Here is a 56,229-nt window from a genome sequence, read left to right on the forward strand (position 1 = left end):
TCGCAACTTAAACGTTAGGGTGAGATTATGATTGCTGGCAAGTCCTTTTTCTTTTCAAAAATAGGAGTGCAGAGTTGTGTACGTTTCCGTTGCACACTTCTGCACTCCTATTTTGCATTACACACATGTTGTCTAAGGAAAATCGTCCGAAGAATGCAAGTGCAATCAAAATTGCACTGATCAGTGTAATGGAATTCTTTTTACTTAATATATATCTTTGCATGTTGATTCCCTCCAATTTCATTTTCATTTGTATTCCTTGTTGATGACTCTAGTCTAGGATGTTTCTATGAAATAAAAATTGATTCGAATCAAGTTCTATTGTAAAAGTGAAAAATTATAAAAGAACAGCAAAACAAAACCAACAGTTTTACGGAATAACTCTTATATATTATCGAACATCGACATACAATCACAAAAATTCATTATATTGTACATTCTTTATTCAGCAGGCTTTAGAAAAGTAGTTAGTTTAAGTGTACTCTTTCACATTATCCATTGGCGTTACTCAGAATTTGCTCCAATTACTAAACAAAAGCTAATGAAGATTATGGAACAACATGATCCAGTTACCGTTTTTTTTTGGAATATCCGCCATAGGCTCAAATAGTTTGTTTAACAAACAGCTATCATCCTAATCACCTAAACAGGTAGTTTTGTTTAACATTTTGTCGCGAATGTGTGAATAACTCAACTATTTAACGAAACCCTCCAAGCTATAATAAAAAAATGGTGCTCATCCAAACACTAACAGAAAGTGTAAAAAGGGCCGTTTTGTATTTCATCATTAATTTTCGTTTATTATCTTTAAACACCAAACAAACACCAACTCTAAATCAAAAGCGCGTAAGATAGCGTGTTTTCGGGCTTTGTTCCGTATCAGTGTGAATGTTTCAAAGTATGTTCCGCCTCGGCGACTGAATAACTCGGCAACCCAAAGTAAATCGCTTCAGCAATCAATAATGAAAAGATGACTCCCATTCTTATCCGATATCGGTTTTCTAAACTCTTTAGGCCAATCAACGCCACGATAATCATACTGGTCGCCGTTCCAAACGCCGCCGAGTTTCCATACCAAGCCTCATTGACGAACATCATTCCTCCAATGGCCAATATCCCGAACATCCACCACCACTTCATCCCCATCACCTCATGCCAATTACCCCAAAAACAGGAAAATAGGCAACTCCATTTTAATTAACTCCGACCGATTCAAACGTTTGATTCCCCCGGAAAGTGGAATATCGGACAAGAGAACGGATTTTGAATGAGGAGGCATTTCATGAACATCCCAACCATCAAACTACATGACGGCTACGAGATTCCGGCAATCGGGCTCGGCACCGTTTATTTACGAGGTGAACCGGGCGTCGACGCCATCACGAGCGCTATCCGCAACGGCTATCGTCTCATCGATTCGGCAATTCGCTATGACAATGAAGGAACGGTCGGCGAAGCCGTCCGGCAATCCGGCATCCCGCGCGAGCAACTGTTCTTGACGTCGAAGCTTCGCGCCCAATACTTCGACTACGACGATACGCTCGAGATGATTCGTGAGTCGCTCTACCGGGCGAACCTCGACTATTGGGACTTGTTCCTGTTACATTGGCCGAACCCGAAACAAGACAAATACGTGGAGGCGTGGCGCGCACTCATCCAAGCGAAAGAGAACGGGTGGATCCGCTCCATCGGCGTCTCGAACTTTATGCCTGAGCACCTCGACCGTTTGATTGAGGAGACGGGTGAGACACCGGTCATCAACCAAATCGAGCTCCACCCATACTTCTCCCAAGTAGAACAGCGTCAAGCTGACAAAGAGCGCGGCATCATCACTGAGGCATGGAGTCCGTTGAGCCGAGCCCGGACTGTCACGCATGACGAAACGATCGCGGAACTAGCAAGACAAAAAGGCAAGACCGTGTCCCAAGTCATTCTGCGTTGGCACGTCCAACTCGGTGTCATCCCGCTCCCGCGTTCGTCGAGCGAGTTGCACCAAAAAGAGAACCTCGACGTCTTCAACTTCGAATTGACCGAGGACGAAATGGAGACGCTCAACGCCCTGACGAAGCAAGACGGCCGCATCGATAATCAAGACCCGAGAGAATACGAGGAATACTAAAAAAGATTGAGCCGTCTGGGCTCAATCTTTTCTCGTTAAAACGCCGGAATCGCCGTTTCTTCGTAATTTTCTTCCAAGAACGCACGGACTTCGTCACTTGTGAGTGCTTCGCCGAGTTTCTGGATGGCTTCTTCGTCTTTGTTGTCTTCACGGGCCACGAGTGTGATGGCGAAGTCGTTCTCGACACCTTCCGTCAAGAGGGCATCGCTCTTCGGCGTCAAGCCGAGTGGCGCCGCATAGGCCGGCGTCATGAGGACCGCATCGACGTCATCGTACGCACGCGCGAGCATGAGCAAATCGACTTCCTCGAACTTGAGGTTCTTCGGGTTTTCTGTGATATCGGCTTGCGTGTAATACGACCCGTTCTTCTCACCGAGCTTAATCACATCGTGTTGCGCGAGCAATGAGAGCGAGCGGTCGATGTTCGACACGTCGTTCGCGATGGCGATTGTCGCGCCTTCCGGGATGTCGTTCATGTTGTCATACTCTTTCGAGTAGACACCGTAGTTGGCGAAGTAAATCGGTTCGATTGGGACGAGGTTAGCGTCATTACTGCGGTTGAACTCTTCCATGTACGGGACGTGTTGGAAGAAGTTCGCGTCGACTTCTTTTGCTGCGAGCGCTGTGTTCGGTTGGACGTTGTCACCGAGGACGACGATTTCGAGCTCGATGTTGTCTTCTGCGAGTTGCTCTTTCGCGATTTCAAGCATATCCGTCATCGGTGGGATGAGCGATGCGACTTTGAGCGTCTGCGGCTCGTTTGACGGGGCTTCCGTCGTGTTCGTTTCGGAATCGTTCCCACACGCCGCGAGGACGAGTGTGAGTGAGGCGAAAAGCGCCAATAATTTTTTCATAAAGTTCTCCTTCTTTCTTTAGGTAATTAGCGTTTGTCGATGAGCCGGGCCACCGTCGTACCGGTGAACTGAATCATCTGGACGAAGACAAGCATGATGAGAATCATATACATCATCAGCTCCGTCTTGAACTGCTGATAGCCGTAGCGGATGGCGAAATCACCGATGCCACCGCCCCCGACCACCCCCATGATGGTCGAGTACGAGATGAAGCTGATAATCGACGTCGTCAGTCCCAGGACGAGACCAGAACGGGCCTCGACGTATAGGAACTTGAAGATGACGTCTTTGATGGACGCCCCCATCGACACGGCTGCCTCGACGACGCCGCGCGGGACGTCAAGGAGTGACTGCTCGACGAGTCGCGAGTAATGGGCGATGGCGATGATGGCGAGCGGCACGGTTGCCGCTGCCGTCCCGATGGCCGTTCCGATGATGAGCCGCGTAAATGGAATCAAAAACACGACGAGTAATAGGAACGGGAACGAGCGGACGATATTGACGACCAAGTTGAGCACGGAGAAGACGGCCCGATTCTCGAGCAGCTGTCCTTTTCGCGACAAATAGAGCCACGTTCCGAGCGGTAGACCGAGGAGGACGGCCGCGAGAATCGAGACGCCGACCATGATGAACGTCTCCCCGATCGATTGCCAAATCTCGGTCTGATATTGCAGGAGCACCTCAGGCATTCGGCTCACCCGCCTTCTTCAGTTGGTCGACGAACCAGGACGGGTTGTCGTCGATGTCTGCCACACCAGTTGGAATGACGTCAATCGTCTCATACACCGAACCGTCCGTCATGACGGTCACGCGGTCACACACTTGTTTGATGACGTCCATCTCGTGCGTCACGATGACGATGGTGACGCCGAGCCGCTCGTTAATCGACTTCAACACGCCGAGCACTTCGGCCGTCGTGTTCGGGTCGAGCGACGATGTCGGCTCATCACACAATAAGACGTGCGGTTCGTTCGCGAGCGCCCGGGCGATGGCGACACGTTGCTTTTGACCGCCACTGAGCTGGGCCGGGTACTTGTCTTTGAACGACTCGAGCCCAACGAAACGCAGGCACTCGAGCACCCGGTCCTCATGCGTCGCCCGCGGCCGGCCGGCCAGCTTAAGTGAGGCGGCCACATTGTCATAGACGGTCTTGTTCGCGACGAGATTGAATTGTTGGAAAATCATGCCGATGACGTGCCGCTTCTCGCGCAGCTGTCGACTCGACAGGCCCGTCAACTCATCGCCATCGACGGTGACTTGCCCTGTATCCGGTGTCTCGAGCAGGTTCATCAGTCGGAGCAACGTCGATTTGCCGGCTCCGCTCGCGCCGATGATGCCATATACCTCGCCACGCTCGATTTGAAGCGAGACGTCACGGACGGCTGCGTCGCGGCCGAACTGTTTGCTGACATTCGTTAACGTGATCATAGACGGTTCCTTTCTCTCGAAGAAAAACTAGGTCAACCTCGTACCCCATTTTAGCGAACTAAAGCAAACTTGTCAGGTGAGGTGCTTCACAAAAAAAGAACCGCACGGTGGCGGCTCACTTCAACGGATGTTCTTTAAAATGCTCGGCGATATGACGGCGCATCGATTCACGGTTCTCGGCAAAGATGCGATGCCGGTGGCCGTTACCTCCGGATGGATGGGGAAACCCGCTCACGACGCGTTCCGGTGCGATGATGCCCTTGTCGACGAGCGTCTCGATGGCTCGGCGGACGTTGATGCCCATCGGTAAAATCAAGGCGTCCTTCACGACAGCCATCTCGTCAGCGAAACCGCCCTCGACGTAAGATTGAAACAAGGCCGTCTTCAAGATGTCCGGGCTCGACCCGTTGTAATTCTTCCCTTTATAGAAGACGGGGTACGGCAACACCGCCGTGTTCTGAACGAGATGGTTCGCCTCGCCGAACAAGTCGAGCGTCGTCGGGATCCCAAGGTGGTGATGCAACTCCAAATCGTCGAGCATCGTCACCAAGTTTTTACGGATCGGTCCCGAGAAACTGCCCCGTTGCTTGACGGCTCGGAGCGCCTCCTCGTCGGGCGCGTCCGCCAAATCACGGATTGCCTCGAACGATTGCCGCATTTGATACAGTCCCGGCGTAATCCCAGCGATGACGACTTTGGCCTGCGGGTTAACGTATTCGAACGGCGCATAATAAATCGTGAGCTGCTTGTTCGGGTCCTCCTCGAGCAGGAACGGTTCACTCTTCAGTGTCGCTTCCTCCAGGTCGGGCAGTTCGAGAATACGTTGTTTATAGCGTTGAAACAAGTCAGTACGTGTCGGCATGAAAGTCCCTCCTCTGTTTTTCTGTTCCCTAAATCAGTAAATCTTATCGGAGGATGACGATCTCGTTTGCGCATTGACGCGACACATCGGCTTTTGTATAGTTAGGAACGACAAAAACGAATAGGAGTGACCAATTTGACTCCAACAGAACCGACGACACGACTCCTCGATCTCCTCAGTGAGCGACATGACCAAATCCGACGCATCAGCGAGCGGGCTTGGAACGAGCAACACGATATCTATATCTCCAACTCCGAATGGTACGTGCTCGCCCGCATCTATAAGACGAAGCCGACCATTGCCGAAGTGACGCGCAACGTCCACATCTCCCGTCAAGCGATCCATAAGCTCATCAAGAACTTGAAGACGAAAGAACTCGTCACGGTGACCGATCATCCGACGAGCCGAAAAGATAAATGTATCGAGCTGACCGAGCTCGGGGTCCGTTGCTACGAACAGAACGAGGCACTGAAAGCCGAACTCGAACAAAAAATAGCCGATTCACTCGGTGACGCCGCGTTCCGACAACTGAAAATGTTGTTGAAAGCCGACTGGAATTTGTAATCTCTCCTAACGATTGGGAGGGATTTTTTTGTGTCATATCTCACCTCAAATGTCAACCGAGTTGACATTTCGTGTCATGAACTACTATACTTGATGAAAGGAAGAGGTGATCGATTTGTTCAAAACTGGTGATTTAATCATTTATTCGACCCACGGAGTTTGCCGCATTGACGACATTTCCGACATGACGGTCGCGGGTGAGACGAAGTCGTACTATACGCTCCATCCCATCAACAACGCACAGAAGTTGCAAATCAGTATCCCCGTCGATAGTGATAAAGTGATGATGTTGACGCTCCTAGAAGCCAAAGAAGCAAAAGAGATCCTTGAATCGTTCCGCTCGCCGGGTGTCGAATGGAATCCCCATCCGAACAACCGCAATCGTGAATTCTTGAACGTCGTGCACTCGGGTAACCGTCACGAGATCGCTCAAGTCATCAACACGCTTGCTCGCCGCCAAAGCGAAGCTCTCTTGTTGAACAAAAAGTTATATGAACAGGACCGTAAGATTCTAGAGAACGCTAAAACGATCCTCGTGAAAGAACTTTCGCTCGCGCTTGAATTATCGGAAGAAATCATCGATCAACAAATTGCTGCTTATTTGAGCGAAGAACCTGTCGCCACTACTTGATTGGCCCCTTCCGTGCGAAGAGGTCTTTTTTTTATGCAAAAATTAAAAAGAAAAAGCGAGAATATGAACATATCCTCGCTTGTACTCGCTTAGTTGTGGACGACACCTTTCTCTTTCAAGCCGAGCGCCATCGCTGTCGATTCGTGAATCGTCTTGAACAGTTCCGGGTGATCGGAGAGTGAGACGCCATAAGACGGCACCATCTCTTTGATTTTCGGTTCCCATTCCGGCATCCGGCTTGGGAAGCACTGCTCGAGCACTTTTAACATGACGTGCACGGCCGTCGACGCGCCCGGTGACGCACCGAGAAGTGCTGCGACCGATCCATCTTCGGCGCTGACGACTTCCGTTCCGAACTGGAGCGTCCCTTTGCCGTCCGGCGTGTCTTTAATGACTTGCACGCGTTGTCCGGCGACGACGATTTCCCAGTCCTCATTTTTCGCGGTCGGAATGAATTCGCGCAGCTCGTCCATCCGTTTGTTGTGTGACAAGAGCACCTGCTCAATCAAATATTTCGTGAGCGGCATCTCTTTCGCCCCGGCCGCGAGCATCGTCACGACGTTGTACGGTTTGACCGATTGGAGGAGGTCGAGGTTCGAGCCCGTTTTCAAGAACTTCGGCGTGAAGCCGGCGAACGGTCCGAACAACAACTCTTTACGCCCTTCGATGAAGCGCGTGTCGAGGTGCGGCACCGACATCGGCGGTGCGCCGACTTTCGCTTTGCCGTATACTTTCGCGTTGTGCTGTTCGATGACGTCACGGTTCTTACAGACGAGGAACAGACCGCTCACCGGGAATCCGCCGATGTGCTTCGACTCCGGGATGCCCGTCTTTTGAAGGAGCGGCAGGCTGCCTCCACCGCCGCCGATAAACAAGAACGGCGCCGTATGCGTCTCAATCGTGTTCGCCTCGATGTCTTTCACTTTCACTTCCCACAATCCGTTCGCCAACCGTTTCACGTCCTCGACGCTATGCTTGTAATTGACCTCGACGCCTTGGCCGGTCAAATGGTCAAACAGCATCCGTGTAAGCGCACCGAAGTTGACGTCGGTACCTGAATCGATTTTCGTCGCCGCGATCGGCTCATCGACGGAACGTCCTTCCATGACAATCGGCATCCAGTCACGGAGTTGTTCCGGGTCATCCGATAAAACCATCCCTTCAAACAACGGATTATTTGTTAGCGCTTCCAAACGTTTCTTCAAGAAGCGGACATCGTTCTCGCCTTGGACCATACTCATATGTGGAATCGAACGGATGAACGCTTCCGGATTTTGAATCAAGCCTTTGTTGACGAGATGCGCCCAAAACTGACGCGAGATTTGGAACTGCTCGTTCACGTTGATTGCTTTCGAGATATCGAGCGTGCCATCCGGCTTCTCGGTCGTATAGTTCAACTCGCAGAGGGCGGCATGTCCCGTCCCGGCGTTGTTCCATTCGTTCGAACTCTCTTCCCCTGCACTTTCGAGCTTCTCAAACACTTTGACTTCCCACTCTGGTACGAGCTCTTTAAAGAGCGATCCGAGCGTCGCACTCATGATGCCTGCACCAATCAAAATGACGTCTGTTCTCTTTTGAACACTGCTCATGAAAACCCCATCCTTCTCCCCTGGATTTGTGTATGAGACGATTCGGTAAATCCCCATTCGCCGACTCGCCCCGTTTATAATTGTTATATTGATTATAACGCTTTTGTGATGTTTGATAAGGGTTAAGTACGGATTTCATCCATGAAACTTTTGAAGGGGGGCATGCAATCCGTGAAGCGCGGCATCCGTTTTAAAATCCCGAATACATATGGACGCTTTCTGGCCGACATGTTAAGTCCCGTCGACATCCCTGCTTACAGCTGGTTCGTCGGGGGTGAGGAATCATATCGTGTGAAGAATAGCGCTCTCGATCAACCGTTGTTTCCTGAAGCGACCGAGATGGATGGCGAAACATTTTCTGATTCGATTCATCAGGATGAGCAATATCTCATCTTCGTGAATGTAAAAGCCTTTTCGAAAGAACCGGTGAAAGACATTGAGACGTACGAAGCGTTTCGTGATAGCAATTGTGAGCTAGCCCTGCTCATCGTCGACTCCACGTTCGTCGACATCTACTGCAAGGATGAGCCTCTGCTTGAATCGCTTTATCAGCATACTCTCACGTGCGGATTTAAGGACGTCTCTTACTTGACCCACGCCAACGATACGAGAACGAGTTTGACCGTCTGGTAAGCATTTAACCTTATTAATGAAGGAGAATCTATCATGTCTACGTTCTATCTCATCCGTCATTGCTCGGCGACTGGCCAAGAACCGGACGCCCCACTCACTGAAGACGGCGAACAACAAGCACTCGCCCTTGCTGACTTCTTTCGAGACATTCCCGTCGACCGCATCATTTCGAGCGACTATACGCGAGCTACTGCCTCGATCGCACCGCTCGCCACATCCAAGCAGCTGACCATCGAGACGAATCCGAAGTTGCGCGAACGCATCCTCTCGCTTGAACCGCGCGACGATTGGTTCGAACTGCTCCGCCATTCGTTCACCGACACCTCGTTCCGTTTGCCGGGCGCCGAGTCGGGTCAAGATGCGACGGACCGGATTTTGAGCGTCATCGAATCACTTGACGACGTAAACGGCACGACCGTCCTCGTGACGCACGGAAACCTGCTCGCGTTGCTTCTTCAACATGTGGATAACCGCTATGACTTCGACACGTGGCGCAATCTCAGCAATCCCGACGTCTATCGCCTCGATATTGTGGATAACTCTTGGTCCGTGGAACGTGTCTGGTCCGTCCCTACCTGTGGATAACGTTATCCACAGAAAAAGCCGTCTCTTTCCCGAGACGGCTTTCGTTTTATTTCTCCACAAAGAACATCGAGATGGCCCCGAGACCGACGTGCGTCCCGACCGAGACGCCCATCTGCATCAGGTAAATCTCGCCTTTGAAGTCGGATTCGGCTTGAATCTTCGCCTTCAAGTTCTCGGCAATCTTTTGATCTGACGTATAGCCGATGATGACGAAGTTCGTGATAGCTTTGTCGCAGCGTTTGATGAACTCGTCCGTATAGTGCTTGAGCACTTTCCGCGTTCCCCGCTCTTTGGCGACGATGGCGCCTTTCCCGTTCTTCATGCTCATGATTGGCTTGACCATCAACAGCTTGCCGATGATGGCACTCGCGTTCGAGATGCGTCCGCTCTTAATCAAGTGGTCCAAATCATCGACCGACAAGAAGTGCTTCACTTTCATCTTATACGTCTCATTGAACTCGACGAGCTCCTCGAACGTCGCCCCGGCTTCGCGCATCTGGGCACTCTTCATCAAGAGCCAACCGCTCCCGTGGCTCATCGAGCGTGAGTCGACGATATGAATCTTCACCGTCGAATCGGGATGCGCCTCTTCGAAGTACTCTTTTCCGAGCACGGCCGATTGATACGATCCGCTCGTCCCGCTCGACATACAGATACATAAAATCTCATCATGTCCGCTCTCGACGGACTCTTCCATCAGCTTCATAAATGTCGCTGGGCTCGGCATCCCCGTCGTCGGGAATTCCGGTAGCGCTTCCAACATTCCGTAAAACTCATCGGGCTGGATGTCGACGCGGTCCTCATACGATTTGTTGTCAATCGTGATGATCAGCGGCGCGACGCCGATGTCATATTTCGCTAAAATCTCATCAGATAAATCACAAGTTGAATCTGCCAATAATCTAATCATAGTACCCTCCAAAAATCGCTCCTGAGTGACAAGAATCGCCCTAGACCACTACGTCGATTCAGACGTCACGATAGGACTTCTCCATTGTATCAGATATGGAGGGGTAGATGTTTTTTTGCCAGGCCTGAATATGTGTTGGCTTGTTCGTGCCGAAGCAGCCATTCCTTCCGCCACAGTCCGCCCGCATAACCCGTCAACGTCCCATTCGATCCGATGACGCGATGGCACGGGATGACGATGCTCAACCGGTTGCGTCCGTTGGCACTGCCGACGGCCCGGACGGCGCGGTCCCGACCTAGTTTCACGGCCAATTCTCGATAAGACGCCGTCACGGCATATGGGATTGTCGCCAACGCCTGCCAGACATCTTTCTGAAAAGGTGTTCCCTCGACTTCATACGGGAACGTAAACGTTTGCCTGCGTCCGTCGAAGTACTCCTCGATTTCTCGGTAGCACATCGTCAACACGTCTGGCGTCGACTCATCCGCTTCAAAGCGGACGTCATCGCGTTCGACGAACAGGATGGAACGGATGGTCATCTCTGTCCCGACAATCTCCAGAATGCCAATCGGACTCATATAGTCCAGTCTATACGTCTCCATACAATGACCTCCATAAATAGAATGTGGCGTACGCTTCCCATCCGGCAAACCGTTCCCCGTACAACCTCACTTCGTTCGCCGTCAACTTGTCGCTTCGCCCGAGGTGATGCTTCAACGCTTGGTGCAGACCGGCGTCCGCGACCGGGAACGCCGTCGGGTCTTGGAAACACTTCATCCGCACATACGCGGCCGTCCACTCCCCGACACCGCGTAAGTTCAGCAACCGTTCATGCATCACGTCGGGTGGCTCGCTGCGCAACTGCTGTTTCGACAATCGTCCGTCCGTCATCTTCTGGGCGATGCCGATGATATATTCTGCTTTCCGGGTGCTGAATTGAAGCTGTCTCAGTTCACTCGGGTCGAGGAGCGCGATCGTCTCTGGGGTCGGGAAAGCCCAGTACGTCACGCCGTCCACTTCCCGGGATGGTCCATATTGCTCGACGAACCGTCGTTTCAGCGTATAGGCGAACGAGAGTGTGATCTGTTGACCGATGACGGCCCACGTGAGCGCCTCGAACAAGTCCGGGAACCCGATCAGACGCAGCCCCTCGTACTCTCGGACGAGCGGACGCAACAGTTCATCTGTCTCAGCCATTCGCACGAACGTCGCGACGTCTTGGTCGAGGTCGAACCATTCGTGGACATATCGTTCCACCTGTTCTTGTTCCGTGCTCGTGATGACGTCTTCCCGGAACGTGATGACGAGCCCTTGGGACGTCTCCGTGATGTCCCCTAGCAGCAACCGTCCGTCCACATCGAAAAGCTTTGAGACGGACGCCTCGCTTGCGACATGCATCACTTCATCGTTGGATCGTCGCAGAAACTGCAGATATTGCTGAAAATCAAATGGAGGAGTGACCTGAATCTCGAACGATGAACGGTTCATCGGCTCCCTCCTTTCGATACATGCTCGGTGAACAGCCCTTTAGGCGACGGAAGACGCGATAAAAGTTGGATGGGGTTTGAAACCCGACCTCATAACAGATGGCGAGATTGCTCATGTCCGTCGTCCGCAACAGATGGGCCGCCTTGTCGATGCGAATCTTTTCGAGCAGACGGCGCGGCGTCTCGCCCGTCGCTTGCGTGAACGTCCGCTCGACATAAAACGGGCTCAGGTTGACGTGCTCGGCAATCTCCTCGAGCTTGAGCGGCCGTTTGTAATGCGTGAGCACGAACGTCGTCACGTCTTGGACGAGTGCGCTTGCCGGGCTGCGGTCGACTTCGGGCTGGCATCGTTTGCACGGCCGAAAGCCGGACGACTCCGCTTCAGCCTTCGTCTCGTAAAAATCGACGTTCTCCCGCTTCGGCTTCCGCGAGCGGCACGAGGGCCGACAGTAAATGCCGGTCGTCTTGACCGCGGTATAGAACTGCCCGTCATACGCCGCGTCGCAGGCGAGCACTTTCTCCCACTTCTCTTCAAACGTCAGCATCTCGTCACCCCCTTTGTTCCACTGTATCAGATTGATTTTCGTTCACTCGTCCTATTTCTTGCGTTTACAGTCTACATTCCCGCGATTCACGAATCTCATTTATTTTGAATCCGTCTTCCCGTCTGACTCGTACTATGATTACACGACTCAATTGAGTACACTTTAGCTAATCAAGATTTCGATAGTTTGTCAGAAGGAGCACATACGATGCAAAAGCGAATTTCCTGGAAACAACTGAAATGGTTGCTTCCATTCCTATTGATTGGATTGATTCTTTATCAGAGCGGTCAAGAGCTCCAAAACTTGTCGCTTGCCGCGGCGTTTCAAACGTTAGAGGCGTTGACGGGTTTCGAACAGATTACCTTGATCGGCCTCGGCCTCATCGCCGTCTTGTCGATGACCGGATACGACTACTTTTTATTGCGTTCGCTTGACGTCCATATCCCGCTCTCGAAACTGCTTCGGGCGGCTTGGATCACCAACTCGATGAACGGTATGATCGGGTTCGGCGGCGTCATCGGCATCGCGCTCCGGACGTCGCTGTATCGACCGTATACGGACACGAAGCGGTTGCTCCGGGCCATCGGATGGATGACCCCGACGCTCATCAGTGGCTTGTCGCTGCTGGCCGCAGGTGTGCTGCTCGGGTTTTTCCCGGCCAGTGCACTCACCGGAACGAAACAGTGGATTTGGCCGGTGCTCGTCGCGACACTCGCCGTCCTACCGCTCTACATATACGTGACGCGGAAGCGGTCGAACTTGGATTGGACGACATTGCTCGGCTATATCGCGACGTCGCTCGCCGAATGGGTGACGGCCGGACTCGTCGCCTTGTATGCCCTGCATCTACTCGGAGGCGAGGCACCGCTCACGGCCATGATGGGTGTCTTCATCGTCGCGACCATTGTCGGGGTCGTCTCGCTCGTCCCGGGGGGTGTCGGTTCGTTTGATTTATTATACCTCGTCGGGATGACCCAGCTCGGCATCGACCAAGAGATTGTCTTGTCGTCATTAATCGTCTATCGCTTCGTCTACTTCATCGTCCCGTTCATGATTGGCCTGTTCTTGGCGGCTCTCGTCTTCGGAGACCAGGTCGTCAAACAGATCGAGTATAAACCGATCATCGGGTCGTCCTATGAGATTGGGACTGTCGTCTGGCGCATCGTGTCACGCACGCTCGCTAAGACTGGTCGGCTCGCCGGAAGCCTGATCGCCTTGATGACGAGCCTCGTTTTGTGGTTCCAGACGCTGTTGCCGAGCGTATCCCCCCTCTTTGCGACTGCCCTCTGGGTACAGTGGGTCGGCACGCTCGCGCTGTTCACAGCCGGTCTGTTGACGTTACTGACCACGTTCGGCATGTACATCCGGACGAAACGCGTCCTCTGGCTCGTCGGGGTCGCCTGTGTCGTCGCCAGCCTCGGTGTCATCGCACGCGGCTTCAATCTGTTTGAAGCGTTCGTCGTCGGCGGGTTCGCCCTGTTCGTCTGGTTGACCCGGACCCAGCATAGACGCTATCGCTCCATCGTGACCGTCAGCCGCTTTGTCCGCAACGTCTTCTATGTCGGCCTCTATGTCGGCACGCACGCGTTCCTGCTGCAATCGTTCAGTCAGACCGACACGATTTTCTTTGACCCGGAAGCTGCCGCCGGGTTGAGCATCGCCGCCGTCGTCTTATCCGGACTGCTGTTAATTGGGATGTTTATTCTGTTCAACCGATTGAAACGTCCGAAGCTCGGCACGTCGTTCGAACCGTCCCGTTTCGCGACGTTTCAAGCCACACATACGACGACGAGCACGTTCGATTTGGCCTATATGAACGACAAGCTCGTCTATTATGGGCCGGACGACGAGGCGTGTCTCTTGTTCGCCGTATCCGGCAATCACGCCATCGTTCTCGGGGATGTGCAAGGAGCGCGAGACGCCGCGTCACACCTGTTGCTCACCTTTATCGAAGAAACGGACCGGCTCGGCTATATCCCGATTTTTTATCAAGTCACCCCGGACTGGATGCCGCGCCTGCATGATGCCGGCTTCACGTTCTTCAAGCTCGGTGAGGAAGCGACGGTCGACGTCGCCACATTCTCGCTCACCGGTAAAAAACGCGCCAACATGCGCTCGCTTTATAACCAATTCACGAAGCGAGACTATACGGCTGACATCGTCATGCATCCATCGCCCGACTTGATTATGTCACTGCGCTTCATCTCGGACGACTGGCTCGGCAATCGAAGCGAGAAAGGATTCTCGCTCGGGTTTTTCAACGAACAGGCTTTGACCCATTATCCGGTTGCTCTCCTACGTGATGACACGGGACAAGTCATCGCCTTCATCACGTTGCTCCGCGGCAGTGATACCGTCTCCATCGATTTAATGCGCTCTAAGAATGATGCTCTGCCCGGCTCGATTGAGGTGCTGATTCTCCATGTAATCGAGTGGGCACGAGCCAACGACTACGCCTACGTCGGTCTTGGCATGGCGCCACTCGCATCGGTCGGTGAGCACACGTTCGCGTACTGGCCGGAGCGGATTGCAGCCGATATTTTCGAAAACATCAGTTATATCTACCCGTTCAGCGGGCTTCGTCAGTTCAAACATAAGTTCAAACCGACGTGGGAAGCTAGGTATTTGGCCATTCGCAAGCGTCGGAAGCTACTACCTTCTTTGCTTCGGACGGCACGGTTGATTAGCCGGAAACGAGAGTCTTAAACACGAAAGAGCGTCTCACATGCGAGGCGCTCTTTCGTGTTACGTCATGAGTGAAATGTCGGGCATCTAAAACTGATACATTCTCTTTAATAAGATGCATTTCTGTGTTCAACTCTTCTTTTAACGAATATGATAGCACCGACCTTATATCAAGTCGATGCTTCCGTAACTGTCCAATCTGAAATTGTGACGTTGAATCCTGGCGCCTTCGGATCCGGACTACAGGCGTACGGTCCGATGCGTAACGTCGAGACGTCATGGAGGTGAGCGATTCGCAACTGTTCACGCGTGCCCCCCTCGTATTCGAAGAACACCTCAACATCGCCATCGGTGTAGGCGAGTTCAAACGTCAACGGTTCACGGATGGCGTCGTTCGGGAAATCACGTGTCGACCAATCCGAGTAGCCAAAGGACGTGACGACGGCCCCAAGGTGTGACGGTCCGTCCGGAATATATATTCGACGGACGTCTTAAGCCAATGCTCGTCGTTAACGTATAACAGGATGCCGGCCTGGTCATATGTATGGCTCGGATCCATCTCAATCGTCGCGCGACATGTGAACCGCTTAGACGACACATCCGTCACCAAAGCGTGGGCCGTCATCCGGTTGAACCCGTAATGGGTGTTCCGCCAAAAGTCGGTGTCGGGTGCTGTCTGGAACGTCAAGCTTTCACCGAGACTCACTTCGTCTGGTTCATTGATCCACTTATATGACTTCCACATGATTGATACCTCCCCATTGTCCTCGCATCGCGAACAGCAACGGAATCATCGGTTCGTGATACGGAATAAATTTCCCTGACCTGATCATATCAAGAATCGTCGCCTCATCCGCCCATTGCACGGCTTGCACTTCTGATGGTTGGAGCGTCAACTCATCGAGGTCAACTTCTGCTTCGACGAGATAGATATCATCGAACCCTTCGTCAAAGTTGACCGTCAAATGGGGCCGTGTGTTAGATAAATCAAGTTTCAGCCCAATCTCTTCTTCAAGCTCGCGCATCGCCGCTTGTTGACTCGTATCGCCGACCGTGGCGCTACCGCCGACGGTGATGTCCCACATGTTCGCCCAACCGTCTTTGAACGGTTGGCGCTGCTGAATCAACATCTGTCCATCCTTGTTGAAAATGCAAACGTGGATGACGAGATGATAATCATCTTGAGGAAGGCGTATCCCTCGTTGCCACGTTCGCCCTGTTTTCTTGCGGTCTACATCATACACATCCCAAAACTCCATCGTTCCATCCCCTTTACGTCGCGGCGCTCGAAGATGCCGCTTGATCTGCTTTGACGCAGTCGATGGCGACGACGATTGAGATGAGTAAGTGTTCCATCGTATCATCGACTACTCGAATTTCGTACGTATCGCCCCACGTTAGCCACTTCTTTTGGACACTACCGATGACATGTCCGTTTTGGCGTACTTCGAAGTTCATATCCCACCAGTTGCCATCGACTTCAATCCCGGCTGCATCAATTGTGTAGCGCGGCTTGAAGAACGTGAACTCTTTTGAAATCGTTAACGTCTCCTCCCCCTCGACATCGACGTAAAATGTCGGCAAAAAGCTGAATGTCTTTTTCGTGATCGTCGTAATCTCGTATCCATTCTTGTCAGAAATCGTGAACGACTTCGGTAACTTCATAAAACTACCTTCTACAAAATAAAGATCGTTCTCATCTGCATCTTTGATACTGAACCGGCCACGTAGGCTGAAAACCTTTTGTTTCATGTAGAGCGTGTTCATCGTCATCCCTCCGATTGTATGTGGTACCTTATATACGAAACCATACCCGAAATCGATTCAGAATCTTTCAACACGCAACGTGAGGTGGACTAAGGAGTTCTAGAATGTCTGTCAACTCATTAACGATGTAGTCCGCTTGGTGTACATTCATTAACATACTCGAATCAAATCGTTGGGAACATCACTTTCGTCATCGATTTTCATGATTATTTCCCGGGACAAGGCTGGTCAGATTTCGTTGCTATCGTGTTGACACGGTGGATTGACAATGGCCGCGCCCTCTTATTCGCCCCGTTGCAGGAAACCTACTCATTCCAATTCATGGACGGTCCAATTCAAATATCTGCTAAAAAAGTGACCGGCACAGAAGTTGAGCTCACATTGATAGAAGAGGATCGTCCCCAAACAATCATGGGAACGGTAACACTTGTGGAATTAACAAAGGCACTCATCAAAACGAGCCGGCAGTTAATTAACGCCGCAGACCGAAACGGATGGAAAAACGAGGAGATCGACCAGCTACGTTATGCCGTCAAATCGCTTCAGGCATACTAATAGAGAACTAAGCATTAGCATAGCTAGCGATCTATTAGGCTCTATGCAAAAAAGATCGACGGACAGTCGATCTTTTACTCACTCTGTCAAAGCTGTTTCGACGAACGTCATCAAGGCGTCAAGATTCGTCATGTTCTCGTTGCATGAGGCACTGTCTGTACAAATATACGTCCCAATTGCTTTATAATAGTCAGGATTTTTAGCTTGTTTTGCTTTTGTGATGGTGACACAATACGAGACTTCTGCCAACTGATTACAGAAGGCGCAAATATTTTTCTTCGCATTTGAGCTTGCCTTAAGCTCGATCCCAATCAGCTGATGATTCTTTTCGCAAAGAATATATTTCCGATTGGAACGCAGGTCGTTCCAGCTCATGTAGGACATACGATTCACATTAAGTTCCGCTGCGTCTGGAAGTCTTAGTTTTTTCTGTTTGGGAAACATTTTTTTCACTTGCTGTTCCGACACTTGCGGAAACGACCGGACGTGAGGTCTTAACTCATCTATAAACCCATCATAGGCTTCGTCGGTTTGTAACTTTGATACGTCCAACATGGCAAGCTGAGCTGATGTCGCTTCAGGAAACAGAAAAGCAATTTTGGCATTGGCCAAATCGATGACGGCTTGTAACACGGAAGACGGTAAATTTTTCTTTCGACTATCTCGAATCGTCTCGACTTGTTCTCGAATGAAGTTGAATTGGTGGTTCTCAATAAAACGCTCTAGCATATTCAGTCATCCTTTCTCAATCCTGACTTCTTTTAGTGTAAAGGATTTTACAAGACAAGATTGCACCGACTTCAAGTTAGAACTGTTTTATACAAAAACGGCACAATCGCAACTATGCGACGTGCCGTTGATTAATTTGAAGAGTAAACGATTTTTCGAATGGTCGTGACCGCCAAATGATAGTCAGCCGCCAACTCCTCGACCCGAGTCCCCTTCGCAAAAGATGTTCGAATCGCTTCATTCCGCTGTTCAAGCAACTGTTTGCCACCACTGACTGTTCCCCAGCGCTTCTTTTCTTGACCGGTCCGGGGCACATAAAGCGTCTCCCCTTGGACGTATCGTTGAACTTCTTGAAGCAACTCCTCTGGAAGGACATGTTGCGCATTTACGTACTTCATCTCTGCTCGCTCCTTATTCAAAATCCGACAATAAGGAAGCAAAGCCATTGTTGTAAAAGATTACCTAGCGATCAAATGAAACGTTCTGCCCCATGCAAATGATCGCCCTTGTGACAACTGGCTTTGCATGAGTGATTGAAGACTTAGAAAATCTCAAACGATTTTCCACGTATATGCGCCCCCTTTCCAATCACAAGATGTTGACCTCATTATACAAAATATCTCGTGATGTTTAAAAGGCAGGCGAACATATACGATGAAGAGCTCTTGTTGATCATCCGTTTTTCATGCTGAACGAGTCGACGAGTGTGAACGTGATGTCTTTCACGTCGAGACCGCCAAGTGCGAAATAGAGTTGCAAGTAGTTATGTTGATTCAGGAAGAATACTTGCTTCGTCTGCGTCACCCATTCGCCGTCCGTTCCGTTGAACGTGAACGTCGGGCCCGGGATGTTGTTGGCGAACAGCGTGACCGGCATCTGGGCAAGTTCGCCCGCGTCCGATTTCGCCGTGATTGTCACGTCGTACGTGCCTGTCTCATCGACCGAGACGGCAAAGACGTGGGTGTTCCCCGTCGATGTGTCGGCGTCACTCAGGCTGACGCTTTCCCCGTTTTCGAGGTGGCGATACGTCACATCGAAATCGATCGCTTGTCCGGCCTCTTCGTCGAGCCCGACCACCTCGACCGTGCCGTCATGAATGCCGAGCTCGCGCTCCATCGCCGGTGACTGTAAGACGAAACGACAGATGTTCGCCGCACTCCGGAGCAGTTCACCACGCGTCAATGTCCCATCAGCGAGCGCCGCGCCCGTGTTGTCATCGAACGAGTTCGTGTCCGGACGGTCGACGACCATATATAAGTCGTTTTGCGACTGGACCATCGCCGCCGTGTTCTGACGGTTCGCCGGCTCGTCTTCATGGTGATTCACTTTCGCCCACCAGTCGGTCATGACGATACCGTCAAAGCCCCACTCGTCCCGGAGGATACGTGTGTTCTGGTCATACAATCCGGCCGTCCAGACGCCGTTGACGGCGCCATACGTCGTCATGATCGATGTCGCCTTGCCTTCTTTGACGGCCATCTCGAACCCTTTCAAGTAAATCTCACGTAGCGCCCGCTCCGAGACGATGGAGTCGATATCGTGACGGTGCGCTTCTTGGTTGTTGGCGCTGAAGTGCTTGAGCGTTCCTGTCACACCGACGCGATGCATCCCATTCAATTGGGCGATCGCCATCTTGCCGGTCACGTGCGGGTCTTCCGAGAAGTACTCGAAGTTCCGGCCGTTCAGCGGATTGCGGTGGATGTTCATCCCAGGTCCGAGGAGCGTATCGACGCGGTTTTTCCGCATCTCAAGTCCTGTCATCTCGAACAGGTCTTCCACCAATTGGACGTTGAACGTCGAGGCGAGGAGCGTCCCGTTCGGAAGGGCGAATGCCTTCGTCCCGATATCCATCCGGATGCCGGACGGGCCGTCCGCGCAACATGCTGCTGGGATGCCGAGTTCGTTCAAGCGATCCGATACCCCACCGAACGCAGCTGCCGTCCCCGGCGTCACCCGTGGCGAGTTCATCCCTTGTCCACGCACGATGCAGGCGAGATCCTCGTCCGACAATTGATCGAGGAACGCATCGAGCTCGACCTTGCCGGCGTAGACGTCCTTCAGTGTGATGCCGTTGTCACCGGCGTAGTCGCGCGTGACCGGACGTTCGACGAGGTAACGTGCCTCGACATCGAGCGCACGGAGCGGCGTCGGTACGTACTCGACCAAATAGCCATGCTCGCCGAGGACTGGTTTGAGTCGGTCGAACGGAGTGACCGGGGCCATGTTCTCGCTGAGCCTTTCGACGACTTGAAGAGATGCCACTTCATACGTGAACACCGGCTGGGCCGAGCGAACGTCGGTCCCGAGGTGAAGCTCGTATGTGCCGGCCTCGAGAACAAAGCTCGACACGTGTCCGGTCGCCCCGTTGTCGTCATAGCTCGCAAAGTCCGTGACCGGGACGCTGAGTGTGAGCGTCGTCCGTTCCCCCGGTGCGAGTGTGTCTGTCTTATCGAAAGCGACGAGCGAACGCGCTGGATTCCCTAGCGTGCCTTGTGGCTTTTCGACGTACAGCTGAACAACTTCTTTTCCTTCCACAGCGCCTGTGTTCGTCACATCAACGGTCACCGTGATCACGCCGTCCTGTTCGTTCGCCGTCGCGACGTCGGTCGTGAACGTCGTATACGACAAGCCGAACCCGAACGGATAGAGCACTGAATCCTTAGCGAACGTCTCGAAATAGCGGTAGCCAACGTAGATGTCTTCTTGATAGATGCCCTTGTCCGCATGACCGAAATTTTTCGTCGATGGGTAGTCCTCAATCGATTTGGCAATCGTGTCGGTCAGCTTACCAGATGGCGTGACGACACCCGTCAAGACGTCGACGAGTCCAGTGCCACCTTCCATTCCGCCTTGCCACGTATAAAGAATCGCGCTCGGTTTGTGCGCCCAATCCATGTCGATGATATTGCCGACGTTCAAGACGACAGCCGTCTTCGTGAATGTCTTTGATACCTTCTCAATCAGCGCCTGCTCGATGTCCGTCAACAAATAGCTACCCGGATCGGCCGTGTTATCCCGGTCCTCACCGGCCGTGCGTCCGATGAAGATGAGCGCCAAATCAGAAGCCTCGGCCGCTTTCGCGACAAGCTCGTCCGTTACCATCATCTCTGGCTGCGACCACGGTTCACCGGCCCAACCGACACCTCGGTCGAACGGATTCGCCTCGACCCACGTCTCATACGTCTTAAGAAGCGATGCATTCAATTGAATCCCTTCGGTCGTCTGGAGCGCCTCGAGCGGACTCGTCACATGCGAAACGTTGACCATCCCGCCTGATCCTGTACCGCTCTTGTAGTAGTTGAATTGGCTGCGTCCGAACACAGAAACGGTCGTCCCCGCTTGAATCGGAAGCGTCGCGTGCTCGTTCTTCAAGAGGACGGCCCCTTCTGAGACGGCTGTCCGCGCCAATTGTTTATATGTATCCCAGTTCAATGTGTAAGTCTTCATCGTGTCATCTCCTTCATTCCATTTGCGATTTCAATCATGCAGTCTTCGGCTTGCGGGTAGTCGCCGAGCTTATCCATAAAAGCGTGGTCCATCCCGCGGTATTGAATCAGTCGCGTCGGTACGCCGTCGCGTGCGAGTTTACGCGCGTACGCCTCGCCTTCAAGGCGCAGATAGTCATATTCGGCCGTGATGATCAAAGCCGGCGGTAAGCCAGTCACATCATTCGCGAACAACGGGGAGACGAGCGGGTCGGTCAGTTCGGCCTTGCCCTGTAAGTACACATGGTTGAGCAAATCGTCAGAATCACCGAGCGCCATGACGACGCCACGGATCAAGTCGTGGTGGTGCTTGATCTCATAATCGTCGAGTTTCCATTCGTAATCGTCTGTCGGGATTGAGCCTAGATTGACGACCGGATAAATGAGCGCCTGGAAACGAATCATGTTCGTCTCGTTCGATTGGTCGAGTAAGCAACAAGCGGTCGCCAAGTTGCCACCGGCACTGTCGCCGGCGACGGCGATTCGTTCGTTCCGTACATTCAGCTCGTCGGCCTGCTCGTATACCCATTCAACCGCTCGGTAGCAGTCGTTCAGTCCGGCCGGAAACGGATGCTCCGGCGCGAGCCGGTAATCGACCGAGACGACGAGAGCGTTCGCTTTCTCCGCGAGCAGTTTACACGGGTTCTCGACCGTATCGAGCGTCCCTCCAAAGAAACCGCCACCGTGAAAGAACAGGATGGCCGGTAACGTCTCTTCGGTGCGCGGTCGATAGAGACGCGCCGGGATGTCACCGTCAGCGCTCGGAATCATAACATGATTTGTCGTGATGTCCGTCGTCGTCATGTCCTGGTTCGGCCAACCCATGCTGGCACGGGCCGTCGCCAAGTCGAATGACGTTTCCGGCTCGGCTGCAACATAGCCTTGGATGACGGCCAGGACGCGCGGGTCCAAATCCCCGCTGACATCCGAGTCGAGAATCGGTTTGATGATTGTCTCGACACGGTCTATTGTGTGGACTTGTCGAGCTGTCTCGAGTTGTTCTGCCAATACACGATACGTCTCACGTGAATTCAACATGATATGTAGTCCCCTTTCCATAGGCAAAATTGACACGTAGATTCAATTCCCTGATTCCTTACTGATTCGTCCTACTCAACAAGAAAAAATTGACAATTATCCAGCTTTTCCATACCATTCTACTAATGCTCCAGTAGAAAGGATTGATGTCCATATGTCACAACCAGTACGATATGATGTCGCCGTCATCGGCGCCGGCACGATGGGCATGTCAGCCGCCTCGTTTTTGACGGAACGCGGTGCCCATACGCTCGTTATCGATGCGTTCGACCCGCCTCACAACAAAGGTAGTCATCACGGGGACACCCGGATGATCCGACATGCCTACGGGGAAGGTCGTGCGTATGTCTCACTCGTCAAACGGGCCCAAAAATTATGGGAAGATCTCGACCGTACGTCGCAGTATCCTATTTTCAAGAAAACGGGTGTCCTCGGTATCGGGCCACGCGATTCGGCGTTTCTCGGTGAGACGATTGCCTCGGCCGAAAAGTATGACTTGCCGCTCCAGCGTTTGTCGAAAGGAGACATCGAGACACGTTGGCCCGGACTCTCGATTCCAGACGACTATATCGGTTGCTATGAGACCGAGTCGGGACTGCTCTACAGCGAGAACGCGATTCGAGCGTATCGCGAACGAGCCACCGCAAATGGCGCCGAGCTCGTCATGAACACGCCGGTCGAGTCACTCGAATTCCATGAGGACGGGGGCACCATCGTCACGTCCGAGGCGACGTTTTACACCAAGAAAGTGATTGTCACAGTCGGGGCCTGGGCGAAACAACTGCTCCCCGACCTGTCGCTCCCGCTCGCACCGACCCGGAAAGTCGTCGGTTGGTTCGAGGCTGACGAGACGCTTTATTCGGATGCGTCGTTCCCGTCGTTCTTCGTCGAGGACGATGACCGGATGTTCTATGGATTCCCAAGTCTTGACGGGGCCGGACTAAAAGTCGGACGGACCGACGGCGGTCAGGCCATCGATCCGAACCTACATACGCAAGACTTCGGTCGCTATGAAGCCGACGAAGGCGATTTGCGCCACTTCCTCGCGACGTATATGCCAGAGGCGAACGGTGCCTTGAATCAAGGCAAGACATGCCTGTATACGATGTCGGACGATCACGACTTCATCGTCGATGTTCATCCCGAACATCACAACGTACTCATCGCCTGCGGTTTCTCAGGTCACGGCTTCAAGTTCGGCAGTGTCATGGGCGAAGTGCTGAGTCAGCTCACGCTAGACGGGCAAACATCGTTCGATTTGAGTCGCTTCCGTCTCGCTCGTTTTCGTGCATGAACGACGAACCGCTTCGTTTCGTGTATAATGAAGCGTAATCCAAATTGCTAATGAAAATTTCTCGAATAGAAGTTTCTTACACGAAAAAGAGGTAAACCTATGAATCAACCACGCTTTTCAGACTATCGCCTAAGCGAAGACATCCAGCGCGCGCTCGGCATCATGAAATACGAATCACCGACCGAAGTCCAACAGAAAGTCATCCCGCTCGTCCTCGAGCGCCAAGACTTGGTCGTCAAAGCCCAAACCGGCAGCGGGAAGACCGCAGCGTTCGGCATCCCGGTCACGGAACTCATCGAATGGGAAGAGAACAAGCCACAAGTGCTGATTCTCACACCGACGCGCGAACTTGCAGTCCAAGTCCGTGAGGATATGACGAACATCGGTCGTTTCAAACGCATCAAGGCGACCGCCGTCTACGGGAAAGAACCGTTCTCGAAACAACGTGAAGAATTGAAGCAGAAGACGCACATCGTCGTCGGGACACCGGGACGCGTCATGGACCACATCGAACGTGAGACACTCGTTCTCGATAAAATCGATTACTTGATTATCGATGAGGCCGACGAGATGTTGAACCGAGGCTTCCTCGCTGACGTCGAGGCGATCCTCCAAGAATTGCCACGCGACCGTGTGACGATGGTGTTCTCGGCGACGTTCCCGAACGATATCGAGCGCCTGTGCCAGAAGCACATGAACGAACCAATCCGTGTCGCCATCGAATCGAGCGGTGTCACCGCTTCGACGATCGAACACGGCTTGATTGAAGTGCGCCGCGAAGACAAGCTCGCTGTGCTGAAAGATGTGACCGTCGTCGAGAATCCGGACAGCTGCCTCATCTTCTGTCGGACGAAAGAACATGTCGACACGGTGTATACCGAGCTCGATCAGGCCGGTTACTCGTGCGAACGCCTCCACGGTGGCCTTGAGCAAGAAGACCGTTTCGCCGTCATGGAAGGGTTCAAGATGGGCAACTTCCGTTATCTCGTCGCGACCGACGTCGCAGCACGTGGAATCGACGTCGATAACGTCAACCTCGTCATCAACTATGACGTGCCGATGGAAAAAGAGAGCTACGTGCATCGGACCGGACGCACAGGCCGTGCCGGCAACGCCGGAAAAGCGATCACGCTCGCGACGCCTCACGAGGGCAAGTTCGTTCGCGCCATCGAAGCGTTCATCAAGTTCGATATCCCGGAGATGGATGCACCGACTGAAAGAGAAGTCGCGCGCAACCAAGCCGCATTCGAAGAGAAGTTGAGCGGTCGACGTGTCGTTCGCAACAACAAGACGGCCCGGATCAACCAAGACATCATGAAGCTTCACTTCAGCGGCGGGAAGAAGAAAAAACTCCGCGCCATCGACTTCGTCGGTACAATCGCCAAAATTCCTGGCGTGTCGGCTGACGATATCGGCATCATCACGATCAACGACCAGATGACGTACGTCGACATTTTGAACGGCAAAGGCTCACTCGTCCTTCAGGCGATGGAATCGACACCGATCAAAGGGAAGAAGTTGAAAGTGAGCAAGGCAAAAAAATAATCATCACTCCAACCTCAATACCTCTCCACGCGGAGCAGGTTTGAGGTTTTTTATTGAATTCACCCATATCGAAAGCGCTTTCGATAAACTTTAAAAAAATAAGACTTATCGAGAGAATGCTTTCAAGAGCATCATACCGATAACCGTTCCGAAATTCAACCATCCTCACGTGATTGACAAAAAAAGGCTCAGACGATTGTCTGAACCTCAGTCTTCCAAATGAAGAAAATCAATCTTATCCTCTCGAATCGAACGATGGCTCGATTGGATAGCAGGGGCGGTCATCCGCTTAGAGTCAGTCCAACAGTTCTTCCGAGATCAACTTGAATCCTTCGATTTCCGTGTCTTCTTCTAGTTCAATCAACAGGCAACGTTTCCCTTTCACGTTCACTTGTCTCACGTACTTCAAGTCTTGCGGGCTGATCGAGATATTGGCGACTTTCGTATTGATTTTAATCGACTTCGACGTGTATTTTGGGACGATGCTACTCGCCTTCATCTCATATTGGCGGTCGTCGACGACTTGTTGGAACGCCTGCTCGACCTTCTCCGTCGTCACGTCCTCGACCCCGCTCGCCTTCAAGACGATTTCGACGGTGCGCGCGTCAATCATCGGCACGCTCTCTTCCTCGTCCTCACGCTCCGCTTCGGCGAGGATCATCTGGTTGATTTCATCGTAAACGGTAGCGAGCGTCCCGACGTTCACTTCTTCACCGATGACGGTCTTGACGACCTCCTCGAACATCGCCTTCTCCTCGACCGCCGTCACGATCTCGGTCCCGTTCAAGACGTTCTCGATGAAGCCGAAGTCCGGCTGGTGCGCCTTCTGGGCCGCATATAGGATATGGTTGACGTCAGCCGCATTGTCCGTGAAGCACGGGAACAAGAAACCGCCGACTGGAGCGTCGAGCTTGATGACCGGATTGATGAAGATATTTGACTTGAACTCTCGCTCGATATAGTCGAACACGAGCGACTGTTTTGGGAGCTCGGTCTGATTGATACTGCCGAGAATGAAGCGCGACGTCCATACTTCGTCACGCATATCAATTTCCGTCTCCTCCGAGTGACGGCGCGTCGGCTTATTGTATTTGAAGCGGGTGAACGTGATGACCATATCTTTTTCGAATGGTGCGTCCTGTACCATCTTCAATGCGACCCGCTGCATCATACCGGCCCATTCTTCGATGTCTTCGGTCCGTAATGCCTCATACAATAATGTCTGCGTATGGTCCGTCTGGCCCGATTCTGGATGCTGAAACTTCACTTCGAACAACTTCTCGTCGATTTTGCCGCCGAGCACTTTCTTGAAATTGGCGAGGAACAACTCTTGATGCTCCTGCTCGACAAACGGGAACGACCGCAACTCCTCGTGGAAAATCTCGTTGCTGTCTTGGCGAATATAAATATTATAAATGTCAGCGATTTTGACCGCTTCCGCATTTAACTTGAAATGTTTGCGGATTGCCGCGATATCTTTTTGATTCATTACGTACCACTCCTTCGTCCTTTACTACAAACCGATTCCATTATACCAATAGTTGATGCTGACGCGTATGTCAGTAGTGCTAAAGCCGGGACGTCTGATGTCATGTATCATGTCCCTGACCTCAACTTTTATAATCGTTAGATTCATTTTTTGTAAATTTGCGTATTTCTCACATCCTTGCCATGTATAGTCGATGTGCATCGTGCGTTTACGATGCAAGTCGTTCCGTCGTCATACATACTTAGGAGGCACAAACATGTTCAAAAAATGCATCAGTTCGTTGTTCGCCATCATCTTAGTCGCTACATCGCTCCATCTCACGACCCCGACCGCTTCGGCGCTCCCGCCTGGCATCCCGTCGAAATCGACCGCGCTGTCTAAATTGAACGCGTTGACGGTGAAGACAGAAGGATCGATGACCGGTTATAGCCGTGACTTGTTCCCGCATTGGAGTAGCCAAGGGAACGGGTGTAACACGCGTCACGTCGTCTTGAAACGCGACGCCGACTCGGTCGTCGACGAGTGTCCGGTCACGACCGGTAAGTGGTACAGTTACTATGACGGCATCATGTTCACGTCGCCGTCTGACATCGATATCGATCACGTCGTCCCATTGGCTGAAGCGTGGCGTTCAGGGGCAAGCAGCTGGACGACAACGAAACGTCAAAGCTTCGCAAATGATTTGAACGGGCCTCAGCTCATCGCCGTCTCGGCCAGCTCAAACCGTTCAAAAGGGGACCAAGATCCGTCGACATGGCAACCGCCACGTACCGGTGCACGCTGTGCCTATGCGAAGATGTGGGTTGAGACGAAGAGCCGTTGGGGCCTCAGCCTCCAATCGACAGAAAAGACGGCCTTGCAAACGGCCATCAACGCCTGCAGCTATTAAGTTTTGAAAGGAGTTCACGATGAACCAGCAATCTTCAGTATTTAAAGCATCCCACGGTGTCATGACCGAGGAAGTCGGCGTCATCAGTGGAGATCTTGAATTACGGACGACATGCCAGGCAGACGGCACGCTCGAGCTCGCCATCACATACGTCGGGGCGGCCGAATGGTACACATTACCCGGGAAAGACTACAAACTGCATGACGTGCGCGACCATGAGGTCGTGCATCAACTGATCGTGAACGTCCTCGAGCGGGCGTAATGTAGAAAGGAGCCTCGACACCTAGTTCTGGTGACGAGACTCCTTTTTTGTTACGTGCTTACTTCACCAGTTTGACGATGGCACGAATGATAAGGAAACTAACCCCGATCACGATTCCAGCCAACAGCAAACTGGCGCCACCGATGATGCCGAGTGTGAACATAATGGTCCTCCGTGATGACATGATTATGGTTTACCTTGACCACTATATCATCTGCCGCACCATCACATAAGCTAGGTTTATTTTTTCGTTACTGCCCGATTCAACATCTCTATTTATGCGCGGCCCGCTTATATTTCTCGAGCAGTGCTTGCGGGATGTGGCAGTAATCGTCCGGGCATCGCGCGAGCCGGTCTTGATGCTCGTCCGCGCTCCGGACGTAGTTCGTGAGCGGACACACCTCGACCGCGATTCGGTCCGCGTCGCTGCGACTGTCGATAAACGTGCGCGCGGCTTCCAAATGGCGCGGGTCTGTACTATAGACGCCGGTCCGATACTTTTCACCGACATCCTCGCCTTGGCGATTGACGCTATACGGGTCGATGATTTCGAACAAGTAGTGCATCCAATCCTCCATCGTGACGATGCTCGAATCGAACGTCGTTTTGACGCATTCGGCGTAACCGTCATATGGTCCGTTAAGCGTATCCGTCGTCCCGTTCGCCCGTCCGGCCTCCGTTTCGATGACACCGGGTAACGTCTTGATGAACGCTTGGACGCCCCAGAGGCATCCTCCCGCTATATATACCGTTTGCATCCAATCATCCCCTTAAAATTTTAGTCAATAATTCCCACGATTCGGTAGAAATGCGCTACGATAAACTCATATCTTTTATCGGTGAACAGCTACGGGGGACTTACATTGAAAAAACTCATGTGGACCACTTTTTGGACCATCACCATCGTCGCAACCATATATTCTGTCACGACGGGAGAGTCGTTTGTCTCGATGAGTCAGTCCGTTTCGGTTGATCATCAAGAGATGGAACGCTATTTGTCGACCGAAGTGATGGAACCGAACTTCGGCGGTGACGTGTGGACGTCATATCAAATACTCGACACGAATACGACGAAACATGAAGTGTACGTCTGGGCGCTCATCCAAGAGTACGTGCAAGAAGGTGATCGCTTCGAGCAAGGTTCGGGCATGTCCGTCCCCCTTGTATTATACCTTGACGACGATGACGAATCATTTACGATTCAAGGTCATCGGTTGCCGCGTGACGGCTCGTCTTATCCGACCGATTTATGGACCATGTTCCCGGTTCATGTTCAACTCGCGATTTCTCCGCATCCAGACGGGATCGTCACCAAACTACACGAACAAATGGAAGTAAAAATTTTGCTGCACCAGCAAGCGAAACATGGAAAGGAAGATTGACTTGAAGATCACGAAACGCGCGATGCTCCTCTCGACCGCGCTTCACCTGTTGTATTTCGTCGCCACGTTCGGGGTCGGATTCATCCGCACACTCAATTATGAACCTGATATCATCGCCGAGGCGGGCAACGTCACCACGTTTCACAACGAGGTGGCCATCGGGACGACCGGGTCCCCGTTCATCTACGTCTTCACATGGATCGGCCTCGCCATCGTCCTGGCGCTAGGAATGTTGACGGTCCAACGGATTCGCCAAACGCGTTAAACAAGGAATACATGCACCACACACGTAACAGACGCTATGTTTAGGAGGGATATCGGTTGAATCTTATTCAGCAAATCAGACAAATCTACGTGCCGGTGCACGACTTGGATCGCGCGGTCCGTTTCTACCGGGACACACTTGAAATTCCGCTCCTGTTCCAAGCTGGCCAGCTCGCCTTTTTAGAATGCAGCAGTGTACGGCTCATGTTGTCGCGTCCTGAGAATGAAGACTTTGCCAAAGCGAGCTCCGTGCTGTATCTCCAAGTGAACAATCTCACTGAGGCGTATGAACAGCTTTTGGCGAAAGGCGTTCAGTTTATCGACGAGCCGCATCTCGTCGCGAAAATGGAGAACCTCGAGACGTGGATGGCTTTCTTCAAGGACTCGGAGGGCAATACGCATGCGTTGATGAGCGAGCTTCGAACGTGATGCGCGAACATACAAAAAGGAAATCTACGCGATTGTAGATTTCCTTTTCTTATAGATAGCCGAGCCGTTTCAAATCCTCATAGACGAGAGACGATAGGAGCGTTCTCCCTTTCCCGTTCAAATGGTCCGGATTATGAAAGTACTCGCGCTGATGGATAAACCGTTCGTCAGTCATGTAGTTCAGGAACGGGACGTCCAACTCGAGCGAGGCCAAATGTTGATGGACGAGTCGGTCCATGACCGCTTCATCAAAACAGGCGTTGTAAGACGCGTGGACCGGCTCCATCGCCAAGACGACGCGATAGCCTTTCGTCTGACAATACGTGACGATGTCTGTCACGCGTTCCATATTCTGCTCGATGTCACGATTCTCCACAGCTTGTTTATACTGGGCTTCGACCATCTCGTATTTTCGTTCCGAATAGTTCTTGCCGTTATTCACCCACAGTTCGTGCGACTCCCACCTTAAATCACGAATGTCTCGCGACAGCGCCGTATAGACGCTCCCACTGTTCAACGCGGGAATCGACGTGTACGTATAGTAATCGAACGTGCTGACCGGTTCGATGTCTTCCCGGTCCAACACCTGATAATAATTTTCTTTCCGGCCAATCTCCGCATTGCTGAACGTGATTTGCGAGAGTGAGACGATGACGACCCCACCCGGACGCAGATGTTCATCAAACTGCTTCAACATCTTCCAGTCATACTCAATCGTCTGGCTCGACATCGGATAATCGGGTTGCTCATTGAAAAAAACGGCCATCGCTGTTCGATGGCCGGTCTCGGGAAATCATTTGAATCGTTCAATCAATCGTTTGATGGCGGCCAAGATGACTTCCGGCTCATCTCGCTGGATGTAATGGGCGCTCGCTTCGGCAAGGACGAATTCGGAATTTGACGAGATTTGCGTGAGTTCTTTCTGCATATCGTTCCATAATCGTTGCGATTCACTGGAGTAGTGGTCCTTCTTGCCGGCTCCGATGACGATGACCGGAATCTGTAATGCCAGTTCCGTCTCTTTTAATTGTTTCAAACTTTCCATGAACTCCTCGTAGTTCCCTTCGCGGACGAATTGCTGATGGTAGGCATGTTGAAAGTCTTGTGACATCGTCGGCAGGAATCGCTCACGATAGTCTTTCGGAGTGACATCTACTAAAATCAACCCGCTGACGTCTTCTTCATAGGCAGCTGCGAAAAGCTGCATGTTCACCCCGCCAAAAGAATGACCGACGAGGAAGTAAGGAGGTTTTGTATTGGTTTCCGTCAGTAACTGTCTCAGTTCTTGAATCATGTTTCGACTCGTTCGTGGGTTCGCGCTGGTTTCACTTTGCCCAAGGCCAGCTCGATCATACAAGAAGACGTTAGCTAGCTTCGAAATATCAGCCACCAATGGGCTCCAAGCCGTTGAATCATCTCCGTATCCAGCGTCCATGACGACCGTCACGTTTGCGGAATCGTGTTGAATTGATTTGGTGTATAATTTTGATGTGTCGCCCTGCACGCATTGATGTTTCATCCCCAAACCTCTTGCAACGTATGTCGAAATAACTCGTTTAATTGTGCCGTTGGATCATTTACTTGAACGTCCAGCGATTCCACATATACTTCAAAACGTTGAATTTCTCGTTCTACAAATTCGTTAATGACGGCAATCCGTGGTTCTAAGTCAAACTCGTCTCCTGCCAACTTCCTCTCTAATAATCGATCAATCGAATGCTTTAATTCACCATCTTTTAATGAATCCTCTAAAAGGACATGAAAACTAATCGGGGGTGCCGTATTGTATTTTTCAATCCACTGACAAGCTAAAATCGGACGAAGCACGTAAAAATATTTTTTGATGCGGACTTCCCGTCCTTGCAAATATTCACGGTAGTTATTTTTAGCCATATTTAAGTAATGATGTAACATCGAGTTCGGATAAAACACATCTGATTCTAGCGCTCGCATATTATCTATAAGCGTATACTGTTGATAGTAAACAATTTCACTTCTGAGCCATTCCAAGAGAGGGGGATTGTTCTTTCTAAATAGACGCAATGCTTTCGTGACTTCCCAACCACTGATGTCTAATAAATCGTTAATCGGCTCTTCAATTACATCACGTTTTTGTCCAATGCCTTGAGGATCGATGGCTAAATACCACTCAGGAAGATGAATGTAGATAAATCGAACATCATAATCGCTATCTTTTGAAGGGAATCCCCAGGCTCGGCTACCAGATTCAACCGCATATAGAATTTTTACATCGTACTTCGCTTCAATCTCTATTAGTTTTTGCTGGATTATTGTATGCATTAAAGAAATCTCCTTTGTAATTTAGACGTTAATTGTTTATTTATGTATGATTATAGCGGAAATGGAGATGAGTCAATGACCTATATCTGCCCCGTCTGTGGATTCGATGGATTAGATGAACCTGCTTACAACGAATTTAACGATCCTTCATTTGAAATTTGTTTATGTTGTCGATTTCAATTCGGAGATGATGATGACGTAGAAATTGAAGAAGGGTTGTTTATGCAACGGGAAGAGACACATACTAATTATCGAGAGGCATGGATTGAGAGCGGAGCTCCAATTTTTCAGACTGAATATTACCCAAAGCAATTTCAATTCGATGGTGCGGTAACGAGAGAACAATTGATTGAACAACTAAAAAATATTCGTATTTTTGAGACGAACATAAAAGGTTGATGGGCCAGCGCTCATCAACCTTTTATTAGACTTCATTTATTTATGGTAAGGCTCATTCCTGTTGATCCGATACGCCCGATAAATCTGTTCGCACAAGACGAGCTTCATCAATTGATGCGGGAACGTCATCTTCGAGAAGGAGATTGTATCATCCGAGCGTTTCATGACATCGTCCGACAAACCGAGCGAGCCACCGATGACGAACGCGATTTTGCTCTTGCCGTACGTCGCGAGTTGATCGAGCTCACGGGCGAACTCTTCGCTCGTCCGCTGTTTGGCGTCGATGGCCAAGGCAATCACATGCGTGTCTGGACTGATTTTCGCCAAAATTCGCTCGCCTTCTTTTTGTTTTACTAGAATCATGTCTGCTTCACTCAAGTGCTCGGGCGCTTTCTCGTCTGCGACCTCGATTTCCTGCACTTTCGCATAGGCCGACAGGCGTTTTGTGTACTCGGCAATCCCTAGTTTCAAATACTTCTCTTTTAGTTTGCCGACCGTGATAATTGAAATATTCATCCAATTCTTCCTTTTTCCACAGTTTTTTTGGAGTTATCCATAGGGTTATCCACAGAGTTATCCACAAATCCACATGTTGATAATCATTTTTTGCTTGACACAACATATGTTGCGTCGGCATCACAGAACTCACATGTCACTTGTCCACTTGTGGATAGTTCTTCGAGCAACGGGTATTCCCCCGTCTCATCGACAATGATATCTAAAGCGATTTCAACATGTTCCTTGCATACTTTTTTTTCCACAATGTTTCCTCCTTAAAAAAGAAGCGTCGCCGCTCCTTTAGGTTGCTTCAGTTAATGTGGCCACGGTCTTGCTTCCCTTGCCGCGTCGCGTATATTCAATCGTGACCTTATCCCCAACCGTGGCGTCTCGGTACAGGGCGTCTCGCAAATCGACGTAACGTTTGATGTCACGGTCGCCGATTTTGACGATGACGTCACCGACGCGGAGGCCCGCCTCTTCGGCTGGACTGCCGGGCGTGATTGCCTCGACGAACACCCCGTCTTCGTTGTCAAAACTAATCCCATACTCTTCCCGGACGTTACCCGGTACGGCGATGACTTCTTGAATCGTGACACCGAGCTGGGCACGCGTCACTTCCCCATCACGCTCGAGCATATCGATGACCGGCAACGCGACGTTGACAGGAATCGAGAAGCCGACCCCTTCGACGCTCGCCTCGGCGATTTTCATCGAGTTAATGCCGACGAGCTCGCCGCGGATGTTGATGAGTGCCCCGCCGGAGTTACCCGGATTGATGGCTGCATCGGTCTGGATGACCTCGGCGTTATAATCCATGAGGCCGTCACTGTTCGTATCGACCGGCACGGTGCGTTCGACACCACTGACGATACCACGGGTGACCGAGTTTGAAAAGACGCCGAGCGGATTCCCAATCGCCATGACGGTCTCGCCTGCCTGGAGCACGGTCGAGTCCCCGAGTGCAATCGGGGCGACGTCGATATTGGCCGGCAGTTTGACCGATGCGACGGCCAAATCGTTGAGCGGGTCTTCTCCGAGAATCGTCGCCGACGCGACTTGTCCGTCAGAAAACGCGACGTTGATCTCATCCGCTTCTTCGATGACGTGGAAGTTCGTGACGATATACGCCGTGTCGCCGTCGACCTTATAGATGACACCAGAGCCCGCTCCGGCCTCCCACTGCGAGTCCGACGTGAACGCCCGCTGGATGTTCGTAATACTGACGACGGACGTCTTAGCGCCCGTCACAGCGCTCGTGATGTCGGATTCCGTGACGGTTACGGCTTGTTCCGTCCGAATCAGTTCATTCGTCACAAAACGAGAGGTTGGGGAATCCCAGAGCATCATCGCCAAAAAGAACAAAGCCGCTCCTAAGAATCCGCCAACCCCTCCGAGTAACAACGGTTTTAAATTCACTCGCGGCTTATGGCGCACATGTTCTTCTTGCTTCGGGCGCCACTCGCTACGAGATGGGTACGTCGGTTTTACATCGTTCATTGTATCTGCTTCGTGCTCTAAAGGTTCGACGTCTTGAGGTTCATACTCATGGTGTCTCTCTTCATTCACGACGCGTCCCCCTTTCAAGACAGTGTGTTATCTGTCTTTTCCCAAGTTCGCTTATAAAGAAACGAGCGAAGTGGGGGTCGATGGGTCGGTATCGCACAATTTGATGCGACCGAGGTCGACATCACGCGTCCCGAGTGTTTGCGAGACGCTCATTTGAGCGAGTTCTTTCATGTTGTTATCTTTACTGAGGTGAGCCAAATAAATCCGTTTCGTCTGATCCCCAATGACCTCGCTCATCGCGATGGCCGCGTCTTCGTTCGAGACGTGACCGTAGTCCCCGAGAATCCGGCGCTTGACGCTCCACGGGTAACGACCCATCTGGAGCATCGAGACGTCGTGGTTCGACTCGAAAATGAAATCATCGGCCCCACGGATGACACCTTTCATCCGATCGGACACATAACCCGTGTCGGTGATATGGGCGAGGCGTCGTCCGTCATGGGCGAAATGGTAGAACATCGGGTCGGCCGCATCATGGCTGACGTTGAACGACTCAATCTCGATATCCCCGAACTGTTTAATCTCCCCCACCTCGAAGTGAAACTTCAAAGCCGGGTCGATTTTCCCAATCAAGGATTCCATCGCGTCCCACGTCTTCGCGTTCGCGTAAATCGGTAAATTATATTTTCGAGCGAGAATCCCGACACCTTTAATATGGTCGGAGTGCTCATGCGTGACGAGCAGTGCATCGATCCCGTCAAACGACCGGCCGATCTCGGTGATGCGTTGTTGCATCGCCTTCCCGGTCAATCCGGCATCGACGAGCAATTTCGCCCGTTCCGTCTCAATGTAGAGGGCGTTCCCGGTCGAACCGCTCGCAAGCACACTATAGCGTAAAGTCACTCGATCACTCCTTTCATTCTTCTGAATCAAATTCGACCCGTTCGACAGTCCCGTCGATCGCATTGACGAAATAGACAGACTCGTCAATCGTGATCGACCAGAGCGGCGGCATGATAATCAAACTGCCGGTACTGTCGAGCGGCAGGCTATAGAAGCCCGTATTGATGGCCCGCATCTCTTGATTCGGCTGGAAGTACTTCCGGGCCGCGAGTTGCGAGATCGCCTCACTCGCCGTCAAAACGAGGTCGTCTTGCGACTTCGAGGTCAAGTTCGTCAAATGACGTTGTTTATAGTCGGTCACTTCGAACGCTTCGTTCAGTTGAAGCAATAAAAGCGACGGACCGATGTACTGTTCCGTCTCCCCGTTGATTTCGGGGTTCGAGAAAATTTTATTATTTTCATACGTCTGCACGAAAGCGACTTGACGCGTCTCGGCGTCATATCGCCAGTACGCATATTCGGAACCGAACGGGACGTACTCTGAGACGAACGTCGCCGCGGTCGTCCGCAAATCGTTTTGATCGAGCGGGACGGGTTGCTTGAGCTCGACTTCGAGTTGCATGTTGTCGAGTGTCGTCGCCAGTTGTGCTTCCCGATTCTGCGTGATCATCGAGGCCGACATCTGTTCCGACGATCCCGTCAAATAGCCGATGTCCCGACCCATCCGTGGCAACTTCGACGCATCGACGTTGCGTTGGTCCAAGATTTGCGCGATGGACGTATTGTCGTTCGTCACGACCTCCGTCGCCCACGTTTCCGCCAAGAGCTGGAACAACAGGTAGATGTTCAGCGCGAGGAAGGCGAAGAGGAGAATCGTTTTCGCTTTACTCCAGTCCACGATACATCATCCTTTCTGTCCAGTCCTCCGGTTGATCGAATGGAATCCATCTTCCGGCTTCCCGAACGAACCAGTTCGGGGAGAACGTGACGTAACGGCTCGTGTCTTCATTGTATTCAATCTCATAGCCGAGACGAATCTCAGTCACGTTTTCAAATCGTCCTGCGTTGACGAGCGTATCGACCACATCTTGTCCATCCGCGAGCTGCGTCGTCCCGACCGAGATCAAACGATCGATTTCGAGATGGTGCCGGGTGATCGAGCGGACTTGCGTCCCGTCGTTCTCGACACGCAGCGTCGACAAATCGACGGCGTCGTTGTTGATGAACGCCTCCCGTTGACTGAACACCGGGAAACCGTTCACGTGAAACCGGAACACGGTCGTCTCAAACCCTTGATTGGCCGGGGTAATCGCATCGAAGCGAAGCGACAACCCTTGGCTCTCCGACGTCTCATCGACCCAACCTCCGTGGAAGTTGACGAACTCGACGATCGTGTCGAGCCCGATGACCGACTCTTGTTCCGTGCTATTGCGCGACAAGTTACGGTAGCGGCTCGCGTTCAGGTTCGCATCGTATTCGGCGACGCTAATCCCGTTCGTGAGGGCGCCGACGGAGCTGGCCGGATCGACTTCCTGCACGTTCGGGTCACCCGGGAAGAACGTATCGCGCATCCAGTCGAGGCGTGCCGAGATTTGAATTTGAGACACGTCATAGGCGAACAGCTCATTCATCTCCGGTCCGACGACCGGGATATAGTTGACGCGTTCATCCGTATACGTGACACGTCGCATCGCCCGGTCCGAATCTTTCAAGAACAGGCTGTTGACGTCCCCTTGTCCGACTTTCGACAAGCGGCCTTCCCAGAGCGACTGGTCGCTCATGATGGTACGGATACGCCACGTGTCGTCCCCCATGAAGATGAGGGCGCGTTGCGGCACTTTCCCGGACAGGCTGTACGAGCCCGGGAGCATGTAGCTGAGCGTGTCCGCATAATACGCTTCCGGTAAAATCAGTTCGACGGCCTCGTCGACGCCCGCATACAAACTCGGGACGTTCTTGACGGCGAGTGGTTTGAATTCGCTCGCTTCGAACGATTCACGGATGACGCGCATAATCTGCTTCGGCGTGTTCTTCGTTGCAAAGACGGCGTTGTTCTCATGGACGACCGTTTGGGCCGGCACAATGACTTGACGCGCCTGGCGCTGCAACGACTCATCCACCGTCGCGACTTGCGTCTCCGATTGGACCGACTGATACTTCGGATGGTAATCCCAGAGGATGACCGTTTGGACGATGGACGTGACGATCAAGGTGAGCAAGACGAGCGATTTCACTAGTTCTGGCTTCGCCAAGAAGCGTGGTCGTTCCATCAGTCATTCACCTCCACGATCGTATCGAACGGGATGGTGAAGTAAATCGTCGTCCCACGTCCGAACTCACTCTCGGCCCAGATGTCGCCGCCATGGGCGGAAACGACTTCTTTGGCGATTGATAGACCGAGTCCGGTCCCGCCGATATTGCGGGCCCGGGCTTTGTCGACCCGATAGAACCGTTCAAAGATTTTTTTCAAGTTTGATTTCGGGATACCGACTCCTTCATCTTTAATGCCGATGACGAGCCGTTTGGCACGGAGCATTGTCCGGAACGTGATCGTCCCGCCTTCCGGCGAGAACTTGACGGCGTTCGTGATGATGTTATCGATGACCTGCGTCATCTTGTCTTGATCGGCATGGACGTATACGCGACGCTTCATGAGCTTACGGCGGAACTGAATCGTCTCACCTTTCGTCATCTCATGTCGCTCGATGATGTCGTTAAAGAACTGGATAAAATCGAACTTCACTTTTTGCATCGTATACTCTTTGCTGTCCATCTTCGACAGTTGCAACAAGTCGTTGACGAGGCGAATCATCCGCTCCGTCTCGTTTTGTGTCGTCTCGAGGAAGCGCGGGGCAAGCTCGTCGTCCTTATATGCGCCTTCCGCGAGCACTTCGAGGTAACTCCGCATCGTCGTGAGCGGCGTCCGCAGCTCGTGGCTGACGTTCGCGACGAACTCACGGCGGTCTTGCTCGACTTGTTCTTGCTCGGTCACGTCGTGCAAGACGACGATCAGACCGGTGATCGGTCCGCTATGCTTTTGAATCGGCGAGAAGTAGGCGCGGACGAGGAACAGCTCTTCGTCCGTACTGAGGTCGATCAGTTTCGGCGGCATCGTCCCGTCTTCCGGGATGACGATCTCATCGTCAAACTCGAGCAGGTTCTGTAGGTTCGCACCCATCGCCTCTTCTTCGGCGAGCCCAATCATGTCACGGGCCTGGTCGTTCATCAAGATGACCCGGAGCGAGCGGTCCGTCGCGACGACCCCGTCCGACATATTCTCGAGGACGCTCGTCAAACGGCGTCGCTCGGCCTCGGTCGTGGCATTCGCTTCCATCAGCTCATCGGTCAATTCGTTGAAGGCGTAGGCGAGTTGACCGACCTCGTCATCGGAATAGACTTTAACTTTCCGCGAGAAGTTCCCTTTTCGCATCTCGACGGCTTGTCGACGCATATCCGCAATCGGTCGCGTAATCGTCCGTGACAGCAAAATCCCAAGAATCGACGTGATGATGAGGGCGATGAGCGTCCCGGTCGCGAGGATCCGGGTCACTTGTTCCATCTGATTGTAGATAGACTGCATCGACGCCTCGATATAAATCATACCGGTCGTCGTCCCATCGACTTCTGATTTGACCGGAACGGCGACGACGCGCATGCGTTCGTTCGAGTCTTCATAGACGAGCGTCTCTTGCGCCCCGCTCGTCGCGAATGATTTTTGAATGAACGAGTTCGCCGTCCGTTGTCCGACGAGACTCTGGTTGTTCGGGTTCGACGTCGCCCGGACGACACTGTTCGTGTCGATAATCTGGACTTCGCGAATGTCGTCAGCTAGCGTCGTGCTCTCCGTAAACTCAGACAGCAGTTGATCCAGTACCTGGTTCAACTGCTGGTCCGAGGTCGAGTCACCACCGTTCGATGCGATTCCTTCACTGACGTTATAGCTCAGAAGGTTGGCTCGATCGACGAGCGACTGCGAGAAGTTGTTGATGTATTGTCGTTCGAGGGAGCGTACGAAGTACACTCCGATGACTTGCATCGCAACAAGAATGAGCAGCGCATAGATGACGACGAGCTTCCACTGGATAGATTTAAAGAAGTTCGTCCGTTTCATCGTTTAGTCTTCTTCCCCTGCTTTTAAATAGTACCCGACACCACGGCGCGTGATGATATACGTCGGCGTCGATGGATTGTCTTCGACTTTCTCACGCAACCGGCGGACTGTCACGTCGACCGTACGGACATCGCCGAAGTAGTCATAGCCCCACACCGTCTGGAGCAAATGCTCCCGCGTCATGACTTGCCCGATGTTTTGGGCGAGGTAATGGATGAGCTCGAACTCACGGTGTGTCAATTCGATTTTCTCTTCCCGTTTCGTGACCATGTACGAATCCGGATGAATCGTCAAATCACCGATCACGATATCGTTGTCATTGGCACCTTTCGTCTCTGGGGCCGGAGCCGTTGCGTGACGGCGCATGTTCGCCTTGACGCGGGCCAAAAGCTCGCGTGAGCTGAACGGCTTTGTGACGTAATCGTCGGCACCGAGCTCAAGTCCGAGCACTTTATCGATCTCAGAGTCTTTCGCCGTCAACATGATGATTGGCATGTCGTACTTCTTACGGACTTCACGGCACACTTCCATGCCGTCTTTAAGCGGCAGCATGATGTCGAGCAAAATCAAATCCGGTTTGACTTCTTCGACTTTCACGAGCGCCTCTTCCCCGTCATATGCGACGTGGACTTGGTATCCTTCTTTTTCAAGCTTAAACTTCAATATATCTGCAATTGGTTGTTCGTCATCTACCACTAAAATCGTACGATCCATTCAGTGAGTCCTCCTCTTATCGTTAAACGTACATGTCTACATTGTAACTCTTTTTCTATAGGTTAGAAAGCGTGGTCCATTTCCGTGGAAATGAAAAGAGAGCCACGAGGGCTCTCTGTCTTATGCTTCGTAAATGTCACGCAAAATGACCGTCTGCTCACGTGCCGGTCCGACCGAGAACGTCAACAATTCGATACCCGTCAACGCTTCGATGCGCTTGACGTAGTTCTGTGCGTTCACCGGCAAGTCTTCGAACTTGCGGATGCCTGTGATGTCTTCTGTCCAGCCTGGGAGCTCTTCGAACACCGGCTTGCACTGTTCGAGCACGCGGAAGTTCGGTGGGTACTCGTCGAGGAGCTTGCCTTCGAACTCATAAGCCGTACAAATCTTGAGCGTCTCAAGACCTGTCAACACGTCAATCGAGTTGAGGCAAAGGTCTGTGATTCCGCTGACGCGGCGCGAGTGGCGGACGACAACCGAGTCGAACCAACCGACGCGACGCGGACGTCCTGTCGTCGTACCGTACTCTTTTCCGACTTCACGGATCGTGTGACCGATCTCATCGTCAAGCTGGGTCGGGAACGGGCCGTCTCCGACGCGTGACGTGTACGCCTTACAGACGCCGACGACGTGATGGATCTTCGATGGACCGATACCGGCACCGCTCGATACGCCGCCTGAAGCCGCGTTCGATGATGTGACGAACGGGTACGTTCCGTGGTCGATGTCTAGCAATACACCTTGTGCGCCTTCGAAGAGCACTTTCTGTTCTTCGTCGAGCGCGTTGTTCAACACGACCGATGTATCACATACGTACTTGGCAAACTGTTGGCCGTACGCATAGTATTCTTCGAAGATGTCATCGAATTCGATCGCATCGACTTCGTACATCTTCACGAACATGCGGTTTTTAATCGCGAGGACCGTCTTGAGCTTCTCGGCGAACACTTCTTTGTCGAGCAAGTCGGCGATGCGAATCCCGATGCGCGCCGCTTTGTCCATGTAGCAAGGACCGATTCCTTTGAGTGTCGTCCCGACTTTGGCGTCGCCTTTCGCGTCCTCTTCGAGCTTGTCCTGCAACTGGTGATACGGCAAGATGACGTGGGCCCGGTTCGAGATGCGGAGGTTATCCGTGCTCACACCGCGCTCGTGCAAATACGCGAGCTCCGTGACGAGCGATTTCGGATTGACGACCATCCCGTTCCCGATGACACATGTTTTGTCCGAGTAGAAGATCCCCGATGGAATCAAGTGAAGTTTATACTTCGTATCGTTGAAGACGATCGTATGACCAGCGTTGTCTCCCCCTTGATAACGCGCGACGACCTCGGCCTGCTTCGATAAGAAGTCCGTGATTTTTCCTTTACCTTCATCGCCCCACTGCGTTCCCACTACGACTACTGATGACATAATGAATCCTCCTTGTAGATAAACGTTCTATTCAAACCATCCGTAAGTGTACACTTGCTCTTGTTGAAAGTCAACCTAATACCGAACGATATTTTTAAGTTGTAACCTTTCGTTCGTTATTGACGTGTCATTTCTCGTTCGATGATGGAATTCTTTAAATTCAAGATACGTTTAGGTCTAAAGACCGACCAAAAAAGACGACGTCATGAGACGTCGCCTTTGGCAGAATCATTCGTCCTACATCGGCGGCGCAAAGGCTTGCGTCTCCATGTTGACGAATTTATTGTATTCTTTTCGGAATGAGAGTTTGACCGTCCCCGTCGGACCGTTACGCTGCTTGGCGATGATGATCTCGATCGTGTTGGCGTCTTCACTCTCTTTATCGTAATAGTCATCCCGGTACAAGAACGCGACGATATCGGCATCTTGCTCAATCGCCCCGGATTCCCGGATATCCGACATCATCGGCCGCTTGTCTTGACGGCTCTCAACACCACGTGAGAGCTGTGACAAGGCGATGACCGGCACTTGAAGCTCACGCGCGATCGCTTTGAGCGTACGCGAGATTTCCGAGACTTCTTGCTGCCGGTTCTCGCCCGGCTTGCCGTTCCCGACGATGAGCTGCAAGTAGTCAATCATGATCATGCCGAGGCCGTGCTCTTGTTTCAAGCGGCGGCACTTGGCCCGAATCTCGTTGACGCGAAGACCCGGCGTATCATCGATATAGATCCCGGCTTGTGACAGTGATGACATGGCGAGCGAGAGCCGTCCCCAGTCCTCGGCCTCGAGCCGTCCCGTCCGTAGACGCTGGGCATCGATATTGCCTTCCGCACAGAGCATCCGCATGACGAGCTGTTCGGCACCCATCTCCAAACTGAAGATGGCGACGTTCTCGCCGGTACGGACGGCGACGTTTTGCGAGATATTCAGCGCAAACGCGGTTTTACCAACCGAAGGACGGGCTGCGACGATGATGAGGTCGTTGCGTTGGAAACCGGCCGTCATCTTGTCGAGATCGCTGAACCCGGTCGCGATACCGGTGATTTCGCCACTCGATTGGTGCAGTTTTTCAATCGTCGAGTAGGCGTCCGATAAGACGGAGCCGATTGGATGGAAGCTTGACTGCCCTTTTCGTTGCGAGACCTTTAAAATGTTCCGCTCGGCGTCTGACAGGACGGCATCGACCTCGTCTTGGCGTTCATAGCCGTCCGAGACGATATTCGTCGCAGTCCGAATCAAGCGGCGGAGTGCCGCCTTTTGATCGACGACGTTCAAATAATACCCGATGTTCCCGATGGCTGGAACCGCCTCGGCGATTTCCGCCAAATAGTTCAATCCACCGATCTCATCGAGAATACCTTGGGCTTGAAGCTCCGAACTGAGCGTGACCAAATCGACGAGTTCGCCCCGGTCATTGATTTTCAGCATCGCCTCAAAGATCCGTTGATGGCTGACACGATAAAAGTCGTCCGGGTCGACCCGTTCCGAGGCCGTGATCAGCCGATCGGAATCGAGAATGACGGCCCCGAGGACAGCTTGTTCCGCTTCGACGCTATGTGGCGGGGTATTGACTTGAATCGCATCACTCATACGTGTCTACCTCACCTTCACGCTTCTTGAACATGAACGTTTAACATAGCCGTGACGTCGTGGTGCAACTTCACCGGCACTTTCGTAAACCCGAGCGCTTTGATTGGGTGTTCGAGCTCGATTTTACGCTTGTCGATCTTGTAGCCCATCCCTTTCAACGCTTCACCGATTTGTTTGCTCGTGACCGATCCGAAGACGCGACCGCCCTCACCTGACTTCGTCTTGACGACGATCGTCTCTTTTTCAAGCTTGTCCTTCAACTGCTGGGCTTGTTTCAATTCTGCTTCAGCCGCTTCTTCGGCGCGTCGCTCTTTTGCGGCGAACGCCTTCAAGTTACCCGGTGTCGCTTCGACCGCCAAGTTCTTTTTAAAGAGTACGTTCTTCGCGTAAGCGTCCGCGACGTCTTTGACGTCACCAGCTTTACCTTGACCTTTAACATCTACTTTTAAAATGACTTTCATTCAGAATCCTCTCCCTCTGTTTCATCTGTCATATAATGATCAATCGCTTCTTGTAATAACGTTTTCGCCTGTTCCCGGCTCACGTTCAATTGTGTCGCCGCATTCGTCAAATGACCGCCCCCGTCCAGCATCTCCATGATGACTTGGACGTTGACATCACCGAGCGAACGGGCACTAATGCCGGTTCGGCCGTCGAGTAAGACGGCGATGACGAACGATGCTTTGACGCCCTCCATATTAAGGAGCTGGTCAGCGGCTTGGGCGATCAACACTTGATGGTGCACTTCATCGTCCGAGGCGACGGCGATCGCCATGCCGTCGGAATAGATGTCCGTGTTTTCGAGAATATGAGACTGTTCGATATACGAATCGAGGTCTTGCCGCATGAAGTGCTGGACGAGCACGGTGTCTGCCCCTTGAATCCGAAGGAAGGAAGCGGCATCGAACGTCCGCGACCCGGTCCGCAAGGTGAATCCTTTCGTGTCGACCACCATACCTGCGAGGAGCGACGTCGCTTCTAAAATCGATAGCTTGCGCGTACCGGCCTGATACTCGATCAACTCCGTTACGAGTTCGCACGTCGAGGATGCGTACGGCTCCATATAGACGAGGACCGGATCTTCAATGAACTCTTCACCACGGCGATGGTGGTCGATGACGACGACCCGTTCCGCGCGGTCTAGAATATCCCGCGAGATGACGAGCGACGGCCGGTGCGTATCGACGACGACGAGGAGCGTCTGTTCGTCGATGAGGGGTTGAGCCTCGAACTCGGTCAAAAAACGGCTATACAGCTCTTCGTCGTTTTCGACTTCATTGACGAGACGTTGGATCCCAACGCTCGTCTCGCCGGCCGGGATGACGACGTACGCCTCACGTCCGACAAATTCAGCCAGTTTCATGATGCCGATGGATGCTCCAAGCGAGTCCATATCCGGGTTTTTATGCCCCATGATCAGGACACGGCTCGACTCGCGAATCAAATCACGCATCGAGTTCGAGATGACGCGGGCGCGAACCCGGGTCCGTTTCTCGGTCGGGTTCGTCTTGCCGCCGAAAAAGCGGACTTTCCCGTTATGACGTTTGACGACGACTTGATCCCCGCCGCGTCCGAGCCCTAAATCAAGGCTCGATTGCGACAAGTTCCCCAGTTCCGTCAGCGTCGTCTCCCCACAACCGATCCCGATGGAGAGTGTGAGCGGAATTTTATGCTCTTTCGTCGCCTCACGGACCTCATCGAGAATCGAGAATCGATTGTTCTCAAGTTCGGAGAGCGTCCGTTCGTTCATCACGAGAAAGAAACGATCGGCTGCCGTTCGACGCATATAGATGTGGTATTTTTGAGCCCATTGGTTCAAGAGGACGGTCACGCGTCGATTGATTTCACTCCGGACCTGTTCATCCACAGCGGTTGACATCTCGTCATAGTTGTCTAAGTATAAGACGCCGATCACCGTCTGCGTTTCCGAGTATTTTTGTTCAATCTCTGCCTCATCCGTCATGTCGAACAAGTAAAGGGTCTGATATTCCTTATTGTAGAGTACCCGATAAACGCGGTCTCCGACTTCGATGGTCGCCTCGTCCTCTTCTTCCTCAATCAACTCGGTGAACGCCGAGTGAATCGAATCGATCGAGATCCCGAGTTCCATCTCGAGCTCAAAGATGAGTCGAGACTGTTCATTGAACCAGCTGATGCGACGAGTTTCGTCAAAGACGAGAATCCCAATCGGCATGCCGGTGAGCGCTTCTTTCCCGACGTCTTCGATTCGATGCGACAAAGAATGGACGTATTGTTCCCACGCCTTGCGTTCTCGTCGAATCGTCACTTGCTGATAGATGAAAAAAATCAGCGTGCCCACGAACAGGGTGATTGCCGCCACAATGCTGTAGAACGCCAATCCTAACGCGACAAGCAGTCCAATCACATATGGAACGGCGTGACGCGCGTACTGGTTCTTCACTGATGTTATTGCTTCACCACTGTACATGTGTGCCTCCTAAAATGAGTGGTGTTCCACCCATGATATCTAAATGGTTTCTGCTCTATCATACCATATCCGTCCGTTTCACTTACACTCCTACATCGGCTCGGAAAACAAAAAACGACCTATCCCGAGGGATAAGCCGTGTGTCAAAAATTACTCTGCAACGTATGGAAGCAAAGCCATTTGACGTGAGCGCTTGATAGCGACAGTAAGTGGACGTTGGTATTTCGCTGAAGTACCAGTCACACGACGTGGAAGAATTTTACCACGCTCCGAAACGAAGCGTTTGAGCAATTCTACGTCTTTATAATCGATATGAGTGATGTTGTTCGACGTAAAGAAACATACTTTACGACGACGACGACCTCCTGGACGACGTGCCATGTGAAGACCTCCTTTTTAGTTTAGTTTCGAATCGACGCGATCAAAATGGTAGATCGTCATCCGATAAGTCGATTTTTCCGCCACCCGAGAACGGGTCAGCTTCAAAACCTTTGTTTGAGTTCGAGGACTGAGATGAAGTCGAAGAAGCGGCTGCGCCCCATCCTGATCCACTTGACTCACCACCACCGAAGACATCTCCAGCCGGTGCTGTATCACGTTGCGTTGAAGCACCGCGTGGTTCAAGGAAGCGTACGCTATCGGCTACGACTTCTGCCCGGTAACGACGTTGGCCATCTTGACCTTCGTAACTACTGATTTGAAGGCGACCGTCTACGCCGGCCATGCTGCCTTTTTTCAAATATTGTGCTACGTTCTCTGCTTGTTTGCGCCAAACGACACAATCAATAAAGTCCGCCTCGCGCTTCCCATCTTGTCCAGTGAATGGACGATCGCAAGCGAGAGTGAAGCGAGTTACGGCAATCCCGCTCTGCGTATAACGCATTTCTGGATCGCGTGTCAATCGACCAACTAACACAACTCGGTTAATCATCTCAAAGCTCCCCTTTCGCAATATGAAGCGTTAAGAATTAACGCTCGTCTTTAGTTGTCATTTGACGGACAACGTCATCAGAGATCTTCATGAGACGCTCTGTTTCTTGAATCGCTTTAGGCTCAGCAGTGATGTTGAGAAGAACGTAGTGTCCTTCGCGCATCTTGTTGATTTCGTAAGCGAGACGACGTTTACCCATGTCTGTTGTTTTATCAACAGTACCACCGTTTTCAGTGATGACGTTGTTGAAGCGTTCGATTAAAGCTTTCTTAGCTTCCTCATCAACTGATGGACGGATAATGTAAAGAAGTTCGTATTTACGCATTATCTTTCACCTCCTCTTGGACTAACGGCTCCTACCGGTTGTAGGAGCAAGGAGCAAACAAATGTTTTACTCACGTCATAATATACTATCAAACTTCTGTTCGTTTTACAATACGTTTCCGTAAAATGGCTTAAACGTTGAAACGGAACGTGACGACGTCGCCATCTTGGAAGACATATTCTTTTCCTTCTGAGCGAAGTTTCCCTTGTTCTTTGACCGTTGTCATATTGCCGGCAGCTGACAAGTCTTCATACGAGACGACTTCTGCCCGGATGAATCCACGCTCGAAGTCCGAGTGGATGACGCCCGCACATTGTGGGGCCTTCATGCCTTGCTTAAACGTCCAGGCGCGTACTTCTTTCTCACCGGCCGTGAAGTAAGTCGCGAGACCGAGCGTCGAGTAAGCGGCACGAATCAATTGATCGAGACCTGACTCTTCGATTCCGAGGTCTTGCAAGAACTCAAGGCGTTCTTCTGGTTCGAGCTCTGAGATTTCTTCTTCGATACGGGCACAGATGACGATTACTTTCGCCTCTTCTGTCGCCGCGTGTTCACGGACGGCTTGGACGTATGGGTTTTGGTCGGCATCCGCTACTTCGTCTTCACTGACGTTCGCGACGTAAAGCATCGGCTTCATCGTGAGCAATTGGAAGTGTTTGACGATGGCGAGTTGATCATCCGTCAATTCAGCGACGCGCGCCGGGCGCTCCGATTCAAGGACGGCTTGAACGATTTCAAGCGCCTCGAGTTCTTGAGGGGCACCCTTATCTTTCGACTTGACCATTTTTTGGACACGCGTGATGCGTTTCTCGACCAACTCGAGGTCGGCCAAAATCAATTCGAGGTTGATGGTCGTGATGTCATCAATCGGTGAGACTTTTCCTGCCACGTGCGTGATGTTGTCGTCTTCAAAGCAACGGACAACTTGGCAAATCGCGTCGACTTCACGGATGTTGGCGAGGAATTTGTTTCCGAGCCCTTCTCCTTTTGACGCACCTTTCACGATTCCGGCGATATCTGTAAACTCAAATGCGGTCGGTACAGTCTTCTTTGGTTTGACGAGTTCTGTCAACCGATCGAGACGCGCGTCCGGTACTTCGACGACCCCTACGTTCGGGTCGATAGTCGCGAACGGATAGTTGGCTGCTTCTACACCGGCTTGCGTGATGGCGTTAAATAATGTCGATTTCCCAACGTTCGGTAATCCGACGATTCCTGCTGTTAATCCCACTTGTATGTCCTCCTCATCCGGCTTTCCCGGGAAATGTTGATCCGTCTGTGGAGTGGGTACGTTCAGTACACCACACCGTCACATCCTTCACAATTATAGTTAGTCCTCGATTAAACCGCAACTCACGGTTGTAACATAGAGAAAAACGCCACTTATTCAGCGGCGTTCTCTTGTTTAAGCACTTTTTTCAATCGCTTATCAAAGTCGCGACGCGGCATGAGCACGCTCGCCCCGCATCCTTGACACTTGATGCGAATATCCATTCCGACCCGAGTCACCTGCCAGCGGTTCGTCTGACACGCATGCGGTTTCTTCATTTCTACAAAATCGTTCAATTCATACGATTTAGCCTGCATTTTCCGGCGCTCCTTTAGTCGTTGTGGTTGGCGGCATCATGACAGTACGCGGATACGGGATTTCGATTCCGCGCTCATCTAGTCCGGCTTTCAACTCTTTATGCAAAATCCGACCGGCCGCGAAGTGTTGTGTCGGTGGAACTTCGGCCATGAGACGATAGACGACTTCCGACGGTCCGAGCGACTGGACCCCGGCGAGCGTAATTGGTTCGATGAACAAGTCGTGATACTTCTCCTCAACCGTATGGGCGATTTCTTTCAACGCCTTCTCAACTTTAGCCATGTCTTCTTCATACGCGACACCGATATCGACGACTGCGACGCTGTTCTCGAGTGAGTAGTTCGTCACTTGCATGATTTGTCCGTTCGGGATGATCGTCACTTGTCCGTTCAACCCTTTCAACTTCGTCGTCCGAATCCCGACTTCGATGACGGTGCCGTCGACTTGTTGATTTAAATTGACGTAATCCCCGTTCTTATACTGGTTCTCAAAGATGATGAACGCACCTGTGATGACGTCCTTCACCAAGTTTTGCGCACCGAACGAGATGGCCAGACCGGCGACCCCGGCCGATGCAATTAAACCGGCGATATTGACGCCAAACTGCCCGAGCACCGTCAAAATCATGATCAGGCCGAGCACATAGCGAATCGTGTTTTGGGCCAATTTTGATAACGTCTCATTTTGCCGTTGCGTCACAATATCGTGCTCTTTAATTTTACGCAGTGCGAACACGCGTTGGACCATCGACGTCAAAATGCGTGACGCCACATAAAGTGCCAAGATGATGAGTGCGACACCGGTCAATTTGATACCGAGACCGATCCACATCTCCGTGTCTTGGAAATAGGCGACGAACCGATTGACACTATCCATCGTTTCGTCGGCTACCGTGCTTAAGTTTGTATCTGTATTTTGTGAAGCCATGTTGTCACCTCTAGCGTTATAGATTCTAACCCATCAAACCATAATTAACGACTTTTCTCAAACCCTACATCCGGACGTTATAAGTTTCGGTGTTCCGGGAATGGGATAATACGGTTTCATTCCGCAATTGCAACTAGACGCAGGCAGCTTAGAAGAGAGGATGAGATTCATGCCGTTTCGCCTAAAACCTCATAAACCATACTCTTTCTTCATCGAACATACCGAACGGAGTGGATCCAAGCTCTTTGCCGATCAACTGCATGATCAGTTGGCAAAGGAGACGCATCGTCCGATCGTCCTCGTTTGTATCGGCTCCGACCGTTCCACCGGTGACTCGCTCGGACCGCTCGTCGGCACGTTCCTTGAGGAGCGCTTTGTCCGCAATATCCATGTGTACGGCACGTTGACAAAACCGGTCCATGCGCTGAACCTTGTCGAGACGCTCCATGAGATTCAGACACGGTTCCATCGCCCCCTCATCATCGCCATCGACGCTTGCCTCGGTCGCTTGTCGAGTGTCGGTTATATCTTCTTCTCAGAAGGACCGCTCGCCCCAGGTGCCGGTGTTCAAAAAGAACTCCCTTCGGTCGGCGAATACAACATCAAAGCGGTCGTCAACGTAAGTGGCTTCATGGAAATGATGATTTTGCAAAACACGCGCCTCCACCTCGTCTATGAGCTGGCCCGTTTCATCACCGACGGGTTCGTCGAGTTCGACTCACGCATCGGGCGGCTTCATCAAGAAGAGGCGGCCATCACCCGACTTCGTCAGTCTCGTGACGAATCGAAATCTTGAGGCGATAACAACGTCAATAGATGTTCCAAATCGTCTTGCGAGAAATACTTCAGCTCGAGGACGCCCCCTTTTCGACGCGGGCGAATCGATACATCCATTTGAAGACGTTCCGCTAGCACCGCCTCGACGGCTTCCACGTCGGCGTCCGAGCGTTTGAGCGTCTTTTTTTCAATGCGCTCTTTTTGTAAATAGCGCTCGAGTCGGCGGACCGTCCATTGCTCGGCGATGACGCGACGGGCGATTTGTTCCATCGCCTGCACTGATTTCATGCCCGTAATCGCCCGGGCGTGGCCCATGGTCAGCTCGCCGACCATGACCGCATGCTGGACCGCGCTCGGCAACCGGAGCAGTCTCAGGCTGTTCGTCACGTGGCTCCGACTCTTACCGACGCGTTCGGCGAGCTGTTGCTGGGTCAATCCGAGCGTCTGCATCAACTGTTCGTAGGCGAGCGCTTCTTCAATCGCGTTCAAGTCGGCACGTTGAATGTTCTCAATCAAGGCGAGTTCCATGACGCGATCCGAGTCGGCCGTGACAATCAATGCCGGGATATCCGTCTTGCCGGCCAATTGCGCGGCTTGGAACCGGCGCTCTCCGGCGATGATTTCATAAAACCCGCTCGCTTTGCGGACGACGATCGGTTGTAACACGCCGTAACGCTCAATCGACTGTCGGAGTTCGTCTAGCTTTTCTGGTTCGAACTGCTTGCGGGGCTGGTTCGGGTTGGGACGAATGTGTTTAATCGGTAACCGTTCCATCATGATTCCTCCATTCCTGCTGACTGATAGCTATAAAAAAAGCACAGGCTCACTTTTGTGGCCGTGCTTTCGGGATTCGAATCCGAATTTCAACAAATTCGTCTTCTTCGACTTCCTCGGTCTGGACTTCAATCCCGGACTTCCCGATCAAACTGACCGAGTCCCGGATTGTATTGAGGGCGATTCGCGTATCTCTGGCGAAACTTTTCGTCCGACGGCGCTGCTTTTTCGGTTTCCGCTTCTCTTCTTCAATCGGTGTCGTCAAGAAGGCGACGCGTTCTTCCGTCTCTTTGACGTTAAAGTCCTGTTCTAAAATCTCCATGAGCACTTGGAGCTGCAGACCTTCCTCTTTTAGCGGCAAGAGCGCCCGAGCGTGACGTTCATTGATTTGGCGGTCACGCAAACATTGCTTGACGTCGTTCGGCAATTTCAACAGGCGTAGTTTATTGGCAATCGTCGACTGGCTCTTCCCGAGACTCTTCGCGAGCGCGTCTTGCGTCAGACCTTTCATGGCGAGTAGACGGCCGTATGCCTCCGCTTCCTCAATCGGACTGAGCTGTTCCCGCTGCAAATTCTCAATCAAGGCTAAAGCGGCAGTCGTATCGTCATCCATGTCCCGAACGATGGCCGGAATGACAGACCATCCAAGCGATTTGACAGCGCGGAAGCGGCGTTCCCCTGCGATAATCTCGTAGCGCCCCTCTTCTGCTTTCCGAACGACGATCGGTTGCAAGAGACCATGCTCGTCAATCGTAACGGCCAATTCTTCAATTTTAGCCGGCTCGAATACTTTACGCGGTTGATAACGGTTCGGGAGAAGCAACGATAACGCGATTTCTTGAACCGCATCATTCGGTTTGACCTCTGCGATTTCTGTAACCGCCACTTCTGGACGACTTCCGAACAGTTTAGCAAATGTTTTCTTCAACGTCGGCACCCCTCTATGTAAAAAATAAGCAGATTCCACTACCGGAATCTGCTTTTAGTTTCACGTGAAACACGATTACTCAGATTAGCGGCTCTTTCGCCGGGGTACCCGCTTTACGTGGATATTTCCCAGGCGTTTTTCGTAATTTATCTACAATTACGATATTACGCTCACTCATCTCTCCTGGCAATAGGAACTGGTGTGTCGTTTTTACTTTCCCACCGAGCACGGCCAAGGCGTTTTTCGCGTCGACCAGCTCGTCGGAAACTTTCGCCGCTTTGAGCGCTACGAACGTTCCGCCGACTTTTGCGAGCGGTAAACAGTACTCGGCGAGCACCGTCATCCGGGCAACCGCACGGGCGGTTACGACATCAAATTGCTCACGAAATTTTTTATTTTTTCCAAACTCTTCGGCGCGTCCATGATGGAACGCGACACCTTCTAACCCGAGCGCGAGCGCGAGTTCGTTCAAGAACGTGATTCGCTTGTTAAGCGAGTCGATAATCGTCACGTGAAGGTGCGGGAATAGAATTTTGAGCGGCAAACTCGGGAATCCAGCCCCGGCACCAACGTCACATACGGTTTCGACGTTTGTGAAATCGAAATGGAACGACGCGCTGAGCGAATCATAGAAATGCTTCAAATACACTTCTTCCTTGTCCGTGATCGCCGTCAAATTCATTTTTTCATTCCACTCGACGAGCATCTCGAAATAGCGTTCAAATTGAGCGAGTTGCTTCTCGCTCAATTCAAATCCTTCTGCCTGCAACGCCTCAATAAATTGGGATTGGTTCATCGTTTCACTCCACTGTCGCGTATTGTCCTTGCTCGATATAGACAAGAAGGATCGAGACGTCCGCCGGGTTTACCCCGGAAATACGTGACGCTTGTCCAATCGAGAGCGGACGAACTTGTTTTAGTTTTTGTTTCGCTTCCGTCGCAAGACCACCGATTGCATCGTAATCGAGTTTCTCTGGAATCCGTTTTTCTTCCATCCGACGCATCTTCTCGACTTGCTCGAGCTGCTTCGAGATGTAGCCTTCGTATTTCACTTGAATCTCGACTTGCTCCGCCACTTCGAACGGCACTTCGATCGGAGCCGGTGCAATGCGCATGAGCGTCGCATACGTCACTTCAGGACGCTTCAAGAGGATGTTGGCATGCGTCGCTTCTTTGAGCGGATTCGCACCGACTTCTTCGAGCACATCGTTCACGTCAGCGGACGGTTTGATGACGAGTCCGTTGAGACGCTTCACTTCTGCCGCGATCGCGACTCGTTTATCTTCAAGGTGGGCATGACGCTCTGGTGACAATAAACCGACCTCGTGACCGATGTCGCTCAAACGAAGGTCCGCATTGTCGTGACGCAAAAGCAACCGATATTCGGCACGTGATGTGAGCAAACGATAAGGCTCGTTCGTCCCTTTCGTCACAAGGTCGTCAATCAAGACACCGATATACGCCTGTGAGCGGTCCAAGATGACCGGCTCTTTGCCGAGCACTTGGCATGCGGCGTTGATTCCGGCCATGATGCCTTGTCCGGCCGCTTCTTCATAGCCGCTCGTCCCATTGATTTGACCTGCCGTGAACAATCCGCCAACCGTCTTCGTCTCGAGTGTCGGCCAAAGTTGCGTCGGTACGACTGCATCGTACTCAATCGCGTATCCAGGGCGCATCATCTCTGAGTTCTCAAGCCCCGGAATCGTCCGGAGCATTTGATGCTGAACGTCTTCCGGCATACTCGTCGAGAAGCCTTGCACGTAAATTTCTTCCGTGTCGCGACCTTCTGGCTCGAGGAAGATTTGGTGACGCGGTTTATCGTTGAACCGGACGACTTTATCTTCAATCGATGGGCAGTAACGCGGGCCCGTCCCTTTGATGGCACCTGAGTACATCGGCGAACGATGCAAGTTCTCATCAATCAATTGGTGTGTCCGCTCGCTCGTGTAGGTGAGCCAGCACGGGATTTGCTCAATCGGGTCAAGGTCTTTCGATGTGTAGGAGAAGAGCGACGGATTGTCGTCCCCTGGTTGAATCTCCGTCTTCGAGTAATCGATCGTCTTGCCGTCGATGCGTGGCGGTGTCCCCGTTTTGAAACGAACGAGTTCGAGCCCGAGCTCTTCTAAATGCTTCGACAATTCGACCGAAGGCATCTGGTTGTTCGGACCGCTCTCATACGACAATTCGCCGATGATAATTTGACCGCGCATAAACGTACCGGTCGTGACGATGACCGCTTTCGAGCGGTACTCCGAACCAGTATTCGTGACGACGCCGGCGACTTTTCCGTCTTCGATGAGAAGTCGTTCGACGAGCGCTTGACGAAGCAATAGGTTCGGTTCGTCTTCAAGCACTTTCTTCATATGATTTTGGTATTGGAATTTGTCCGCTTGCGCCCGTAATGCGCGCACTGCTGGACCTTTTGATGTGTTGAGCATCTTCATTTGAATGTACGTCGCATCAATCGCCTTCGCCATTTCGCCGCCAAGGGCATCGATTTCGCGAACGACAATCCCTTTCGCGGGACCACCGATCGATGGGTTGCAGTACATGAATCCGACCATATCCGGATTCATCGTGAGCATCGCCGTTTTCGCGCCCATGCGCGCCGAAGCCAGTGCGGCCTCGATTCCCGCATGACCGGCTCCGATGACGATGACATCAAACTCGCCTGCCGTGTAAGCCATAGTTGTTCCTCCTTATTATTTCCCAAGACAAAACTGTGAAAAGAGTTGATCAATCAAACTTTCTTGAACGGTGTCCCCGTTGATTTCGCCGAGCGTATCCCACGCCCGCCGTAAATCGATTTGGACCATATCAATCGGCAAATTCATGGCGGCGCTTCCGAGCGCCTCATCGATTTGTTCGATCGTCCGTTTGATGAGCTGAATGTGTCGTGCGTTCGAGATATATGTCATATCCTGTGATTCGACGCCTTTAGCGAAGAACAAGTTCGAGATCGCCTTTTCCAATGCGTCGATTCCCTCTTCTAATAAGAGAGACGTCGCCACGATCGGGCGACCTGCCGCTAGTTTCTCCAGCTTAGAAGAATCCATACTTTGTGGCAAGTCCGTCTTATTGATGATGATGATCGCATTCATACCAGCAATCGCCTCAAATAAGGCCTCATCCTCGACAGTCAGACCTTCATGCCCGTTCAAGACGAGCAAAATCAAGTCAGCGCCCGCGAGCGCCTTGCGCGATTTCTCGACACCAATCCGCTCTACGATATCTTCCGTCTCCCGAATCCCTGCCGTATCAATCAATTTGAGCGGAACGCCTTTGACGTTCACATACTCTTCAATCGTATCGCGCGTCGTTCCGGCGATTTCCGTGACGATCGCTTTCGTCTCTTGTACGAGCGTGTTCATGAGCGAAGATTTGCCGACGTTCGGCCGACCGATAATCGCTGTCGCGAGCCCCTCTCGTAAAATTTTTCCTTGTCGCGCCGTCTCAAGCAACTGCTCGAGCACGCGTTTCACTTCGCCCGCCTTGTCTTCGACAATGGCCTGGGTCATCTCTTCGGCGTCGTATTCCGGATAGTCGATATTGACCTCGACCGCCGCAATCGTCTCAAGCAACAGTTGACGCAACTCGCGGACGAGCCGTGACAAACGTCCTTCCATCTGAGACATGGCAACGTTCATGGCCCGATCCGTTTTGGCACGAATCAAATCCATGACGGCCTCGGCTTGCGACAAATCGATTCGTCCATTCAAAAAGGCGCGTTTCGTGAACTCGCCCGGTTCTGCCAAGCGGATGTCCGGTTGTTCAAGAATCAGTTCGAGGACACGATTGACCGCGACGATTCCTCCGTGGCAATTGATTTCGACGACGTCTTCTCGCGTGAACGTCTTCGGTGCGCGCATGATGCTCACCATGACTTCATCGACGACCTCGTCCGTGCCAGGACGTTTCAATTTTCCGTAATGGATCGTATGTGACTCCACTTTCGTCAAATCTTTTCCCGAAAAAACACGGCCCACCGTCTCGACGGCGCGGTCACCGGACAAGCGGACGATTCCGATTGCCCCTTCACCCATCGGCGTCGAAATCGCCGTAATCGTGTCAAACTCTAGCATCATCTTTCCCTCCCATACTTCTTACTACTTCCTCTATCTTATGCATAACGCAC

Annotated in this window: 61 protein-coding genes and 1 pseudogene; 16 read left to right on the forward strand and 46 right to left on the reverse strand. The window is 52.0% G+C overall.

All coding sequences use genetic code 11. From position 1 onward, the window contains the following. Positions 1 to 879 precede the first annotated feature (879 nt). The gene (locus KNP80_RS13425) at positions 880 to 1,140 is read right to left on the reverse strand and encodes a hypothetical protein (RefSeq protein WP_211780193.1); all 261 of its coding nucleotides are present in this window, start codon (positions 1,138 to 1,140) and stop codon (positions 880 to 882) included. 142 nt (positions 1,141 to 1,282) lie between these two features. On the opposite strand from KNP80_RS13425, the gene KNP80_RS13430 reads away from it, so the two are divergent. Further along, positions 1,283 to 2,119, forward strand: coding sequence for an aldo/keto reductase (locus KNP80_RS13430; RefSeq protein WP_214834946.1), 837 nt, complete (start codon positions 1,283 to 1,285; stop codon positions 2,117 to 2,119). Between the two features lie 35 nt (positions 2,120 to 2,154). On the opposite strand, the gene KNP80_RS13435 is transcribed toward KNP80_RS13430, so the two are convergent. The 4 genes from KNP80_RS13435 to KNP80_RS13450 form a co-directional block, all read right to left on the reverse strand. Next, entirely contained in the window at positions 2,155 to 2,973 is an 819-nt protein-coding gene (locus KNP80_RS13435) for a MetQ/NlpA family ABC transporter substrate-binding protein (RefSeq protein ID WP_214708255.1), read from the reverse strand. Positions 2,974 to 2,999: 26 nt separating this feature from the next. Next, positions 3,000 to 3,662: a methionine ABC transporter permease gene (locus KNP80_RS13440; protein ID WP_131434434.1), complete on the reverse strand. Its 663-nt coding sequence runs from the start codon at positions 3,660 to 3,662 to the stop codon at positions 3,000 to 3,002. Further along, a complete protein-coding gene (locus tag KNP80_RS13445) occupies positions 3,655 to 4,401 on the reverse strand; it encodes a methionine ABC transporter ATP-binding protein (RefSeq protein ID WP_214834947.1) in 747 nt (248 codons plus the stop codon). Before KNP80_RS13445 ends, KNP80_RS13440 begins: the two co-directional genes overlap by 8 nt. A 115-nt stretch (positions 4,402 to 4,516) precedes the next feature. After that, positions 4,517 to 5,263, reverse strand: a complete 747-nt coding sequence (locus KNP80_RS13450) for a hypothetical protein (protein WP_214834948.1) — start codon at positions 5,261 to 5,263, stop codon at positions 4,517 to 4,519. 135 nt (positions 5,264 to 5,398) lie between these two features. Here KNP80_RS13450 and KNP80_RS13455 point away from each other — a divergent pair, with 135 nt between their 5' ends. Beyond that, positions 5,399 to 5,827 (forward strand): MarR family winged helix-turn-helix transcriptional regulator, encoded by a 429-nt coding sequence (locus KNP80_RS13455; protein WP_214833065.1) that lies wholly within the window; start codon positions 5,399 to 5,401, stop codon positions 5,825 to 5,827. 106 nt (positions 5,828 to 5,933) lie between these two features. Beyond that, positions 5,934 to 6,458 carry a CarD family transcriptional regulator gene (locus tag KNP80_RS13460; protein ID WP_029596405.1) on the forward strand — a complete coding sequence of 175 codons (525 nt, stop codon included), beginning with the start codon at positions 5,934 to 5,936 and terminating at the stop codon, positions 6,456 to 6,458. An 89-nt stretch (positions 6,459 to 6,547) separates the two neighbouring features. On the opposite strand, the gene mqo is transcribed toward KNP80_RS13460, so the two are convergent. After that, a complete protein-coding gene (gene mqo, locus KNP80_RS13465; RefSeq protein ID WP_214718751.1) occupies positions 6,548 to 8,047 on the reverse strand; it encodes a malate dehydrogenase (quinone) in 1,500 nt (499 codons plus the stop codon). A gap of 141 nt (positions 8,048 to 8,188) precedes the next feature. On the opposite strand from mqo, the gene KNP80_RS13470 reads away from it, so the two are divergent. Beyond that, positions 8,189 to 8,680, forward strand: a complete 492-nt coding sequence (locus KNP80_RS13470) for a DUF2691 family protein (RefSeq protein ID WP_251132401.1) — start codon at positions 8,189 to 8,191, stop codon at positions 8,678 to 8,680. Positions 8,681 to 8,713: 33 nt separating this feature from the next. Next, positions 8,714 to 9,265, forward strand: coding sequence for a histidine phosphatase family protein (locus tag KNP80_RS13475; RefSeq protein WP_214718753.1), 552 nt, complete (start codon positions 8,714 to 8,716; stop codon positions 9,263 to 9,265). Between the two features lie 46 nt (positions 9,266 to 9,311). Here KNP80_RS13475 and KNP80_RS13480 read toward each other — a convergent pair whose 3' ends face one another. The 4 genes from KNP80_RS13480 to KNP80_RS13495 all read right to left on the reverse strand — a co-directional run bounded on the left by KNP80_RS13480 (position 9,312) and on the right by KNP80_RS13495 (position 12,207). Further along, positions 9,312 to 10,175: a DegV family protein gene (locus KNP80_RS13480; RefSeq protein ID WP_214718755.1), complete on the reverse strand. Its 864-nt coding sequence runs from the start codon at positions 10,173 to 10,175 to the stop codon at positions 9,312 to 9,314. A gap of 89 nt (positions 10,176 to 10,264) precedes the next feature. After that, entirely contained in the window at positions 10,265 to 10,777 is a 513-nt protein-coding gene (locus KNP80_RS13485) for a methylated-DNA--[protein]-cysteine S-methyltransferase (protein WP_214718756.1), read from the reverse strand. Continuing rightward, positions 10,764 to 11,663, reverse strand: a complete 900-nt coding sequence (locus tag KNP80_RS13490) for a DNA-3-methyladenine glycosylase family protein (RefSeq protein WP_214834949.1) — start codon at positions 11,661 to 11,663, stop codon at positions 10,764 to 10,766. Before KNP80_RS13490 ends, KNP80_RS13485 begins: the two co-directional genes overlap by 14 nt. Then, positions 11,620 to 12,207 (reverse strand): bifunctional transcriptional activator/DNA repair enzyme AdaA, encoded by a 588-nt coding sequence (locus KNP80_RS13495; protein ID WP_214718761.1) that lies wholly within the window; start codon positions 12,205 to 12,207, stop codon positions 11,620 to 11,622. Before KNP80_RS13495 ends, KNP80_RS13490 begins: the two co-directional genes overlap by 44 nt. A 207-nt stretch (positions 12,208 to 12,414) precedes the next feature. Here KNP80_RS13495 and mprF point away from each other — a divergent pair, with 207 nt between their 5' ends. Next, positions 12,415 to 14,913 carry a bifunctional lysylphosphatidylglycerol flippase/synthetase MprF gene (gene mprF / locus KNP80_RS13500; RefSeq protein WP_214834950.1) on the forward strand — a complete coding sequence of 833 codons (2,499 nt, stop codon included), beginning with the start codon at positions 12,415 to 12,417 and terminating at the stop codon, positions 14,911 to 14,913. Positions 14,914 to 15,062: 149 nt separating this feature from the next. Here the strand turns inward: mprF and KNP80_RS13505 are convergent. From KNP80_RS13505 to KNP80_RS13515, 3 genes and pseudogenes are all read right to left on the reverse strand, one after another. After that, positions 15,063 to 15,637 (reverse strand): annotated as a pseudogene (locus KNP80_RS13505) (DUF1349 domain-containing protein). Then, positions 15,621 to 16,151, reverse strand: coding sequence for an NUDIX hydrolase (locus tag KNP80_RS13510; RefSeq protein WP_128123836.1), 531 nt, complete (start codon positions 16,149 to 16,151; stop codon positions 15,621 to 15,623). Before KNP80_RS13510 ends, KNP80_RS13505 begins: the two are co-directional and overlap by 17 nt. Before the next feature lie 13 nt (positions 16,152 to 16,164). Then, entirely contained in the window at positions 16,165 to 16,659 is a 495-nt protein-coding gene (locus KNP80_RS13515; RefSeq protein WP_128123835.1) for an LURP-one-related/scramblase family protein, read from the reverse strand. Positions 16,660 to 16,908: 249 nt separating this feature from the next. Between KNP80_RS13515 and KNP80_RS13520 the strand changes: the two genes are divergently transcribed. After that, positions 16,909 to 17,214 (forward strand): hypothetical protein, encoded by a 306-nt coding sequence (locus tag KNP80_RS13520; RefSeq protein WP_251130273.1) that lies wholly within the window; start codon positions 16,909 to 16,911, stop codon positions 17,212 to 17,214. A gap of 78 nt (positions 17,215 to 17,292) precedes the next feature. Here KNP80_RS13520 and KNP80_RS13525 read toward each other — a convergent pair whose 3' ends face one another. The 4 genes from KNP80_RS13525 to KNP80_RS13540 form a co-directional block, all read right to left on the reverse strand. Further along, positions 17,293 to 17,943: a FusB/FusC family EF-G-binding protein gene (locus KNP80_RS13525; protein ID WP_214834951.1), complete on the reverse strand. Its 651-nt coding sequence runs from the start codon at positions 17,941 to 17,943 to the stop codon at positions 17,293 to 17,295. 131 nt (positions 17,944 to 18,074) lie between these two features. Then, on the reverse strand, positions 18,075 to 18,341 hold the full coding sequence (locus KNP80_RS13530; protein WP_034780358.1) for a CD3324 family protein: 267 nt from the start codon (positions 18,339 to 18,341) through the stop codon (positions 18,075 to 18,077). Positions 18,342 to 18,615: 274 nt separating this feature from the next. Beyond that, the gene (locus KNP80_RS13535) at positions 18,616 to 21,390 is read right to left on the reverse strand and encodes a glycoside hydrolase family 3 C-terminal domain-containing protein (RefSeq protein WP_214834952.1); all 2,775 of its coding nucleotides are present in this window, start codon (positions 21,388 to 21,390) and stop codon (positions 18,616 to 18,618) included. Continuing rightward, on the reverse strand, positions 21,387 to 22,466 hold the full coding sequence (locus tag KNP80_RS13540) for an alpha/beta hydrolase (protein WP_214834953.1): 1,080 nt from the start codon (positions 22,464 to 22,466) through the stop codon (positions 21,387 to 21,389). The genes KNP80_RS13535 and KNP80_RS13540 overlap by 4 nt, the downstream gene beginning before the upstream one ends. 154 nt (positions 22,467 to 22,620) lie before the next feature. Between KNP80_RS13540 and solA the strand changes: the two genes are divergently transcribed. Together solA and KNP80_RS13550 are read left to right on the forward strand one after the other, a co-directional pair. After that, positions 22,621 to 23,760: an N-methyl-L-tryptophan oxidase gene (solA, locus tag KNP80_RS13545; RefSeq protein WP_214718770.1), complete on the forward strand. Its 1,140-nt coding sequence runs from the start codon at positions 22,621 to 22,623 to the stop codon at positions 23,758 to 23,760. Positions 23,761 to 23,859: 99 nt separating this feature from the next. Continuing rightward, positions 23,860 to 25,305 (forward strand): DEAD/DEAH box helicase, encoded by a 1,446-nt coding sequence (locus KNP80_RS13550; protein WP_214834954.1) that lies wholly within the window; start codon positions 23,860 to 23,862, stop codon positions 25,303 to 25,305. A gap of 295 nt (positions 25,306 to 25,600) precedes the next feature. On the opposite strand, the gene KNP80_RS13555 is transcribed toward KNP80_RS13550, so the two are convergent. After that, positions 25,601 to 26,794: a DUF4317 domain-containing protein gene (locus tag KNP80_RS13555; protein WP_214834955.1), complete on the reverse strand. Its 1,194-nt coding sequence runs from the start codon at positions 26,792 to 26,794 to the stop codon at positions 25,601 to 25,603. Between the two features lie 256 nt (positions 26,795 to 27,050). On the opposite strand from KNP80_RS13555, the gene KNP80_RS13560 reads away from it, so the two are divergent. Beyond that, entirely contained in the window at positions 27,051 to 27,683 is a 633-nt protein-coding gene (locus KNP80_RS13560; protein WP_214718775.1) for an HNH endonuclease family protein, read from the forward strand. Positions 27,684 to 27,702: 19 nt separating this feature from the next. Then, entirely contained in the window at positions 27,703 to 27,945 is a 243-nt protein-coding gene (locus KNP80_RS13565) for a hypothetical protein (RefSeq protein WP_214718776.1), read from the forward strand. Positions 27,946 to 28,003: 58 nt separating this feature from the next. Here the strand turns inward: KNP80_RS13565 and KNP80_RS15945 are convergent, their stop codons facing one another. Further along, entirely contained in the window at positions 28,004 to 28,129 is a 126-nt protein-coding gene (locus KNP80_RS15945; protein ID WP_285801280.1) for a hypothetical protein, read from the reverse strand. An 88-nt stretch (positions 28,130 to 28,217) separates the two neighbouring features. Further along, positions 28,218 to 28,703, reverse strand: a complete 486-nt coding sequence (locus tag KNP80_RS13570; protein ID WP_214718777.1) for a peptide-methionine (S)-S-oxide reductase — start codon at positions 28,701 to 28,703, stop codon at positions 28,218 to 28,220. 105 nt (positions 28,704 to 28,808) lie between these two features. On the opposite strand from KNP80_RS13570, the gene KNP80_RS13575 reads away from it, so the two are divergent. Genes KNP80_RS13575 through KNP80_RS13585 form a run of 3 tightly spaced genes read left to right on the forward strand, consistent with a single transcriptional unit; the run spans position 28,809 to position 30,020 of the window. After that, the gene (locus tag KNP80_RS13575; protein WP_251130274.1) at positions 28,809 to 29,327 is read left to right on the forward strand and encodes a hypothetical protein; all 519 of its coding nucleotides are present in this window, start codon (positions 28,809 to 28,811) and stop codon (positions 29,325 to 29,327) included. A 1-nt stretch (position 29,328) separates the two neighbouring features. Beyond that, on the forward strand, positions 29,329 to 29,592 hold the full coding sequence (locus tag KNP80_RS13580; protein WP_214834956.1) for a hypothetical protein: 264 nt from the start codon (positions 29,329 to 29,331) through the stop codon (positions 29,590 to 29,592). A 56-nt stretch (positions 29,593 to 29,648) separates the two neighbouring features. Continuing rightward, positions 29,649 to 30,020: a VOC family protein gene (locus KNP80_RS13585; RefSeq protein ID WP_214834957.1), complete on the forward strand. Its 372-nt coding sequence runs from the start codon at positions 29,649 to 29,651 to the stop codon at positions 30,018 to 30,020. A gap of 49 nt (positions 30,021 to 30,069) precedes the next feature. Here the strand turns inward: KNP80_RS13585 and KNP80_RS13590 are convergent, their stop codons facing one another. Genes KNP80_RS13590 through KNP80_RS13600 form a run of 3 tightly spaced genes read right to left on the reverse strand, consistent with a single transcriptional unit; the run spans position 30,070 to position 32,321 of the window. Beyond that, a complete protein-coding gene (locus tag KNP80_RS13590; RefSeq protein WP_214718780.1) occupies positions 30,070 to 30,786 on the reverse strand; it encodes a hypothetical protein in 717 nt (238 codons plus the stop codon). A 27-nt stretch (positions 30,787 to 30,813) separates the two neighbouring features. Further along, positions 30,814 to 31,539: an alpha/beta fold hydrolase gene (locus KNP80_RS13595; RefSeq protein ID WP_214718782.1), complete on the reverse strand. Its 726-nt coding sequence runs from the start codon at positions 31,537 to 31,539 to the stop codon at positions 30,814 to 30,816. Then, positions 31,536 to 32,321, reverse strand: a complete 786-nt coding sequence (locus tag KNP80_RS13600; RefSeq protein ID WP_214718784.1) for a nucleotidyltransferase domain-containing protein — start codon at positions 32,319 to 32,321, stop codon at positions 31,536 to 31,538. The genes KNP80_RS13595 and KNP80_RS13600 overlap by 4 nt, the downstream gene beginning before the upstream one ends. A 75-nt stretch (positions 32,322 to 32,396) precedes the next feature. Between KNP80_RS13600 and KNP80_RS13605 the strand changes: the two genes are divergently transcribed. After that, entirely contained in the window at positions 32,397 to 32,720 is a 324-nt protein-coding gene (locus KNP80_RS13605; protein ID WP_214718786.1) for a hypothetical protein, read from the forward strand. 36 nt (positions 32,721 to 32,756) lie between these two features. On the opposite strand, the gene rlmH is transcribed toward KNP80_RS13605, so the two are convergent. From rlmH to KNP80_RS13695, 18 genes are all read right to left on the reverse strand, one after another. Beyond that, on the reverse strand, positions 32,757 to 33,236 hold the full coding sequence (gene rlmH, locus KNP80_RS13610; RefSeq protein WP_029596433.1) for a 23S rRNA (pseudouridine(1915)-N(3))-methyltransferase RlmH: 480 nt from the start codon (positions 33,234 to 33,236) through the stop codon (positions 32,757 to 32,759). 83 nt (positions 33,237 to 33,319) lie between these two features. Continuing rightward, positions 33,320 to 33,481 carry a CxxH/CxxC protein gene (locus tag KNP80_RS13615; RefSeq protein ID WP_021067873.1) on the reverse strand — a complete coding sequence of 54 codons (162 nt, stop codon included), beginning with the start codon at positions 33,479 to 33,481 and terminating at the stop codon, positions 33,320 to 33,322. Between the two features lie 37 nt (positions 33,482 to 33,518). Next, complete coding sequence (locus tag KNP80_RS13620) at positions 33,519 to 34,787, reverse strand: S1C family serine protease (RefSeq protein WP_214718787.1); 1,269 nt, start codon at positions 34,785 to 34,787, stop codon at positions 33,519 to 33,521. A 51-nt stretch (positions 34,788 to 34,838) separates the two neighbouring features. Continuing rightward, entirely contained in the window at positions 34,839 to 35,630 is a 792-nt protein-coding gene (locus tag KNP80_RS13625) for an MBL fold metallo-hydrolase (RefSeq protein ID WP_214718789.1), read from the reverse strand. Positions 35,631 to 35,643: 13 nt separating this feature from the next. After that, positions 35,644 to 36,468, reverse strand: coding sequence for a two-component system regulatory protein YycI (locus tag KNP80_RS13630; RefSeq protein WP_214718790.1), 825 nt, complete (start codon positions 36,466 to 36,468; stop codon positions 35,644 to 35,646). Next, positions 36,455 to 37,840, reverse strand: a complete 1,386-nt coding sequence (gene yycH / locus KNP80_RS13635; RefSeq protein WP_214718792.1) for a two-component system activity regulator YycH — start codon at positions 37,838 to 37,840, stop codon at positions 36,455 to 36,457. The genes KNP80_RS13630 and yycH overlap by 14 nt, the downstream gene beginning before the upstream one ends. Then, a complete protein-coding gene (gene walK / locus KNP80_RS13640) occupies positions 37,840 to 39,681 on the reverse strand; it encodes a cell wall metabolism sensor histidine kinase WalK (protein WP_214718794.1) in 1,842 nt (613 codons plus the stop codon). Before walK ends, yycH begins: the two co-directional genes overlap by 1 nt. Before the next feature lie 3 nt (positions 39,682 to 39,684). Beyond that, complete coding sequence (gene yycF, locus KNP80_RS13645) at positions 39,685 to 40,395, reverse strand: response regulator YycF (protein WP_021067867.1); 711 nt, start codon at positions 40,393 to 40,395, stop codon at positions 39,685 to 39,687. 120 nt (positions 40,396 to 40,515) lie between these two features. Next, on the reverse strand, positions 40,516 to 41,805 hold the full coding sequence (locus KNP80_RS13650) for an adenylosuccinate synthase (protein ID WP_021067866.1): 1,290 nt from the start codon (positions 41,803 to 41,805) through the stop codon (positions 40,516 to 40,518). 237 nt (positions 41,806 to 42,042) lie between these two features. After that, positions 42,043 to 43,395, reverse strand: a complete 1,353-nt coding sequence (dnaB, locus tag KNP80_RS13655; RefSeq protein WP_021067865.1) for a replicative DNA helicase — start codon at positions 43,393 to 43,395, stop codon at positions 42,043 to 42,045. A gap of 17 nt (positions 43,396 to 43,412) precedes the next feature. Then, positions 43,413 to 43,856 carry a 50S ribosomal protein L9 gene (rplI, locus tag KNP80_RS13660; protein WP_214718796.1) on the reverse strand — a complete coding sequence of 148 codons (444 nt, stop codon included), beginning with the start codon at positions 43,854 to 43,856 and terminating at the stop codon, positions 43,413 to 43,415. After that, positions 43,853 to 45,844: a DHH family phosphoesterase gene (locus tag KNP80_RS13665; protein WP_214834958.1), complete on the reverse strand. Its 1,992-nt coding sequence runs from the start codon at positions 45,842 to 45,844 to the stop codon at positions 43,853 to 43,855. Before KNP80_RS13665 ends, rplI begins: the two co-directional genes overlap by 4 nt. Before the next feature lie 150 nt (positions 45,845 to 45,994). Continuing rightward, a complete protein-coding gene (gene rpsR / locus KNP80_RS13670; RefSeq protein ID WP_015880232.1) occupies positions 45,995 to 46,225 on the reverse strand; it encodes a 30S ribosomal protein S18 in 231 nt (76 codons plus the stop codon). Between the two features lie 40 nt (positions 46,226 to 46,265). Continuing rightward, positions 46,266 to 46,775, reverse strand: coding sequence for a single-stranded DNA-binding protein (gene ssb / locus KNP80_RS13675; protein ID WP_024371077.1), 510 nt, complete (start codon positions 46,773 to 46,775; stop codon positions 46,266 to 46,268). 37 nt (positions 46,776 to 46,812) lie between these two features. Beyond that, positions 46,813 to 47,100, reverse strand: a complete 288-nt coding sequence (rpsF, locus tag KNP80_RS13680) for a 30S ribosomal protein S6 (RefSeq protein ID WP_021067861.1) — start codon at positions 47,098 to 47,100, stop codon at positions 46,813 to 46,815. A gap of 130 nt (positions 47,101 to 47,230) precedes the next feature. After that, positions 47,231 to 48,331, reverse strand: a complete 1,101-nt coding sequence (gene ychF / locus KNP80_RS13685) for a redox-regulated ATPase YchF (RefSeq protein ID WP_214718806.1) — start codon at positions 48,329 to 48,331, stop codon at positions 47,231 to 47,233. 152 nt (positions 48,332 to 48,483) lie between these two features. Next, a complete protein-coding gene (locus KNP80_RS13690; protein ID WP_016509068.1) occupies positions 48,484 to 48,687 on the reverse strand; it encodes a DUF951 domain-containing protein in 204 nt (67 codons plus the stop codon). Beyond that, complete coding sequence (locus KNP80_RS13695) at positions 48,677 to 49,615, reverse strand: mechanosensitive ion channel family protein (protein ID WP_021067859.1); 939 nt, start codon at positions 49,613 to 49,615, stop codon at positions 48,677 to 48,679. The genes KNP80_RS13690 and KNP80_RS13695 overlap by 11 nt, the downstream gene beginning before the upstream one ends. A 169-nt stretch (positions 49,616 to 49,784) precedes the next feature. On the opposite strand from KNP80_RS13695, the gene yyaC reads away from it, so the two are divergent. Beyond that, positions 49,785 to 50,411, forward strand: coding sequence for a spore protease YyaC (gene yyaC / locus KNP80_RS13700; protein ID WP_021067858.1), 627 nt, complete (start codon positions 49,785 to 49,787; stop codon positions 50,409 to 50,411). Here the strand turns inward: yyaC and KNP80_RS13705 are convergent. From KNP80_RS13705 to mnmE, 5 genes are all read right to left on the reverse strand, one after another. Beyond that, entirely contained in the window at positions 50,384 to 51,166 is a 783-nt protein-coding gene (locus KNP80_RS13705; RefSeq protein ID WP_029596439.1) for a ParB/RepB/Spo0J family partition protein, read from the reverse strand. The genes yyaC and KNP80_RS13705 overlap by 28 nt on opposite strands. A gap of 49 nt (positions 51,167 to 51,215) precedes the next feature. Beyond that, on the reverse strand, positions 51,216 to 52,094 hold the full coding sequence (gene noc, locus KNP80_RS13710) for a nucleoid occlusion protein (RefSeq protein ID WP_214718808.1): 879 nt from the start codon (positions 52,092 to 52,094) through the stop codon (positions 51,216 to 51,218). A 79-nt stretch (positions 52,095 to 52,173) separates the two neighbouring features. Beyond that, positions 52,174 to 52,890 carry a 16S rRNA (guanine(527)-N(7))-methyltransferase RsmG gene (gene rsmG, locus KNP80_RS13715; protein WP_214718810.1) on the reverse strand — a complete coding sequence of 239 codons (717 nt, stop codon included), beginning with the start codon at positions 52,888 to 52,890 and terminating at the stop codon, positions 52,174 to 52,176. Positions 52,891 to 52,894: 4 nt separating this feature from the next. Beyond that, positions 52,895 to 54,781: a tRNA uridine-5-carboxymethylaminomethyl(34) synthesis enzyme MnmG gene (mnmG, locus tag KNP80_RS13720; RefSeq protein ID WP_214718811.1), complete on the reverse strand. Its 1,887-nt coding sequence runs from the start codon at positions 54,779 to 54,781 to the stop codon at positions 52,895 to 52,897. Positions 54,782 to 54,796: 15 nt separating this feature from the next. After that, positions 54,797 to 56,176: a tRNA uridine-5-carboxymethylaminomethyl(34) synthesis GTPase MnmE gene (gene mnmE, locus KNP80_RS13725; RefSeq protein ID WP_021067853.1), complete on the reverse strand. Its 1,380-nt coding sequence runs from the start codon at positions 56,174 to 56,176 to the stop codon at positions 54,797 to 54,799. Positions 56,177 to 56,229 lie beyond the last annotated feature (53 nt).

Origin of the sequence: Exiguobacterium sp. E4787, from assembly GCF_018618375.1 — a bacterium.
Classification (GTDB): domain Bacteria; phylum Bacillota; class Bacilli; order Exiguobacteriales; family Exiguobacteriaceae; genus Exiguobacterium; species Exiguobacterium chiriqhucha.

Coding starts and splice junctions, on each gene's coding strand:
- KNP80_RS13425 (WP_211780193.1), bottom strand. CDS start 1,140: ATGAAGTGGTGGTGGATGTTCGGGATATTGGCCATTGGAGGAATGATG.
- KNP80_RS13430 (WP_214834946.1), top strand. CDS start 1,283: ATGAACATCCCAACCATCAAACTACATGACGGCTACGAGATTCCGGCA.
- KNP80_RS13435 (WP_214708255.1), bottom strand. CDS start 2,973: ATGAAAAAATTATTGGCGCTTTTCGCCTCACTCACACTCGTCCTCGCG.
- KNP80_RS13440 (WP_131434434.1), bottom strand. CDS start 3,662: ATGCCTGAGGTGCTCCTGCAATATCAGACCGAGATTTGGCAATCGATC.
- KNP80_RS13445 (WP_214834947.1), bottom strand. CDS start 4,401: ATGATCACGTTAACGAATGTCAGCAAACAGTTCGGCCGCGACGCAGCC.
- KNP80_RS13450 (WP_214834948.1), bottom strand. CDS start 5,263: ATGCCGACACGTACTGACTTGTTTCAACGCTATAAACAACGTATTCTC.
- mqo (WP_214718751.1), bottom strand. CDS start 8,047: ATGAGCAGTGTTCAAAAGAGAACAGACGTCATTTTGATTGGTGCAGGC.
- KNP80_RS13470 (WP_251132401.1), top strand. CDS start 8,189: ATGAAACTTTTGAAGGGGGGCATGCAATCCGTGAAGCGCGGCATCCGT.
- KNP80_RS13475 (WP_214718753.1), top strand. CDS start 8,714: ATGTCTACGTTCTATCTCATCCGTCATTGCTCGGCGACTGGCCAAGAA.
- KNP80_RS13480 (WP_214718755.1), bottom strand. CDS start 10,175: ATGATTAGATTATTGGCAGATTCAACTTGTGATTTATCTGATGAGATT.
- KNP80_RS13485 (WP_214718756.1), bottom strand. CDS start 10,777: ATGGAGACGTATAGACTGGACTATATGAGTCCGATTGGCATTCTGGAG.
- KNP80_RS13490 (WP_214834949.1), bottom strand. CDS start 11,663: ATGAACCGTTCATCGTTCGAGATTCAGGTCACTCCTCCATTTGATTTT.
- KNP80_RS13495 (WP_214718761.1), bottom strand. CDS start 12,207: ATGCTGACGTTTGAAGAGAAGTGGGAGAAAGTGCTCGCCTGCGACGCG.
- mprF (WP_214834950.1), top strand. CDS start 12,415: ATGCAAAAGCGAATTTCCTGGAAACAACTGAAATGGTTGCTTCCATTC.
- KNP80_RS13510 (WP_128123836.1), bottom strand. CDS start 16,151: ATGGAGTTTTGGGATGTGTATGATGTAGACCGCAAGAAAACAGGGCGA.
- KNP80_RS13515 (WP_128123835.1), bottom strand. CDS start 16,659: ATGAACACGCTCTACATGAAACAAAAGGTTTTCAGCCTACGTGGCCGG.
- KNP80_RS13525 (WP_214834951.1), bottom strand. CDS start 17,943: ATGCTAGAGCGTTTTATTGAGAACCACCAATTCAACTTCATTCGAGAA.
- KNP80_RS13530 (WP_034780358.1), bottom strand. CDS start 18,341: ATGAAGTACGTAAATGCGCAACATGTCCTTCCAGAGGAGTTGCTTCAA.
- KNP80_RS13535 (WP_214834952.1), bottom strand. CDS start 21,390: ATGAAGACTTACACATTGAACTGGGATACATATAAACAATTGGCGCGG.
- KNP80_RS13540 (WP_214834953.1), bottom strand. CDS start 22,466: ATGTTGAATTCACGTGAGACGTATCGTGTATTGGCAGAACAACTCGAG.
- solA (WP_214718770.1), top strand. CDS start 22,621: ATGTCACAACCAGTACGATATGATGTCGCCGTCATCGGCGCCGGCACG.
- KNP80_RS13550 (WP_214834954.1), top strand. CDS start 23,860: ATGAATCAACCACGCTTTTCAGACTATCGCCTAAGCGAAGACATCCAG.
- KNP80_RS13555 (WP_214834955.1), bottom strand. CDS start 26,794: ATGAATCAAAAAGATATCGCGGCAATCCGCAAACATTTCAAGTTAAAT.
- KNP80_RS13560 (WP_214718775.1), top strand. CDS start 27,051: ATGTTCAAAAAATGCATCAGTTCGTTGTTCGCCATCATCTTAGTCGCT.
- KNP80_RS13565 (WP_214718776.1), top strand. CDS start 27,703: ATGAACCAGCAATCTTCAGTATTTAAAGCATCCCACGGTGTCATGACC.
- KNP80_RS15945 (WP_285801280.1), bottom strand. CDS start 28,129: ATGTCATCACGGAGGACCATTATGTTCACACTCGGCATCATCGGTGGC.
- KNP80_RS13570 (WP_214718777.1), bottom strand. CDS start 28,703: ATGCAAACGGTATATATAGCGGGAGGATGCCTCTGGGGCGTCCAAGCG.
- KNP80_RS13590 (WP_214718780.1), bottom strand. CDS start 30,786: ATGGCCGTTTTTTTCAATGAGCAACCCGATTATCCGATGTCGAGCCAG.
- KNP80_RS13595 (WP_214718782.1), bottom strand. CDS start 31,539: ATGAAACATCAATGCGTGCAGGGCGACACATCAAAATTATACACCAAA.
- KNP80_RS13600 (WP_214718784.1), bottom strand. CDS start 32,321: ATGCATACAATAATCCAGCAAAAACTAATAGAGATTGAAGCGAAGTAC.
- KNP80_RS13605 (WP_214718786.1), top strand. CDS start 32,397: ATGACCTATATCTGCCCCGTCTGTGGATTCGATGGATTAGATGAACCT.
- rlmH (WP_029596433.1), bottom strand. CDS start 33,236: ATGAATATTTCAATTATCACGGTCGGCAAACTAAAAGAGAAGTATTTG.
- yycH (WP_214718792.1), bottom strand. CDS start 37,840: ATGGAACGACCACGCTTCTTGGCGAAGCCAGAACTAGTGAAATCGCTC.
- walK (WP_214718794.1), bottom strand. CDS start 39,681: ATGAAACGGACGAACTTCTTTAAATCTATCCAGTGGAAGCTCGTCGTC.
- yycF (WP_021067867.1), bottom strand. CDS start 40,395: ATGGATCGTACGATTTTAGTGGTAGATGACGAACAACCAATTGCAGAT.
- KNP80_RS13650 (WP_021067866.1), bottom strand. CDS start 41,805: ATGTCATCAGTAGTCGTAGTGGGAACGCAGTGGGGCGATGAAGGTAAA.
- dnaB (WP_021067865.1), bottom strand. CDS start 43,395: ATGAGTGATGCGATTCAAGTCAATACCCCGCCACATAGCGTCGAAGCG.
- rplI (WP_214718796.1), bottom strand. CDS start 43,856: ATGAAAGTCATTTTAAAAGTAGATGTTAAAGGTCAAGGTAAAGCTGGT.
- KNP80_RS13665 (WP_214834958.1), bottom strand. CDS start 45,844: ATGTACAGTGGTGAAGCAATAACATCAGTGAAGAACCAGTACGCGCGT.
- rpsR (WP_015880232.1), bottom strand. CDS start 46,225: ATGGCACGTCGTCCAGGAGGTCGTCGTCGTCGTAAAGTATGTTTCTTT.
- ssb (WP_024371077.1), bottom strand. CDS start 46,775: ATGATTAACCGAGTTGTGTTAGTTGGTCGATTGACACGCGATCCAGAA.
- rpsF (WP_021067861.1), bottom strand. CDS start 47,100: ATGCGTAAATACGAACTTCTTTACATTATCCGTCCATCAGTTGATGAG.
- KNP80_RS13690 (WP_016509068.1), bottom strand. CDS start 48,687: ATGCAGGCTAAATCGTATGAATTGAACGATTTTGTAGAAATGAAGAAA.
- KNP80_RS13695 (WP_021067859.1), bottom strand. CDS start 49,615: ATGGCTTCACAAAATACAGATACAAACTTAAGCACGGTAGCCGACGAA.
- yyaC (WP_021067858.1), top strand. CDS start 49,785: ATGCCGTTTCGCCTAAAACCTCATAAACCATACTCTTTCTTCATCGAA.
- KNP80_RS13705 (WP_029596439.1), bottom strand. CDS start 51,166: ATGGAACGGTTACCGATTAAACACATTCGTCCCAACCCGAACCAGCCC.
- rsmG (WP_214718810.1), bottom strand. CDS start 52,890: ATGAACCAATCCCAATTTATTGAGGCGTTGCAGGCAGAAGGATTTGAA.
- mnmG (WP_214718811.1), bottom strand. CDS start 54,781: ATGGCTTACACGGCAGGCGAGTTTGATGTCATCGTCATCGGAGCCGGT.
- mnmE (WP_021067853.1), bottom strand. CDS start 56,176: ATGCTAGAGTTTGACACGATTACGGCGATTTCGACGCCGATGGGTGAA.